Origin of the sequence: Enterococcus sp. C63 (assembly GCF_040887215.1) — a bacterium.
Lineage (GTDB): Bacteria > Bacillota > Bacilli > Lactobacillales > Enterococcaceae > Enterococcus_B > Enterococcus_B hirae.
Map to the genome: position 1 here is coordinate 57,672 of NZ_JBFOFI010000009.1, position 57,671 is coordinate 115,342.

The window sequence follows — 57,671 nt, forward strand, 5'->3', positions numbered from 1 at the left end:
GAAGAATATTCTGCTGTAGTTGGTGAAAAAGAAGAAATTGGTGATCTCTATGATTATGATTATACAATTCCTAAAGAGGAAAAAGAAATCTCCAATTAGTTTCCCAGTGCAGTGTATTAAGAAAGGAAGAGCACAATGTTTTATGGGAAAAATCTGCAAATAATTAGGATGTTGCATGGTCTTTCACGTAAGGAACTTGGAGAAAAATTACGAGTATCTGAACAATCGATATGGCAATTTGAAAAACAAATGATAGAACCATCATTTGAAAATATCTTACAAATGAAAGAAATTTTGCAAGTGAAATCCACTTTTTTCTTTGAAGAATTCCGTGTTGAAAAGACCTTTTTTGAAAATAATGTTGCGTATAGAAAAGCAGATATTTCTTCTAGAAAAAAAACTAATAGTGAGATAGTCTATTTAAATGTGGCTTCTAAAGTGATTAATTATTTAGAAAGTTTTCTAAATGTACCACCTAATAAGTTATTAGATTTTAGACAAAAAAGTTCTGAAATTTTATTTGATGAAATAACAAATGAGAAAATAGAAAAGATTGCTACTCTTTCTAGAAAGTTTTTAGAAATTCAATCTGATAATGGTAACCTATTATTATCATTAGAAAAGTCAGGAATTTATGTTTTAGAAAAAAATGTTGGTGGGAAGGCAGATGCTTATAGTGCATGGTCAACAGAAGATGTCCCAATCATTGTATTAGGTATAAAAAAATCGGCAGTGAGAAGAAATTTTGATTTGGCTCATGAATTAGGACATTTGTTACTACATCCGTATGTTGATTTTTCTCTGTTAGATAAAAATGAACGACAACAAGTAGAAAGAGAAGCAGATTATTTTGCTTCATGTTTTTTATTGCCGTCAGAAATTATTCAAAAAGACTTAGAAAAAATAAAGAAGATATCAAATCCAGATAGTTATATCTCTTTAAAGGCCAAATACAATGTATCCATTCAAGCTCTTGAAATGCGAGCTTATAAATTAGGATTTCTTACACCAAAACAACATAGCTATTTTTATCGACAAATTGCTATAAAAAATTACAGATTAGAAGAACCCTTGGATAGGGAAATTGTATTTAAGCGTCCTGGAAAAATCCGAAGTATTTTCAACTTGGTTCTAACGAATAAGTTAACTGATTTATCAAGCATTGAAAATAATTTTAGGATTAATAGAAGCTTGTTAGAAAAAATGTTTTCGATTGAACCTGATTTCTTCGGTCCCTTTGCAAAAGAAGAAAATTTTACAGATTTAAATAATGTTTTGAAACTTAATTTTGGTTCTGTATAGTTTACAAGTTTTATCAAAGGATAGATTTGATTTTAGAAACGAAGGATCCATTATCGACAGAAAAAAGAATAATAAACACAAGTGTGACTCAACTGTGATCACACTAAAAGAAACCCGCTAGAAAACCTATGACATAGGCTTTTCTAGCGGGTTGTTTCTTATTCCCACTCAATATGAGTAGCTTCGTGAAAAAGCTATTATACCAGTATTTTTCTGGACTGTTCTTCAATTTGGTAGGGAAATGGTAGGGTTAGATTTTTACTGCTTGATTCCCGTTAAAGTTTGCAACACTTGATTCCTTTGCATAGGTAAATTTGATATTTCCAGTCATTTGTTCTGCAATGCCTTCATCATTGCGGCTCCATAGATGCGCATAGTGCTTCAATGTGATTTTAGGACTCGAATGTCCCAGTCGTTGAGAAACGACTAGAATATCGGCATTAAATTCATTGATTAAGTAACTAACGTGAGAATGGCGTAATCCTTTTCCTTGAATGATGGGAACTTTTGCAAGTTTGGCGTAGCGCTGAATAATTCTCTGAACTGTTGAAAGATAAAGAGGGAGATCAGTGTAGCTAAGAATAAATTGCTCTACCCCATGATTTTTTTGAACCTTTTCCCACTCTTCAAGAACTTTAATGGTATCATCATCCAAAGAAATAATTCGAAGACCACTTTCAGTTTTTGTATAGGGCTTTCGTATGAAATTTTTTTGATTCTCCATTTCCAGAGTATGATGAATTCTTAGCTTTTTCCGCTTGAAATCTACATCATTCCAATTCAAAGCCAAACCTTCGCTTACTCGAATTCCTGTCATATAGTACAGCCAAATGAATACAAAGCACATATGTTCATAGAAATCGTCTTTATAGATTTTTGCCAAAACTTTTTCAAATTCTTCTTTTGTCCAATAGGGAACAATCGATTTTCCTTTTGGAATTGCTTTTGTCCTTTTGGAGATATTATCATTCAAGAATTGGAGAGTAACGGCATAATCGAGTGATTTGCGAAACATACCATACATAAGAGAACTGTATGCTTGGGAATAGCCACTTTCATTGAGTAGCCAGATTCGATAATTCTCACAGTCACGTACATTTATTTCGCGTAACTTTTTATCTCCAAAATGTTCAGTAATTTGAGTGAGTCCGCATTCACGAGAACCCCAAGTACTTTTTTGAACACATGCTTTGTAGTGAGGAACGTAAGATTGTTCCATGAAGTCTTTATAGGTTAAATCATAATTAGCAAAGCAATTTGCAACCATGTATTCGTTTTTGATGCGCATAACTTCTTTATGTGCTTCACGAGCGGATGAAAATCGTTTACCTAAAGAGTCTTGCGTTCCTTTCTTCTGAATTCTTTTACCAGTCACTTGGTCTGTACCTAATTCAACTAGATAGGAAATCCGACCATTTTTATCTTGATAGACACATGGGTACTTCGTCTTCATAGTTATTCCTCCTGCGAAAGAGGAATAACTAGAATTTCTTCAATAACTTGTCGGGGAACGACCCCAACTCTTTTATTATTATAATATGGGTATCCCTGGTTTACCATTCTTACTTTAGCTTGTCTAATAATGGTGACAGCTTGATTCGTTTTGAATCCAAGTTCTTCTAAATCTTTTCGACAGATCATATTTTTCATTTTATAAACTCACTTTCATAGAAAACACAGACATTGATTAGTAGTGTTACTTCTTTATTTTTGTATAACGAACAATGATTTCTTGAAAATCCATCACTTGTTCTGGATTCCCATCTTCATTAACAGCACTGTAAAATATTGGACGTCTTACAAGATACTCATTGGTATAAAGCACGTCTTGATTTGTGGTATCAAAAGGTTGATCCACGAGTTGTTTTGTGACACTAGGTATTTTGAGATTCTGAGATTTGAAGAACGCTTTTTTCTTATGCTCTTTCATATCCAAGTCCTTATCAAAATATTTACTGATATAGCGTCCACGATTTTCGATACTATCCACATCAATCTTGTTGATTTTGACAAATCCATGTCCCCAGATGGTTGTAAGGCGATTGAAGGAGATAAAAGGAAAGTCAAACAGGATGATGTGGTAATGGATCGCACCTCGGTCTTGTTTTCCCACGTGGCAAGGTATTTTAGCTTAGATTTTTTTTGTGATAGAGTTCGTAGTTTAGTCGTTTGATAAATTTATTAAATTCATTATTCGCATAGGCAATGTCTTGAATGTTTTCTCTGAAAGTGAGGGTTAAAAATTTTGTCTGATTGTCAAAGTTCATATCCACGAGTCGAGCAATTTCAAATCGCATATTTTGATAGTGTTTTTGTTTTCGTTTTAAGCTGTCATATTGTCCTTGAGCAGATAATTCATCATAGTTTTTTCTCTTATCAGTGATGGTGTTTTCTTCTTCATAAAGCCAAGCTAATTCTTTCTTTCGTTTTGGATTGGTTTCATTTTTGTCTGCTTTTTGTTTCGGAGTAATGATTGCTTCATAATCATAAATTTCAAGGTACGTGGGAGTTTCAATGATTTTCTGATTATAAGCCTTCAAAAATCATCACTCCTTGTTGTTTATTCAATTGTCAATGAGCCGTTTATTTTCTCTAGATGTTGTTCTATAAATCAAGTTAAGGGGAAGTCCTGCAAAGCAGTCCTTCCAGCCTATGTGTTTATTGGGCGGTCTTAACGGACAGAAGCGGCTCTATGGCGCTGCCCCGCCGTTTCGTCCTAACCACCCAACAAACCCATAGGAAAATTAGTTTTGCGCAGTGGGGCCTTGTTTTTTCGGAATTAAAGTTGCCGCATCTGCCATGGCCGATAAGCCATAGCTGACGAATTGACCATTGGATCGTCCCCAAGGTACAATTAACAAATTGGTAAATGTAACCAGGGCCAAACCTTGTTGAGTAAGTTCTTCCGGAGTAATCACGGGATGTTCGGATTTAACTTTGACACTGATTTTCTCGTAGCGGAGTTTAGGTAGGATACATTCATAACTCCAACCTAGAATTTCTCCGTCTTTTTGCCAGCGAGTAATATTGACAACTTGGTAATCTTTTTCGAGTTTTTCTTTTGGTAAGGTAAGATCATTGATTTTAATTGGCATAATAGTCCTCCTTTTTAGATATACGATAATTTATACGATTGGTTTAAAAAAATATAGACGGCCATCTATGATTTGTATTTTATACGTTTACCTATACGAATTCAAGAGAATTAGCAAAAAAATATATACGAAATTTTATACGAGTGATATAATGAGTAAAAATGACAAGGAGGAAGTAATCTATGTTTGGTTTATTACAACCGGATAAAGTGAAGGTAGGACAACGAATCAAAGAAATCAAAGAGAGTATGAATTTGTCCTTTACAGAGTTGGGCAATCGCTTGGGGATAAAGAAACCAACAATCAGCTCGTATGTTCAAGGTTATGCGTTATCTCCTGAAAGTGTCATTAACCAATTGTCTAGTATTAGTGGGAAACCGGTGGGCTGGTTTTACTTTGGTGACGTTGAAGAATATATTGCGGACTATTTGCAGTTAAAAGGACAGAACAGGATTGTGCAAGAACATCCTGAAGTTGTGAAAGCAATCAAAGAAGAGTTTTACACTGGGGAGTTTAAAAATCCTGCCTGGGAAAATGAAGTTGGTTATCCGTGTGAGGAGTTTATGGATGATTTTTTTTATGAACTGCAGCAAGAAGTCATTAAAGAAGAAATTCAAAAAATGGTACGTGATCAGATAAAAAATTTACCGATTGTCGATGAATTATCTAAACAGAAGAAAGATGAGGCAGTCACCGTTATTACGAGCGGTATCATCGAATATATGGATGTAGCTGGCGAGTTTAATTATGAAAAAAAAGATGATATGACTAAAATAGTTACACGAGAAGTCGATAAGTACGATTTTTTTGCGGACAGTAATTTTGCGGATCGATATTTAGTGGGGAAACTAATTAATATCTTGGCAGATCAGCAAAAAACTGTCGAACTTATCAATATATTGTCCGAAGAACTAACGAATAAATCTTTTTCCGGAAAATTTGGTGGAGAAGAATTGATAGAAGCATTTGAAACATTACGTCCAGCACTAATCCGAATTTATAGCAAAGTTAGTACGGATGAATTAGAGGATTGGTTTAGAGAGGATATTAGGTAACATATAGATGAATTTTCTAATTATTGAGAGACAAAATATCTAAGAATGCTAGGAAATCATCTAGCCAATATTTTGAATTAAGTTATGGAAATTTATTGGTGGAGATATGTGGGAGGACTAAACATGGCATTAATTGAAATAGAAGATGAAATTATTGAAATTATTAATAAAGAAAATAAGGAAGACTTTATTTATGACTTTTTAAAAATTTACGATATACCAAATTCGACAATTACACGTCTAAAAAATGGAACTAATAATCTTTCGAAGATTCCGGGGGAAGTGCATTTAAAGAATAAATTATATTTTAAAGAAACAGTAAACGATGTTTTTGAAGCTTTCATTGAAATTGAAAGCAAAGCGAACGATGCGGCTGCGATCCCTAGGTATTTATTTGTTACCAATTTCAAAGTGATTTTAGCTAAAGATACGAAAACTGGGGAGTCATTAGATATTAAGTTTAAAGAATTGCCAATTCATTTTAACTTTTTCCTAGCATGGAATGGAATGGAAAAAGTAGATTTTGAAAAAGAGAATCCACTAGATATTAAAGCAGCAGAGCGTTTTGCACGATTGTTCGACGTTTTAAATAAAGAAATAGAATCAGATAATGAGGAACAGCGCCATGCATTAAACTTATTTTTAATGCGACTTCTATTCTGTTTGTTTGCTGAGGATACCAATATTTTCCATAAGGGTCAATTTACGAATGGTATAAAACAATATACAAATGATGATGGGAATAATTTAAATGATTATATCGAGGGTTTGTTTAAAGTTTTAGATACACAGTCGAGAGAAGAAACGCCAATTATTTATAAAGACTTCCCTTATGTAAATGGTCAATTATTTACAGAACCACATCAACCTATTAAGTTTAATAAAAAAGCTCGGAAACTAATACTGGAATGTGGAGAACTTCTTGAATGGTCAAAAATAAATCCAGATATATTCGGGTCCATGATCCAAGCTGTTGCGACTGAAGATAGTAGAAGTCATTTAGGTATGCATTACACAAGCGTTACTAATATTATGAAAGTAATTAACCCTTTGTTTTTAGATGAAGTCAAACAACAGTTTAAAGAAATTAAAGATTCGTGGAACGATTCATTTCAAGAAATACACTTAGGAAAGAAAAAAATATACGAAACAAGAAAAAAACATTTAGATAAGATTTTAACGCTTACAAATAGAATAAAAAATATGAAATTTTTCGACCCAGCTTGTGGTTCAGGTAATTTTTTGATTATTACGTATAAAGAATTACGCCAATTAGAAATTGATATCTATGTGCTGATAAATGAAATAAATAATGCGCAAATGTTAATATACGAACCGATTGTCACTTTATCCCAATTCTATGGAATTGAAATTGATGAATTTGCAAGCGATATTGCTAAATTGTCATTATGGATTGCAGAACATCAGATGAATTTAGAATTAAAATCTGCTGTTTCGGAAGCTGTAAGACCAACGCTGCCTTTAAAATCTGCCGGAGACATTTGTTGTGGAAATGCATTGAGAATAGAATGGGAAAAAATTTGTCCAAAAGAGGATAACAAAGAAATTTTCATTTTTGGAAACCCGCCGTATTTAGGAGCTAGTTTACAAAACGATCAGCAAAAAAAAGATATGGAGATATGCTTGAAAAAAATTAAAGGGTACAAAAAACTTGATTATATTGCCGCTTGGTTTTATTTGGGCTCTAAGTATATAGCGAGTAATCCATATGCTAGGTTAGGACTTGTAACTACTAATTCAATAACGCAAGGAGAACAAGTCGCAATCTTATGGAAGGAAATTTTAACTACCAGTCAGATTTTTTATGCCTATCCTTCGTTTAAGTGGGTCAATAATGCAAAAAAAAATGCTAATGTTATTGTTGAAATAATAGGTCTACTGTCTAGAGATGTAGTTATAAATAAGCGAATTTTTCTTAATAATCTAGCTATCAGTGCTAAATATATTTCACCATATTTAACTGAAGGAAATGAAATTATTGTTCAAAAAAGCAATAATCCATTAAATGGGTTACCTAAATTAGTGAGAGGTAATATGCCGACAGATGGAGGGAATTTACTCATCTCTAATGAGGAGATTGAAAAGATCATAAATGAAAACCCAGAAATTAAAGGGTATATTAGAAGATTTGTCGGATCTAGAGATTCAATAAATGGAACAAAAAGATTTGTTTTATGGTTAGATAAAAGTGCCTATGAAAAAGTTCAATCAAACAAATTTGTAAGAAATAGAATTGAAAAAGTTATTGAAATGAGATTATCTAGTTCTAAGAAGTCAACAAATGAATTAGCTAAAAGTCCTTGGAAATTTGAATTTATTTCTGAGCCAGAAGGATATAATGGACAAACACTGCTTATCCCACGTCATAGTTCAGTGAATAGAATGTATATACCGATGAGTATTTTGAGTGCTCAAGATGTTGTAGCAGATTCTGCGATTGCGCTTTATAACGTAGAGCTCTGGATATTTGCAATTTTAGAGTCTAGAATGCATATGGTATGGATGAAATTTGTTGGGGGTAGATTAAAGGAAGATTATAGGTACTCGAATAAACTTGTGTATAACACTTTCCCATTACCGAATATTTCAGATTATCAAAAAAAAATATTGACAGATATGGCATTAAAAATACTTGATGTTCGAGAGGAAGAGGGAGGAACTTTGTCATATTTGTATGATGTTAAGACGATGCCAAATTCTTTAAAGGAAGCTCATAAACAATTAGATGTTGAAGTAGACAAAATATATAAGCGTTCTATTTTTGCTAATGACGAAGAACGGTTAAGTAGTTTACTAAAATTATATGAGAAGTTAATTTAGTAATGATTTTAATTTTCTGAAAGTGGGGAATATTATGTCATCAAACATTTTTGATATAAATTATAATCAAACAGGTAAAAGTAAATCAACGAACACTTTAGGCATGCGTGAAATGCAGGCAAGAGCTTTTGAAAAACGTAATTCGAAGCATCTATTAATAAAAGCCCCCCCTGCATCTGGAAAAAGTCGAGCTTTAATGTTCATTGGGTTAGACAAATTAATAAATCAAGGACTTAAAAAGGTAATTGTCGCTGTGCCAGAACGTTCCATTGGATCTTCATTCAAAAATACTGATTTAACCAGTCATGGCTTCTTTTCGAATTGGGAGGTTGAACCACGGAATAATCTTACTTCAGCAGGAGGAGATAAGAGTAAAGTCCAAGGTTTTATTCGATTTATGGAATCAGATGAGAAAATTCTAGTATGTACTCATGCAACATTGCGATTTGCATTTGAACAACTAGAGGACTCTCTTTTTGATGACTGCTTACTGGCGATTGATGAATTCCATCATGTTTCAGCAGATGTTAATTCAAAATTGGGTGAACTGCTACGAAGTGTTCTTAGAAATTCTACTTGCCATGTTGTAGCAATGACTGGTTCTTATTTTAGAGGTGATTCTGTACCTATCTTAGAGCCACAGGATGAAGAACTATTTGATAAAGTAACATACACATACTACGAACAGCTTGATGGTTATGAATACTTAAAGTCATTTGGTATTGGCTATCACTTTTATCAAGGAAAATATCTATCAGCTATCAATGAAGTTCTAGATACAGACCAAAAAACGATTATTCATATTCCAAATGTAAATTCTATTGAGTCTACCAAAGATAAAGAAATGGAAGTAGATCAGATTCTTGATTTAATTGGGGAAGTTGAGGAGGAAAACTCTGAAACAGGAATTCTTAATGTTAGACGTCATTCGGATGGGAAAGTTTTGAAAATTGCTGATTTGGTAAGAGTCGAAGGACGAGATAGGATTGTAGAATATTTAAGAAATACTGATGATGAAGATGATATGGATATTATTATTGCTTTAGGAATGGCAAAAGAAGGGTTTGATTGGCCCTATTGCGAGCATGCATTAACAATTGGGTATCGTGGTTCGCTTACAGAAATTGTTCAAATTATTGGCCGATGTACACGAGATAGTTCAAATAAGACTCATGCACAATTTACCAATTTGATTGCTCAACCTGATGCTAAAGATGATGATGTGACATATTCTGTTAATACTATGCTAAAAGCTATTTCAGCTTCTTTGCTTATGGAACAAGTTTTAACACCAGATTTCAAGTTCAAAGCACGAAAAAGTAACTCAGATAGAAACACATCTGGAGAATTGCATATTAAAGGATTTAAAGAACCATCAACTATTAATACTAAAAAAATCATTGAAAATGATTTAAACGACTTAAAAGCTACAATTTTTCAAGATTCACAAATTCAAAAAGCAATGGTTAGTAGAGAAATTGATCCAAAGGTATTGAATAAAGTATTAATTCCTAAAGTGATTCAAGAAAAATATCCGAATCTAACTGATAGCGAAGTAGAAGAAGTTAGACAGACCGTTGTGGCTGATAATGCAATGAAAAATAGTATTAGAGAAGTAAGAGGTAGCAAGGAATTTATTCGTATGACAGATAAGTTTGTTAATATTGAAGACTTAAACATTGATTTAATTGATTCGATTAATCCATTCCAAAAAGCTTATGAAGTATTATCTAAAGAATTAAATGCGCCAGTACTGAGATTGATTCAAGAAAGTATCGATGCCAAACGCATAAAATTCGATGAAGAAGAACTTAAATTTATTTGGCCTAAAGTAGAATCATTTTTTACTGAGTTTGGAAAAGTCCCTGATGAGAAGTCAACGGATCCGATTGAAAAAAGAATGGGGGAAGCCGTCATTTATATGCGTGACCTGAAGAGAAGAGGTCGTACGAATGGATAAACGTTATAGTTCACTTGATGATATTATGAACAGTGATTTGTTTGATCAAATCACTGCTCCTTCAAGAAAACAAAAGCAGATTTTCTATGATCTTGAAGTAGAAAACTTTATGGAAATTGTGAAATTTTATCAGGAAAACGGAAGGGAACCTGAAAAAACAAATGATTCTACTCGTTTATCTGAACGTACACTAGCAAGTCGTTTAATTGGAATTAGAAGAAATCCAGATCGGATTGCTAAACTAAAAGAATATGATGAAGTTGGTTTGTTATCACCATCAAAACAGTTTGATAAAGAAATAAAATCACTTGATGATATATTGAATTTTGGTTCTTCTGAATTATTGGGTGATTTAGCACAATCTGATTTTGAAAAATCAATATTTAATACTTCACGCTTTAGAGAAGTAGAAAACAAACCTGACTTTGTAGCAAAGAGAAAGCACATGAGGGACTTTTCAAAATATGAACCACTTTTTCGAAATGTTCAAAAGGAAATTGCGGCGGGAACAAGAAAGATATTGCCGTTTAAAAATTATGAAATAAAACAAGGTAGCTTTTTGATACAAAAGGGAACAGTTCTATATGTAGAATCGATTGGTGAAAAATTCAAAACAAATAATGGCGAAGAAAATGCACGTCTACATGTAATATATGAGAATGGGACAGAAAGTAATGTTCTGCTACGTTCATTAGCTGCGAACTTATATCGCACCGGTAGTGGTGGAAAAATGATAACAGATAATATCGATAATCTTATTGATGGTATTCAGGAAGAAGATATTTCGTCTGGATATATATACGTTTTGCGATCATTATCAGATAATCCACAAATTCAAGAAATTGATAACTTATATAAAATTGGTGTAACAACAGGATCTGTAGAAAAAAGAATTGCTAATGCAATAAATGAATCAACTTACCTTTATGCACCCGTTGAAATTGTAACTAAATACCATGTTTTTAATCTAGATGCTGCAAAGTTTGAAAATGCTATTCATAAAGTGTTAAGAGATAATAAATTAGATGTTGAGATAGTTGGAGTAAATGGTCGAATGATAGTTCCAAGAGAATGGTTTGTAATTCCGGTGGATCAGTTAGATTTTGTTATAAATGAAATTATAACAAAAGTGATTATTAATTCATAAATATGTCAAAATAGAGAAATAGAGGGCGTAAAAATGTTATTAATATAGAAGATGTAATTTAAATAATATTTAATTTGTATTCGTCTCGGCTCGCGTATTTAAAAAAGGTTGACACCATTTCTTTCAAAGATTTTAAAAGTTGATAAATTTTATTGTTGTAAAACTCGTTAATAATGTTGATGTTAAAACGTTTTGAAACACATTCAAATCCTGATCTATCGAACCAGGTCTTAAACGTAGTGAACAAAAGAAAAAACCCTTGTCAGTCGTTAATCTGACAAGGGTTTTTGGTAGGGAACCATCTTATTTTTAATGAAAATCAAGCATTTTAGCTATTGAAGAATGTTGATTTATAGGGATTCCCCCTCCATATTCTGTTAGCTCTTTATTCCCACTCCACAGTTGCAGGTGGTTTAGAAGTGATGTCGTACACGATACGGTTGACGTGAGCGACTTCGTTTACGATGCGGACAGAGATTTTTTGTAAAACATCCCATGGGATACGGGCAAAGTCTGCTGTCATCCCATCAATAGAAGTGACTGCACGGATACCTACTGTATAGTCGTAAGTACGGCCATCGCCCATTACACCGACAGAGCGGATTCCTGGTAGAACAGTGAAATATTGCCAAATGTCACGGTCTAAGCCAGCTGCTGCGATTTCTTCACGTAAGATCGCATCTGATTCACGGACGATTTCTAGTTTTTCTTCACTGATTTCTCCCAAGACACGGATACCTAGACCAGGACCTGGGAAAGGTTGACGCCAAACGATTGAATCTGGCATTCCTAGTTGTGTTCCTAATTCACGGACTTCATCTTTGAATAATGTGTTCAAAGGTTCAATCAATTGGAATTGCATGTCTTCTGGTAGACCACCCACGTTATGGTGAGATTTGATCGTTTGAGCAGTTTCCGTTCCACTTTCGATCACATCAGTATAAAGTGTTCCTTGGGCTAAGAAAGCAATTCCTTCTTCTCCCGCTAATTTTGTTGCTTCATCATCAAAAACATACACAAATTCATTACCAATGATTTTACGTTTTTGCTCAGGATCAGAAACGCCGGCTAACTTGTCTAAGAAACGTTTTCTTGCATCCACTTTGATAATATTTAGACCAAATTTCCCGCCTAAGCTTTCCATTACTTGGTCTGCTTCGCCTTTACGCAATAAACCATGGTCAACAAAGATGGAAGTTAGCTGATCACCGATTGCTTTTTGTAAAAGAACACCAACGACACTAGAATCCACGCCGCCAGAAAGTCCAAGCAATACTTTTTTATCGCCAACTTGTTCACGAATTTTTTCGATTTGCATATCGATGAAGTTATTCATTGTCCAGTTTCCTTCACAATGACAAACATCAAAAGCAAAATGACGGAGTAATTCGATTCCGTATTCAGAATGACGAACTTCTGCATGGAATTGGATACCATAGAAATTACGTTTTGTATCTTGGATGGATGCGATCGGGCAGTCTTTACTTGTACCAACGATTTCAAATCCTTCAGGAACTTGGGTTACTAAGTCCCCGTGGCTCATCCAAACGGTTTGTTGTTTAGGTGTGTCATTGAACAATACTGCATCGTCACTGGTTACTTCTAACTGAGCTTTTCCGTATTCACGGTTTTTAGCTGGTTCAACTTTCCCACCTAGCTTATACGTAATCAATTGCATACCGTAGCAAATACCCAATACAGGAATCCCTAAGTTAAAGATTTCTGGATCGATTCCAAAAGCATTTTCATCATACACACTGTTAGGACCACCGGAAAGAATGATTCCTTTTGGATTCATTGCTTTTACTTCTTCAGCAGAAACCCGATGGCTCAATAATTCAGAAAAAACTCCTAAATCACGGATGCGTCGTGTAATCAATTGGTTATACTGGCTACCGTAGTCTAATACGATAATCTTTTCAACGTTTGTCATGTCGGCAACGTTTGTCACATTTATTACCCCTATCCCTTTAAATTTTATCTCAAAATAGAATAAACTATTTTAAAATGCTAATATTTTCGCATGAAAATCGAATCAATAATATGATTTTCAGTTTTATGGAGAATTATATCTGCTCTGCCACGAGTAGGCAAGATATATTCGTTTAAATTTTTCAAATTCACATTTTTCCATACTTCTTGCGCCATTTTAAATGCATCGTCACGATCGCCAATAGCAAATTGATAGTAATAATTTTGTGGATTTTGAAAAGCGGTGTCGAGTAAGGCACCGAATCGATCTAAATACCATTTTTCAATTAATGATGAATCAGCATCAACGTAAACAGAAAAATCAAAAAAATCACTGACATAGATTTGTTGATTAGCAGGCAGTTGTAGCGTGTTGATTCCTTCAACAATCAGAATATCAGGTTGTTGGATCAATTCATATTCGCCAGGAATGATATTGTAAATGTCATGTGAATAAACAGGTACTTTTATTTCTTCCTGACCGGATTTTACTCGATTAAGAAAATCGATCAACATCTCCATATCATAACTTTCTGGGAATCCTTTACGATTCATGATCCCTCGTTCTTTTAACGTTTCATTAGGATACAAAAAACCATCAGTTGTAATCAACTGAACATTCCTGCGTTTAAATGTACGTGATAAGATCGTTTGTAACAGGCGAGCTGTTGTGCTTTTTCCAACGGCAACACTCCCAGCAATTCCAATAATAAATGGCGGTACTTCGACATATTTATGAAGAAATAGACCTTTACTTAACGAAAGAGATTCAAATTCTTTCATATATAGATAAATCAAATGAGCAAGAGGAACATAGATATCTCGAACATCTTGCATTGAAATACGGTCATTTAAACTTTTGATGTTATCTAGCTCGTCTTGGGTCAAAGGTGCTTGTCCATTACGATAAAATTCACGCCATTCTTCTCTTGCCACACGGTAGTAGTTCATTGGATCATTCATAATAGCCTCCTGCATTCTCCCATCAATGGAATCATTTTAACATAAAACACGGCTAAACCCCACCACTAAACGAGAATGGTTATAAGTCTCTTATTTTTAAGCGAATAACTGTTAACTGAATAAATAAAAAGGATGACATATCAAAATTCATTCTGTTCGTGTTTCTGATCAACTATTTATTTAAACTAGGAAAAATAGACATTGCATGCCAATTGATAAAAGGATAGACTAAGAAACAAGAAACAATATAAAAAGGATGAACGATATGACGAATCATTATTATTCGCAAGAGCCAACGACAGAACATGACTTTGAACAATGGTCATTTGAATTAAAAGGAAAAAACTTCCAATTTGTAACAGATTCAGGAGTATTTTCACGTGAAACAGTCGACTTTGGTTCACGAGTGTTAATTGATACCTTTAATTGGGAAGAGCTGCCAGCTGATGGCAAAATTTTGGATGTTGGTTGTGGCTATGGTCCGATTGGATTGGCGATTGCTTTTGCTAGTCAGCGATTTGTTGAGATGGTCGATATTAACTCTCGGGCAGTAGAATTAGCTCAAGGAAATGCGAACCGCAATGGGATCAAACAGGTGGATATTCATCAATCGAATATCTATGAAGCAGTTCATGAAGAAACTTATGCAGCAATCGTCAGCAATCCGCCAATTCGTGCCGGTAAAAAAGTGGTACACGAAATTTTAACCGAAGCATATCCAAGGTTAAAATCGGGTGGAACACTAACCATTGTCATTCAAAAAAAACAAGGGGCTCCTAGTGCAAAAAGCAAAATGGCAGAGACCTTTGGGAATGCTGAAATCGTCCATAAAGAGAAAGGGTACTATATCATCAAAAGTATCAAAGAATAACTGTTTGATTGTGGTGTTTGAGACTAAATAAAAAGCTATGACAAAATAACACACTCTAAAAGCAACCGAAGAATCCTAAAATAGAAGTAACTATTTTCGGGTCCTTCGGTTTATTTTTGTCCCTTTCTTTCTATTAAAAAACAGGCGATAGGTACTCTAGGTCATGGGAATATGGAGATCGTAAAAAAGTTGATGAAAGGAGTGAGACACTTCGCTAACTAGTGGAACTTTTTCCTATTGAAAAGTGGCGTATTTCAAGGAGCTAATAATTGAATAACGTTTCTTCCTTTTTTAGAAAACAAAACTAGCATGGTATTGAAAAATTTGAGTGACTTGAAAGGAGAATAAAAAGATGACACAAACCAGAATGATAGTAGATACTAAATCTATTTTAGAATTACCCATGTATAACCAGGAAAACGTATTAAGGTATTTAGAAAAAGACCATGTCGAAATGGCTACAACATTTAAAGCATGGGAAGAAAAGGCGAAGGGGATCGTCCAGAACAATAAAACGAAAAGAGAAAAATTAAATAGCAAAAGAGAAAAAAGTGAAGTTCAGCCAGATGATCAACATGTTGCTTTAACAAATGAACTTTTAGATCTCTTAGATGGATTAGTACATCATGGCTTACATCAGTATCGTCCCACACTAGTGTCTAAGTATAAAAATCTATTGATATGGAAAGATCAAGAAAAATTTGATTTCTTACTTAAGAATCGAGATGCTAAGAACGGGTTCACTCAAATCATGAACGACAAGCCTATGATTAAGCTTTACCAAAAAAAGCCAAAGAAATTTGCTCAGATCAAAAAAGGCTACCATTCTCAAAAAAACAACGATGTCCTATTTGTTGGAAACATGCTGCTGTTTGAACTACTTGATTTTTCTCGCTCAGAGAGGGAACAACTGGTAAAAGAATTTCTAACCCATACGATTCCCAACGATCAGCGACGAGACAACTTAAATCAAGAAATTCAAAATCGTCCTGCGGCAACGCTTGACAAGCTTTCACAGAGAAATAAAACAGTCTATTGGGAGTTTGTTAGTATTAGAAGTGTGGCAGATTATTCTAAAGTAAAACATGTGAAAGAACAAATTGATCATCAAGATGGATTGACTCCAGAAGAAAAACAGGCACTTCATAACGATTTAGATGCACGTATCGCCAAATTTAATAGTCAAGCTATACTGTTTGAAGAAGCAGTCGCGGATCTAAGTGAAAAAAATAAGGATTTACATAAGATGTTCAAAAAAGATGTACCACAAGAGCGAATTGACTTGCTCAAACGAATCAAAGATGAGTCAAATTTGGATTGGCTAACAAAGAATGTGTTGACCGAAGAATTAGTAAGAAAACAAGTGGCTCAAGAAAAACTAGATACATATAAAGCACTGATGAGTGACAAACAATTGACCCGAGAAGTGGTAGCTAGCATCAAACAAAGCAAAGAGTATTCAGAAGAAATAAAAAAAGCTCTCATTTCTGAAATTAATCCCTCAGAGGAAGCGAAAAAGAACAACATCAAAAAAATATCAGTTATCAAACAGGAATTTTTCATTAGAAAGCAACTGTTAGAAGTACTAAAAGAACGAGTGGAAACGGATAAAACCTATCAGCCACTTTTTGAACAAATAGAAAAAGCCACAAATAGTAATGAAAAACAAAAGGAACATGTAACTGCTCAAAGTGATATCAAAGAGTGCCAAAAGTTTATAAGTGAAAATAAATGGGAAGAGGAAATGATTAAAAGAATCAATCAAGAGGAACGAATCCCTCCACATTTGAAAGTAATCGTTTTATCTGAGTTAAAGGAACCAACAGCAAAAAATCAACGAGTTGGTGGAGAAAATCGGCAAGATTCCACGCTTGTTGCTCTTGTTTTAAAGTCTCACGTTCAAAATATACAACTAGGATACCAACAAGAGGTTTCTCAAAAGACGAAGAAGGAGCAACAAATTGATCATCGCATGATTAAATACGAACAAAAGTTACAAAAAATTCTGAAGATAAGAACAGGACTCTTTGATGCCATAAATAGATTTGAGAGCCAGGAGAAACAACTGATAGGGGATGGGGGAAAGATTTCTGTTCCCAAGGATGAACAAGAAAAAGGCAGTCAACAAGCTACGCTGACTAAAAAAGATTTGCAAGAGAATGAAGAGCAGAGGCTAGCTATGGATATCGGAGAGCTTCTTATGAAAGGAAATACGGCAGACTATTTTCAGGCAGTCGATAAACATGATTTAAACTTTTTAAATCTTAGGCAACAAGTAAGGCAAGATCCAAAGATTCCTATTGAAAATAAAAAACCTTTCCTTGAACAGCTAACAACGATGATCGCCACGGATCGAACGGCAGGTTATCAAAAAGAGCTTCAACTTTTTTCATCTGTTCGAGAAAAGATTCTAGAACTCCATAATGAAATCTTAAACGATCAGGAGATAGCTCATGATGAGAAAAAAATACTTCTCAAGCAGGTAGATAGAATGGTAGGAGCGATTGAAAAACGGGATTCTGAACATCTAGCTGCTGATAATTTAGTAACCCAAAGTCAGAAGTCTTCTTTGAGTGAGAAAGTAACTAGTGCAATCAATAATAGAAAAGATCAATCGCTAGTTACTCAAGCCAATGAAAAAACTCCTATGAAAGAGAAGAACAATGACAGATGATCGGCAGTTGCAGAAGTTTTTAAGAAGTCAGTTTAGGAAATTGGCACTTTCCAAGCTATTTATTTTTATTAGTGAATAAAAGATTTTTTCTTATTTTTTTCTATCTATTCTTTTTTATATGCTTTTGGTAAACTAAAAAAGAATTTACATCATAAAGGAGGAGAAGAAGTGAAACTAACGATCCGAGACATTGCAGAAATGGCAGGTGTTTCAGTCACCACTGTATCACAAATTTTAAATAATAAAGGGAGCCGCTTTAGTGATAAAACACGAAAAAAAGTCCTGAATATTGTTAACGAGCACCATTATAAACCAGATTACTTTGCCTCGAATGTGATCAATCGTCATTCTAAAACGATTGGTATGATCGTGCCAGATGTCACTGACTTCTTCTTTTCTAAATTGATTGAAGGGGTCGAGAGTTACTTGAATCCACTGGGGTATGTGATCATGCTTTGCAACTCTCGTCATAGTCAAGAAAATGAAATCAAGTATTTAAAAGAATTGGCTCATCGCTCAGTGGATGGAATCTTATTGGCTACGCCCAATGTTTTGCCAGATGACTATTCTTTAGATAGTGGTTTTTATAAAAATATGCCGATTATTTTGATTGATCGTGGATTGAATACCAGAGATAATGGTCGGTTGATCGTAAAAGAGTATGAGGGGGCTTATCAAGCGGTTTCTTTGTTTATTAAGAACGGTCATACCAAAATCGGTATGCTCAAAGAAACAACAGGCTATTACCAGTTAGAAGAACGGTTCAACGGGTATCGTCATGCACTAAAGGATCATGGAATCCCTTTCAATGGAAAGTATGTAGAACAAGGGGAGTTGACGGTCCAAGGTGGATACGAGGCGTCTAAACGGCTCTTAAAGCACAAAGATCTTACAGCAATTTTTTGTGGAAATGATGCAATGGCGATTGGTTGTTACCAAGCGATTGATGAATTAGGCAAAAAAATCCCCGATGATATTTCAGTTATTGGTTTCGATGGGTTGAAGTTATCCGAGTATATGATCCCTCAATTGACAACAGTGAAACAGCCAAGTTCTGATATTGGATTTTATGCCGCAAGATTTTTGATCGACACGATCGAGTTCCCACAACGCAAAGTTCCGAACAAAGTCTTTGCAACAAAATTAATTATTCGTGAGAGCATAAAAACATTGACAAAGGGATAACTCAGCGTTATATTGCTTATGTAAGTGTTTACAAAGGCGGTGAGTAGCTCTTTGTATTCTTAGTAAACTGGTTTACTAAAGTGGTTTACCTTTTGGAAAATTCCTGTATAATACCGAATGAAGACGAGGAGGATCAAGCAATGCGAATGGTGGATCTGATTGAAAAAAAGCGAGACGGAAATGAATTATCGACAAAAGAAATCGAGTATATTATTACAAAATACACGAATGGTGAAATTCCAGATTATCAAATCAGCGCATTGTTGATGGCGATCTTTTATCAAGATATGACCGATAGAGAAATCACGGATTTAACACTTGCCATTGCCCACTCAGGAGATGTCATTGATTTAAGTCCTTTAGATGGGATCAAAGTGGATAAACACTCTACAGGTGGTGTGGGAGATACGACAACGTTGATCTTAGCGCCTTTAGTCGCAAGTGTGGGTGTTACAGTTGCCAAAATGTCTGGTAGAGGTTTGGGGTATACAGGTGGTACGCTGGATAAACTAGAAGCAATTCCTGGATTTCAAATCGAGCTTTCTGATGAAGCGTTTATCCGAATTGTCAATGAGAGTAAAGTGGCTGTTATTGGACAATCAGGAAATCTTGCACCAGCAGATAAAAAACTTTATGCTTTGCGGGATGTGACTGCGACAGTGGATTCGATTCCTTTGATTGCCAGTTCGATCATGAGTAAGAAAATTGCCGCAGGAGCAGATGCGATCGTTTTAGACGTGACAACAGGTGACGGCGCCTTTATGAAGAATATTGAAGATGCTAGACGTTTAGCAAAAACAATGACTAGTATTGGAAAATTAGCTCATCGTCAGACAGTAGCCGTAATTTCTGATATGTCTGAACCTCTTGGTGAAGCAATTGGTAATAGTCTTGAAGTTGTGGAAGCAATTGAAACGTTAAACGGCAATGGACCAGAAGACTTGCTGGAAATGTGTTATGCATTAGGGAGTCAGATGGTGGTCTTAGCCAATCAAGCAGCAACAATCGAAGAAGCTAGAAGTTTACTGCAAGAAGCACTAGAATCTGGCAAAGCCTTAGACAAATTTAAGGAAATGATCCGTAATCAAGGTGGAGATGACTCTATCGTAGACCAACCAGAACGATTACTGACAGCTAAGTATGTTGTTGAGTTGCCAGCCAAATCGAGTGGTATTGTCTCAAAACTCGTTGCGAATGAGTTGGGGATTGCAGCTATGATGTTAGGTGCAGGACGCAAAACTAAAGAAGATGATATTGATCACGCAGTTGGTCTTAAATTAAATAAAAAAATTGGTGATCCTGTAAAAGAGGGAGAATCATTGTTGACAATCTACAGTAATACAAAAGAGATTTCTTCTGTTCAAGAATTGCTCTATCAAAATATCCAAATTAGTGACTCGGCTGAAAAGCCTACATTGATACATGATATCATCACCGAGTAAAAGGAGAGAAAAAAATGGAATTGAACCGAATGATCGATCACACCATCTTAAAAGCAGATGCTTCTCAAGAAGACGTCATGCGAATTATTGAAGAAGCAAAGAAATACCATTTCTATTCTGTTTGTATCAACCCAACATGGGTCGCACTAGCAAAAGAACAATTAAAAGGCGAACCAGTGGCAGTATGTACAGTAATTGGCTTTCCTTTAGGAGCTAATACTGCTGAAACTAAGGCTTTTGAAACTACAAATGCGATTGAAAATGGCGCAGATGAAGTGGATATGGTCATCAATATTGGGGCAATGAAGTCTCAACAGTTTGATAAAGTCCAAAAAGATATTGAAGCAGTGGTTGCAGCGGCCAAAGATCGTGCTTTAGTCAAAGTCATCATCGAAACAGCTTTATTAAATCATGAGGAAATTGTAAAAGCTTGTGAGTTGGCAAAAGCTGCTGGGGCAGACTTTGTTAAAACTTCTACAGGATTTTCAACTGGAGGAGCAAAAGTCGAAGATATTCGTTTAATGCGTGAAACCGTTGGACCTGAAATGGGTGTGAAAGCATCTGGTGGTATCCATAACGAAGCTGAAGCTTTGGCAATGATTGAAGCTGGTGCGACAAGAATTGGCACCAGTGCAGGAGTTTCGATTATGTCAGGATCTACTGGCGAAGGCTATTAAGTAGTAAGGGGAAGCTTATGACAGAAGTGAAGCAAGAATGGATCAACATTGCAGTAGAAGCATTGGATAAAGCATATGTACCATATTCACATTTTCCAGTAGGCGCATGTTTAGTCACTGAATCTGGAAAAACGTATCAAGGAGTCAACATCGAAAATGCCTCGTTTGGTTTAACCAATTGTGCGGAGCGCACGGCTTTTTTCAAAGCTGTTTCTGAAGGAGAAAAAGAGTTTACTCATTTAGTAGTGGCTGGTCATACGCCAGAGCCAATTTCTCCTTGTGGTGCTTGTCGTCAAGTAATGGCTGAGTTTTGTGTACCAGACATGCCGGTAACTTTAGTAGGGGATAACGGTGTGACTAAGGCAATGACGGTTAAAGAACTATTACCTTACGCCTTTACAGAAAAAGATCTATAGAATTATCACTCATGTTCATTCAGTCAGCTGACTGTTGAAAAATAAAACAATTATTTTAGGGGGCTTTACAGAAATGAAAAAAGCAAAATTATTTGGTTTAAGTGCTGTAGCGTTATCTGCTGGGTTATTATTGGGCGCATGTGGCAGCGGATCAGATTCAACTGATTCAACCGGTGGAAACAGCGGTTCAAAAACAGCAACTGCAGCATTGATCACAGATACGGGCGGTGTTGATGACCGTTCATTCAACCAGTCAGCTTGGGAAGGACTACAAGCTTGGGGGAAAGATCATGATCTATCACGTGGGAATGATGGGTTCCAATATTTCCAATCAGCAAATGAATCAGATTATATCCCTAATATTGACCAAGCTTTGAATGCAGGTTTTAAAACAATCTTTGGTATTGGTTATAAATTGAAGCCAGCTATTGAAGAGCAAGCTGCATCAAATCCTGAAACAAACTTTGCTATTATTGATGACGTTATCGACGGCAAAGACAACGTGGTTTCAGCAACATTTAAAGATAACGAAGCTTCTTATCTTGCTGGGATTGCCGCAGCTTACACAACTGAAACAAACACTGTTGGTTTCATTGGTGGGGTAAAAGGTGAAGTAATCGATCGTTTTGACGCAGGATTCAAAGCTGGTGTAGATGCTGGTGCAAAAGCTTTAAACAAAGAAATTAAAGTCTTGAATCAATATGCAGGAGACTTCTCAGCGCCAGATAAAGGACGTTCAATTGCTCAAGGAATGTATGCACAAAATGCAGATATCATTTTCCACGCATCTGGTGGTACTGGTAACGGTGTATTCCAAGAAGCGAAATCATTAAACGAATCAGGCGACAAAAAAGTTTGGGTTATCGGGGTTGACCGTGACCAATCGGACGAAGGCGAATACACTTTAAACGGTGAAAAGAAAAACTTTACTTTGACATCAACTCTAAAAGGTGTAGGAACTGTTGTTGAAGACTTAGCTCAAAAATCAGCTGACGGTGATTTCCCTGGTGGAGAACATACCGTTTACGGATTGAAAGAAGACGGCGTTGGTATCACAAAAGGTCAACTTTCAGAAAAAGCAGAAAAAGCTGTGAATGAAGCAAAAGAAAAAATCATCTCAGGAGATATCAAAGTACCAGAAACTCCTGAAAAATAATCAAACGAATTTCTATAGCCTTGTTGGACAATTGTTTGACAAGGCTATGGTTTAGTAAATAACTAACGATTGTTTCTTTATCAAGATGTTGCTGAAAAGCTATTGAGATTTCCTTCCTTAATGCTCAGGTCAAAGCGCTCTTTTCACAGCCTCTTACTAAACGGCGTTCAAGAAGCAGCTCCTCAACAATAAGCGATGATTTTTAAAAATATGAGAAGCTATTTTAAAAAATCCTCTCTTATTTGCTCGGAGCTAAACGCTTCTTTCACAGCCTCTTGATAAACGGCGTTCAAAGAGCTGACCTTCGGCATTAAGTCAAAAAATCTCAAAACATGAAAAGCTGTTTCGAGATTTTCTTCCTTAATGCTCAGGTCAAAACGCTCTTTTCACAGCCTCTTGATAAGGGAATAATCCCCTGAAGTTTTTGCTTCAATTTGAGATTTTATGAAAAATCTTTGTTAATCGTTGCCTAGATAGAAATCGTTAGGATGTGAAAAATTGTGGTTCAAGAAAATATTGTCATCGAAATGCGGAATATCACCAAACAGTTTGGTACGTTCAAAGCAAATGACAACATCAACTTGCAAGTGAAAGCAGGAGAGATCCACGCTTTACTTGGAGAAAATGGTGCCGGAAAATCAACCTTGATGAATGTGCTCTCAGGCCTTTTAGAGCCAACATCAGGTGAAATACTGATGCATGGGAAAGAAGTGAAAATTACAAGTCCGACAAAAGCGAACCAGCTAGGTATCGGAATGGTCCATCAGCACTTTATGCTTGTGGATGCATTTACTGTTACTGAAAATATTGTTTTGGGAAGTGAGCCAAGTCGAGCAGGGGTACTTGATCGTCGCCAAGCACGTGAAGAAATCCAAAAGCTTTCTGAACAATATGGTTTATCGGTCAATCCTGATGCGTATGTCCGAGATATCTCTGTTGGAATGGAACAACGGGTAGAAATTTTAAAAACACTTTATCGTGGGGCAGATGTCTTGATTTTTGACGAACCTACAGCGGTATTAACGCCACAAGAGATTGACGAACTGATTGTAATCATGAAAGAGTTGGTCAAAGAAGGAAAATCGATCATTTTGATCACCCATAAGTTAGATGAGATTAAAGCTGTAGCAGATCGTTGTACCGTTATCCGTCGTGGTAAAGGGATTGGTACAGTAAATGTAAAAGATGTCTCTTCACAACAATTGGCAGATATGATGGTTGGACGTACGGTTTCATTTAAGACAATGAAGAAAGAAAGTCAGCCTCAAGAAGTTGTGTTATCGATTGAAAATCTAGTGGTTAAAGAAAACCGAGGATTGGACGCAGTCAAAGACCTAAGTTTAGAAGTACGAGCAGGAGAAGTTTTAGGAATTGCTGGTATTGATGGTAACGGGCAGTCAGAATTGATCCAGGCGTTAACCGGTTTACGTAAAGCAGAAAGTGGAACGATTCGCTTAAAAGATGAAGATATCACGAATAAAAAGCCAAGAAAAATTACGGAGGCTGGTGTAGGACATGTGCCCGAAGACCGTCATAAGTATGGCTTAGTGCTAGATATGACGTTAGCGGAGAACATTGCTTTACAAAATTATTACCAAAAACCTTACAGTAGAAATGGCTTATTGAATTATTCGTTGATCAATGAACATGCACGAGAATTAATCGAAGAGTATGATGTTCGAACAACGAATGAACTTGTGCCAGCGAAAGCATTATCAGGTGGGAATCAACAAAAAGCAATTATTGCTCGGGAAATCGATCGTGATCCTGACTTGTTGATCGTTGCTAATCCGACACGTGGGCTAGATGTTGGAGCAATCGAGTTTATTCATAAACGTTTGATTGAACAAAGAGACAAATACAAAGCGGTCTTATTGATTAGTTTTGAATTAGAAGAAATTTTGAATGTTTCTGATCGTATTGCGGTACTCCACGAAGGAAAAATCGTGGGAATCGTTGATCCAAAAGAAACTTCTGAAAATGAACTAGGATTACTTATGGCGGGCTATTCTTTAGAAGAAGCAAGAAAAGAGTTAGAAAAGGTTGGTGGCGCACATGAATGATCGCAATGAAAAGATACGTAATCTCCTAGTTCCTATTTTTTCGGTAATTCTAGGTTTAGTTTTAGGTGCTATCTTGATGGCAGCTTTTGGTTATAACCCAGGCCAAGGTTATTCTTCAATGTTAAATGCGTCCCTTGGTTCTCAAAGAAGTATTGGTGAAACATTACGGCAAGCAACACCGTTGATTTTTACTGCATTAGGTTTTTCTGTTGCGAACTCAGCAGGATTCTTCAATATCGGGCTTTCGGGACAAGCACTCTGTGGTTGGATCGTTAGTGTGTGGGTAGCACTTGCCTTTCCTGATCTGCCAAAAGTCATTTTATTACCGACTTGTGTGATTTTAGGTGCTTTGGCAGGAGCCTTGGCTGCGGCTATCCCAGGGGTGTTAAGAGCCTTTTTCGGTACAAGTGAAGTAATCGTCACTATTATGATGAACTATATTTTACTTTATTTAAGTACTTTTGCTTTACATGACATCATGCCAGATACGTATCGTTCAAGCTTAGATTCTTCAAATTTGATTGGGCAAAATGCTTCTCTTAGATTACTTTGGCTGACACAAATGTTTGGCGGTTCTCGTGTAAATGCTGGTTTGTTTTTAGCATTGATTGCACTGGTTGTTGTTTGGCTATTGATGAAGAAAACGACGTTAGGCTTTGAAATTCGTTCGGTAGGTCTAAATCCTTTTGCTTCTGAGTATGCTGGAATGAGTAGTAAACGTACGATCGTCTTTTCCATGATGATTTCAGGCGCTTTAGCAGGACTTGGTGGAGTAGTCGAAGGATTAGGAACGTATCAAAACTTTTTCGTCCAAACAACTTCATTAGCCATCGGATTTGACGGAATGGCTGTGTCACTGTTAGGTTCTGGTTCAGCGATTGGAATTTTACTTTCAGCACTCTTGTTCAGTATCTTGAAAATCGGTGGTTTGGGGATGCAAACAGGTGCCGGTATACCATTTGAAATCGTAAATGTATCGATTGCATTGATTATTTTCTTTGTTGGGATCAACTTCTTGATTCGTTTCATTATGGCGAAATTCTTCCAAGGTAAAAAACAAGAAGCGATCGTGGAGACTGTTGAATCGAAACCAACAAATCAGAGTCAAGAAGGAGGAGAATTATAATGTCAACAACTGAGTTAATTGCTTTAATCCTCACTTCAACGTTGGTTTATTCAACACCATTAATTCTTACATCTTTAGGTGGAACTTTTTCTGAACGAAGTGGGATTGTCAATGTAGGTTTAGAAGGCATCATGGTTATGGGTGCTTTCAGTGCGGTAGTATTTAATCTAACCATGAGTCCTACCTTAGGAGACATGACACCATGGATTGCTATTTTAGTCGGTGGGATAGTTGGTGTGTTATTCTCTTTATTACATGCAGTAGCAACTATTAGTTTACGTGCAGACCATATCATCAGCGGGACAGTTATCAACTTGATGGCACCAGCTTTGGGTGTATTTTTGATCAAAACATGGTATGGAAAAGGACAAACTGATAATATTTCAGTTAACTTAGGATATTTCTCATTTCCTGGATTATCAAAAATCCCTGTGATTGGACCAATTTTCTTTAAAAATACATTTTTACCAGCTTATTGTGCCATTTTAATTGCGATTCTTGCTTGGTTTATTATCTTTAAGACAAAGTTTGGACTTCGCTTACGCTCAGTGGGTGAAAATCCTCAAGCAGCGGATACATTGGGAATCAATGTTTACGCGATGCGTTATTCTGGGGTATTGATCTCTGGTTTACTTGGCGGAATGGGTGGCGCAGTATTCGCTCAATCGATTTCAGGGAATTTCTCTGCCGGAACGATCGTAGGTCAAGGGTTTATCTCAATGGCTGCTATGATCTTCGGTAAATGGAATCCACTAGGGGCAATGGGCGCTTCTTTATTCTTTGGCTTTGCGCAAAGTTTAAGTATCATCGGGGCTCAATTACCAGTGATTTCTTCGATACCGCCAGTATTGCTGCAGATTGCACCTTACCTATTAACCGTTATTGTGTTAGTAGCGTTCTTAGGAAAAGCATCTGGACCTAAAGCGAACGGTAAAAATTATATAAAATCAAAATAAACTTTTAGTGAATAAAAAGGGTGGGTTACGGGAAATGTTTTTTCGACTCGCCCTTTTTGATTTAATAGCAATAATAAAAAAGAAAGAAGGAATAATCATGTTTAAACGCGTACATTTGATTGTCATGGATTCAGTAGGAATCGGTGAAGCGCCAGATGCTGAAAAATTTGGTGATAAAGGTTCAGATACACTAGGGCATATCGCAAAAGAAGCTGGTTTGACAATTCCTCATTTGGAACAGTTAGGATTGGGAACGATTCGCCCATTAGAAGGTGTCGAAGCGGTTAAAAACCACCAAGGCTATGCCACTAAATTGGAGGAAGTATCTGTAGGAAAAGATACAATGACCGGTCACTGGGAAATCATGGGTCTGAACATCAAGACACCATTTCGAGTATTTCCTAACGGTTTCCCTGATGAATTACTCAAACAAATCGAAGACTTCTCAGGACGCAAAATTGTTTGCAATCAACCATATAGTGGAACCGCTGTTATAGATGACTATGGTGAACATCAAATGAAAACTGGTGATTTGATCGTCTATACGTCCGCAGATCCAGTTCTACAAATTGCTGCGCATGAAGAAATTATTCCTTTAGAAGAACTTTATCGGATTTGTCAGTTCGTTCGTGACATTACTAAAGACGACCCATACATGATTGGTCGAATTATTGCGCGACCTTACGTTGGAGAACCTGGTAATTTTACTCGTACGAGCAACCGACATGATTACGCATTGGATCCATTCGGGCATACGGTTTTAGATTCATTAAAAGAAGCAGGAAAAGACGTTATCGCTGTTGGAAAAATCAACGATATCTTCAACGGTCAAGGGATTACAGAGTTCGTCCGTACGAAAAGCAACATGGATGGCGTTGACCAATTATTAAATGTGATGAAAAAAGAGTTTACAGGGATCAGTTTTACTAATTTAGTTGATTTTGATGCATTATTTGGACATCGTCGGGATGTTGTGGGTTATGCCCACGCAATTGAAGATTTTGATTTACGTATTCCCGAAATATTAGAGGCAATGGCAGAGGACGACTTACTGATGATTACTGCTGATCATGGAAACGATCCAACATTCCCTGGAACAGATCATACACGTGAATATGTACCATTATTAGTTTTCAGCAAAAAAATGCAAGGACAAGGAAGCTTGCCACAAGGCTACTATTCAGATATCGCAGCAACGATTGCTGAAAACTTCGATGTTCCTGCTACCGAAAACGGCGAAAGTTTCTTAAAACTTTTGAAATAGGAATGACAGACCGCGTTTGAAAATTTGACCTGAAAAAGCGTAACTAAGATAGGTCAATCATTTTGTTCAAAGAGCCATCTTGCTTTAACAGTATCAATCAAGAGGTGAAAAAGCCTTGTTAATCAGGCATACCTGTTTTTTTAGCTAGTCGAACGACAGGGCTTCTAACCTCTTGACTTCTGTAGAAAAAAATAGTTAATAGGAGAAAGTAAATGACCCAATTAAGCGAAATGTTACAAGAAACGACTCAATTTATTCTAGAAAAAGGCGTAAAAGAAATTGATTTTGGTTTGATCTTAGGTTCAGGTTTAGGAGAGTTAGCGGAAGAAATCGAGGAAGCAATCGTGATTCCTTATGACCAAATCCCATTTTTCCCAACATCAACAGTTGTCGGCCATGCTGGTCAATTAGTCTATGGTACCTTGTCTGGTAAAAAAGTTCTGGCAATGCAAGGACGATTCCATTTTTATGAAGGTCATTCAATGCAAACTGTCACTTATCCTGTGCGGGTAATGGCAGCATTAAAAGCTCATTCGGTGATTGTCACGAATGCATGTGGTGGGGTAAATGAATCATTTGTTCCTGGCGATTTGATGTTGATTACTGATCATATCAACTTCACAGGTCAAAACCCATTGATTGGTCCTAACGAAGATGAGATCGGTCCACGCTTCCCTGATATGAGTGAAGCGTATACCTTAACTTACCGTGAAGTAGCCAAAGAGGCTGCGAGCCAATTAGATTTGACTCTTAAAGAAGGGGTATATATGGGCTATTCTGGACCAACATATGAAACACCTGCAGAGATTCGGATGTCACGTACGATGGGAGCAGATGCAGTCGGAATGTCCACTGTGCCAGAAGTGATCGTTGCAGCACATAGCGGATTGAAAGTTCTCGGCATTTCATGTATCACTAATTTAGCAGCAGGCATGCAAGCGAACCTTAACCATGAAGAAGTGGTGGAAACAACGCAACGTGTCAAACAATCATTTAAGGCATTGATTAAAGAAGTATTAGTATTACTATAACTGAATCAAGGAGAGTGTCAGATGAGCGTACACATTGAAGCAAAACAAGGAGAGATCGCTGATAAAATACTACTTCCAGGCGATCCTTTACGAGCAAAATATATTGCTGAAACATTTTTAGAAGATCCAGTATGTTACAACCAAGTTCGTGGGATGTTAGGTTTTACTGGAACCTACAAAGGCGAACGTGTTTCGGTACAAGGAACGGGGATGGGGATGCCGTCAGCGACGATCTATGCCCATGAATTGATTCATTCATACGGTGTGAAAAAATTGATACGAGTGGGTACATGTGGTGCATTATCTAAAGATGTCCATGTTCGTGATCTTGTTTTAGCTCAAGGAGCAGCTACTAGTTCTTCGATGATCGAGAAAAATTTCCAAGCCTTTCATTTTCCGCCGATCAGTGATTTTAATTTATTGTTGAAGGCGTATGAAATTTCAAAAGACAAAGGATTTATCACACATGTAGGAAATGTTCTCTCGGAAGATTCATTTTATAAAGATGATTCAACAGAAACGTTTAAATTAGCTGAATTAGGTGTGCTAGGTGTGGAAATGGAAGCAGCTGCTTTATACTATTTGGGAGCAAAATATCATGTCCAAACATTAGCAATCATGACAGTGAGTGACCATTTGCTTACCGGAGAAGAAACAACTGCAGAAGAACGACAAACGACATTTAACGAAATGATCGAAGTCGGATTAGAAACAGCAATCGCAGATTAATAAAAGAAGTGAGCGAGTGATTCAATTGAATCGCTTGCCCACTTTTTTTATTTATTATAAATAGTATTTTTTAGCAACTGTCAAGTCATCGTTTAATTCATAAACAAGTGGTTGACCAGTTGGAATTTCAAGATCCATGATATCTTCATCAGAAATTCCTTCGATGTGTTTTGCTAAAGCACGTAGAGAGTTACCATGTGCAGCTACTAAAACAGTTTTGTTGTCTAGTAAAGCTGGAGCAATTTCGTCTTGCCAGAATGGTAAAGCACGTTCTAAAGTAACTTTCAAGTTTTCGCCACCAGGAATATCGCGTTTGTCTAACATTGCATAACGACGATCGTTTGCAGCAGAACCTTCGTCACTTTCGTCCATCAATGGAGGAAGAGTGTCGTATGAACGACGCCAAATGTGTACTTGGTCATCTCCATATTTTTCAGCTGTTTCTTTTTTGTTCAATCCTTGTAATTTACCATAATGACGTTCGTTTAAGCGCCATGATTTGATTTGAGGAACCCAAAGTTGATCTGAGTGTTCTAAAATCAAATTACATGTTTTGATGGCACGAGTTAAAACTGAAGTGTAAGCAACATCAAATTCAATTCCAGCTTCTTTGATTTTGCGTCCGCCTTCTTTGGCTTCTTCGATTCCTTCTGGTGCTAAGTTTACGTCAGCCCAACCAGTAAATTGGTTTAATGCATTCCATTCACTAAGACCATGACGAGAAAAAACTAATTTTGGCATGTTTAGCTCTCCTTTAAAATAGGTTATATTTCTGAAAATTTCAGTTCTGCTTTATTGTACAATTTTTTTGACTAGATTTCCATTGAAAAATGAAGTTAATGAAAGGGAAAATCAGAAGATAGACAGATAAAAAAACAAAAATAATTCTTACAGTGACAGATAAACAGAGGTAGGTGGATCAATGGCTGCACTGTCATTGATCCACCTACCTATTCATTATATACAGTTGATTCGTCTTTAGCAGACAGTCTGCGTTTGTTGCGCCAATCCATTTTTAAATGAAAGAATATCAAGATGTAGGCAGTCGTTTAAGATAATTGCTGAATCTCTTTTTCTGGAAGATTGATATATTTATAACAGGTTCCGACTGATACACCACATTTAGTAGAAATTAATTGGATCGTTTCTTTTTTTTCATAATAAAGCCGACGAATTTTTTTAATTGTTTTTGGATCGATTTTTGGACGACCCCCGATTTTACCTTTTTTACGTGCTTCATCTAACCCAACAAGTGTCCGTTCCTTGATTAAAGAGCACTCCATAATGGCTAATCCTTCCATTAGTTGAAAATAGATTTTCCCCATCGGTGTACGCGTATCGATCTCTTCTTGGATACTAACTAGGTGTAAGCCACGATCTTTGAATAATTGTGTGAGTTCTGTTAGCTGACGAGTGGACTTCCCTAGACGATGAAGTTGACAGATAACTAAAGTATCGCCTTGTCGCATTTCCTTGATTACTTTTTCTAAACAAATATTATTAGACACCGCATCTTTAGACTTGTATGTCTCGTGAAAAATCTCCTGACAACCAAAATTAGAGAGTTGCTCCACTTGTGTTGTAAGATCAACATCATTTATGGTTGTGCGTGCATAACCAATAATCTTCATGGTGATTCCTTTCTAGCAATGATTTTCTGTCTATAGATAACAGTAAAAATGTAGCATAAAGTCCATTGAAAAGATAGTTTTTTTATGTTTTTAAAATGAACTATTTTTGCTAATTTTTATAACTAATATCAGGGTTGTTATTTTTGATGAGGTGAGTCGATAATTGATACGCCTTGTGCGGAGCCGACGACGACTTTTGAAACCATATTTAAAAACAGTCCATGTTCAACGACACCAACCAGTTGATCAAGGTACGTTGCTAAAGCTTCAGGGTCATTGATCACTTCTAAATGTAAGTCAATAATGTAATGACCACTGTCTGTTTTGACTATCTGACCTGTTTCGGTTTGACGTAAAACAGGTTGGTAACCTTTCTCATCAAAGATCCGCATCAATTGTTGAGCGCCATAAGGAATCACTTCTACTGGAAGAGGGAACTGCCCAAGTTGCTCCACTAATTTTGATTCATCAACGATCCAAATGACTTGTTTTGAATACGTAGCAACAATTTTTTCAAAAAGTAATGCTGCGCCACCACCTTTAATTCCTTGAAATGCTTTACTGATTTCATCAGCACCATCGATCGTGAGATCAACTACGGGTACTTCATCAATACTCTTAAGAGGGATACCTAATTTTTCTGCTTGTTCTTTAGTGGCATTCGATGTAGTGACACCAGTGATATTTAATCCTTCTTCACGCATTTTTCTACCGATTTCTTCTACCATATAATAGGCTGTAGAACCGGTACCCAAACCAACGATCATTCCGTCCTTCACAAATTTAGCTGCTTCAATTCCAGCTGCTTGTTTCAAATTCATCTGTTGTTCCCACCTTTTCTTTCGTCTCTATTCATAGCTATTTTATATTGAATGATTGGAAAAAGATAGCGTCCTTTTTTTAATTTCAAATGGCTAAAAAAAATACATAACACTGGTTGACAGAGTACTTTATTCATGATATCCTAATCAAGGTGCTTTATCTACAGGTCTCTGGTAAAGAGACGTGCTGACTGTTTATCAAAGCATATTTGATAAAGATGCAGAATTGCATTTATTTTTTATCGCAAAAAAAGAACCACCTGGATGTGTGGAACTAGACGCGAATCGTGGGAAGGAGGAAACAAGGAATGCCTACAATTAACCAATTAGTACGTAAACCTCGTAAATCAAAGGTGGAAAAATCTAATTCACCTGCTTTGAACAAAGGATATAACAGCTTTAAGAAAACTCAAACAAACGTGAACTCTCCTCAAAAACGTGGGGTAGCAACACGTGTGGGTACAATGACACCTAAAAAACCGAACTCAGCTTTACGTAAATATGCTCGTGTTCGTTTGTCAAACTTAATTGAAGTTACTGCTTATATCCCAGGGATTGGTCACAACTTACAAGAACATAGCGTAGTATTACTACGTGGTGGACGTGTAAAAGACTTACCAGGGGTACGTTACCATATCGTTCGTGGTGCACTTGATACAGCTGGTGTAAACGACCGTAAACAAAGCCGTTCTAAATACGGTACTAAAAAACCTAAAGCTTAATTTTAATTATTAAACAAATGAAACTTGTTCTTACTATGTTAAGAGAGTAAGGCAATTACTATGAAGAATATTTCGGAAGGAGGAGTTACGGATGCCACGTAAAGGTCCTGTTGCAAAACGTGATGTTTTACCAGATCCTATTTATAACTCAAAATTAGTAACTCGCTTGATCAACCGTGTAATGGTTGACGGAAAACGCGGTGTTGCAGCTAGTATTATTTATAACGCCTTTGATTTGATTAAAGAATCTACAGGTAATGATCCATTAGAAGTGTTTGAACAAGCTATGAAAAATGTTATGCCTGTTCTTGAAGTTAAAGCACGTCGTGTTGGGGGTTCAAACTATCAAGTACCAGTTGAAGTTCGCCCTGAACGTCGTACAACTTTAGCTCTTCGTTGGGTAGTAAACTACGCTCGCTTGCGCGGTGAACACACAATGGAAGAACGCTTAGCAAAAGAAATCATGGATGCTGCAAACAACACTGGTGCTTCTGTTAAAAAACGTGAAGACACTCATAAAATGGCTGATGCCAACCGTGCATTTGCTCATTATCGTTGGTAAGATCCTCTCTGCCTGTTGGGTTAAACGACAGCAGAAAGTCAATTTACAATCGATTTAAATAAAGAGAGGAGTAAGAAAATGGCAAGAGAATTTTCGCTAGAAAAAACTCGTAATATTGGTATCATGGCTCACGTTGATGCAGGTAAAACTACAACAACAGAGCGTATCTTGTACTATACTGGTAAAATCCATAAAATTGGTGAAACCCACGAAGGAGCTTCACAAATGGACTGGATGGAACAAGAACAAGAACGTGGTATCACAATTACATCTGCTGCGACTACAGCGCAGTGGAAAGGTTACCGTGTAAACATCATCGACACACCAGGACACGTAGACTTCACAATTGAAGTTCAACGTTCTCTACGTGTATTAGATGGTGCGGTAACTGTACTTGACTCACAGTCAGGTGTTGAACCTCAAACTGAAACAGTTTGGCGTCAAGCAACTGAGTACCGAGTGCCTCGTATCGTATTCTGTAACAAAATGGATAAAATCGGTGCGGACTTCTTGTACTCAGTAAAATCATTGCATGATCGTTTGCAAGCAAACGCGCATCCAATTCAATTGCCAATCGGTGCTGAAGAAAACTTCACTGGTATCATCGACTTGGTTAAAATGAAAGCTGAAATCTATACAAATGACTTAGGAACAGATATTCAAGAAACTGAAATTCCTGAAGAATATTTAGAACAAGCTCAAGAATGGCGCGAAAAATTAGTCGAAGCTGTTGCTGAAACAGACGAAGAACTAATGATGAAATATCTTGAAGGTGAAGAAATCACACAAGAAGAATTGATTGCTGGTATCCGCCGTGCAACAATTAATGTTGAATTCTTCCCTGTATTAGCTGGTTCAGCGTTCAAGAACAAAGGGGTTCAATTAATGTTGGATGCCGTTCTTGATTACTTGCCTTCTCCAGTTGATATCGAAGCAATCAAAGGGATCGATACAAAAACAGACGAAGAAACAACACGTCCAGCTGACGATGAAGCTCCTTTTGCTTCATTAGCGTTTAAAGTAATGACTGACCCATTCGTAGGTCGTCTAACTTTCTTCCGTGTTTATTCTGGTGTCCTTGAAAGTGGTTCATATGTATTGAACGCTTCTAAAGGCAAAAAAGAACGTATCGGACGTATTCTACAAATGCACGCCAACACTCGTCAAGAAATTGATAAAGTGTACTCAGGTGATATCGCCGCTGCTGTTGGATTGAAAGATACAACAACTGGGGATACATTATGTGCATTAGACTCACCGGTTATTCTTGAGTCAATCGAATTCCCTGACCCAGTTATCCAAGTTGCTGTTGAACCTAAATCAAAAGCAGACCAAGATAAAATGGGTGTTGCGTTGCAAAAACTTGCTGAAGAAGATCCTTCATTCCGAGTTGAAACAAACGTTGAAACTGGTGAAACTGTTATCTCAGGTATGGGTGAGTTGCACTTAGACGTTTTAGTAGACCGTATGAAACGTGAATTTAAAGTTGAAGCAAACGTTGGTGCTCCACAAGTTTCATACCGTGAAACATTCCGTGAAGCAACAAAAGCTGAAGGTAAATTCGTACGTCAGTCTGGTGGTAAAGGTCAATACGGTCACGTATGGGTTGAATTTACACCAAACGAAGAAGGTAAAGGCTTCGAATTTGAAAATGCAATCGTCGGTGGGGTCGTTCCTCGTGAATACATCCCTGCTGTTGAAAAAGGACTAGAAGAATCTATGAATAACGGTGTTCTTGCTGGCTATCCATTAGTGGATATCAAAGCAAAACTTTACGATGGTTCATACCATGACGTCGATTCAAATGAAACAGCCTTCCGTGTTGCTGCATCTATGGCTTTAAGAGCTGCTGCAAAACACGCACGTCCTGTTATTTTAGAACCAATGATGAAAGTAACGATTACTGTTCCAGAAGATTACTTAGGTGATATCATGGGACACGTAACTAGCCGACGCGGTCGCGTTGAAGGTATGGAAGCACATGGTAACTCACAAATCGTTAATGCGATTGTTCCATTGGCTGAAATGTTTGGTTACGCAACAACATTGCGTTCAGCAACTCAAGGACGCGGTACATTTATGATGGTATTTGACCACTATGAAGATGTTCCTAAATCAGTCCAAGAAGAAATCATTAAGAAAAACGGCGGTAAAGCTGAATAATTTCTTAAAACAAGATCGTCTGTTTGACAGATTATCTAAAGAGACTGTATTTTTAATATAGTTTCGTGTAAAATAATTATCGATGATATGGGCATGTGATAGACTTTTGGTTTATCACATACCTATCAGACAAATAAAAAATATATTGTATTTTTAGGAGGACATTTTAAAATGGCAAAAGAAAAATTTGACCGTTCTAAACCACACGTTAACATTGGTACAATCGGACACGTTGACCACGGTAAAACAACTTTAACAGCAGCAATCACAACTGTACTATCTAAGAAAAACGGCGGCCAAGCTATGGCTTACGATCAAATCGATGGTGCTCCAGAAGAACGCGAACGCGGAATCACAATTTCAACAGCTCACGTTGAGTACGAAACTGACACTCGTCACTACGCTCACGTTGACTGCCCAGGACACGCGGACTACGTTAAAAACATGATCACTGGTGCTGCTCAAATGGACGGAGCTATCTTAGTAGTATCTGCTGCTGATGGTCCTATGCCTCAAACTCGTGAACATATCCTATTATCTCGTCAAGTTGGTGTTCCATACATCGTTGTATTCTTGAACAAAGTAGATATGGTTGACGACGAAGAATTACTAGAATTAGTTGAAATGGAAGTTCGTGACTTATTAACAGAATACGAATTCCCTGGTGACGATGTTCCTGTAGTTGCTGGTTCAGCTTTGAAAGCTTTAGAAGGCGACGCTTCATACGAAGAAAAAATCCTTGAATTGATGGCTGCAGTTGACGAATATATCCCAACTCCAGAACGTGACAACGACAAACCATTCATGATGCCAGTCGAAGACGTATTCTCAATCACTGGTCGTGGTACTGTTGCTACAGGTCGTGTTGAACGTGGACAAGTTCGCGTTGGTGACGTTGTAGATATCGTTGGTATCGCAGAAGAAACAGCTCAAACAACAGTTACTGGTGTTGAAATGTTCCGTAAATTATTAGACTACGCTGAAGCTGGAGACAACATTGGTGCTTTACTACGTGGTGTTGCACGTGAAGACATCCAACGTGGACAAGTTTTAGCTAAACCAGGTACAATCACACCTCATACAAAATTCTCTGCAGAAGTATACGTGTTGACAAAAGAAGAAGGTGGACGTCATACTCCATTCTTCACTAACTACCGTCCACAATTCTACTTCCGTACAACTGACGTAACAGGTGTTGTTGAATTACCAGAAGGAACTGAAATGGTTATGCCTGGCGACAACGTAACAATGGAAGTTGAATTAATCCACCCAATCGCTATCGAAAACGGTACTAAATTCTCAATCCGTGAAGGCGGACGTACAGTTGGTGCCGGTGTCGTTACTGAAATCAAAGCTTAATCTTTGATCAACTGAATTGTAAGCAACATTGTATTCGGACAATAAAAAGTCATGGTGTCATTAGACATCATGGCTTTTTTTATGGCTTATTTTAAACTTTATTGAGTAAATGAAAGCATTTTGTTTGACAAAAGGAAAAAAAGATGTTGACAAAAAAACGTTCCCTCGATAAAATTAAAGCGTTAACATATTTATTTTTCATGTGACTAGATCATACTAGGCATGGGAAGATTCCGTCGATAAGGAGACTTTGGTGGAATTTTTCTATGCTTTTTTGTTGTCAAGCTTAAGATTGATAAAGGATGATTGGTCCATGAAGTAACTTTAATTCTGCAGAAAAAGGGTTATTATTATGAAAATCAAAAAGATTTTTAATCAAAATGCGGTCTTAGTCGATGACGATGGACAAGAAAAGGTCGCAATTGGTAAAGGTGTTGGATTCGATAAAAAGCGCAATGACTTGATTTTTCATCGAGAAATTGAGCGGATGTTTGTGATGGAGCCAGAAAGTCAAATGAAATTACAAAGTTTGCTGAATCAAATTGACGAAAAGTTTCTTTTTGCCGCTGAACACATCATTGATCATGCAGAAACAGTTTTAATGAAAAAGCTGAACGAGCATGTGTTGATTGCGTTAACGGATCATATTGCTTTTGCTGCTGAAAATATTCGTAATGGAATTGTTATTCGAAATAAATTACTGCGAGAAATCGAGGCGCTGTACCACGAAGAATTTAGTATTGCGCAATGGGCAGTTGATTATTTGAATCACACTTTAGCTATTCCTTATACATATGATGAAGCGGGTTATATAGCGATACATATCCATAGTGGTCATAGCGGACAAACTAGTAATCATCGTAGCATTCGCGAAGTCACGATCGTGTCGGAAATTATCCAGTTGATTGAAAAAGAGCTGAGGATCGATATCCATTCCGAACAAATGGCACTGAATTATTCTCGTTTAGCAAACCATCTTCGGTTGTTGATCCAACGGTATCACAATCAGCAGTATGCGGTCTTAGACGAGGAGATTATTGAGATAGTCAAACGAAAATATTCAGGAAGTTATGCAGTCGCAAAAAAAATTCGAGTACTTTTAACTAAACAATATCAAATGTCTATTACAAGCGAAGAACTTGGTTATTTAGTTATTCATATCGAACGCTTGCGAGGGACAACAGAATAGGAGAACAAAATGAAAACATACTTACAACGAATGGGACGTTCCTTGATGTTACCAGTAGCAACCCTACCAGTAGCTGCTTTATTCATGGGGATTGGTTATTGGATCGATCCGACTGGTTGGGGTGGCAATAACATTTTTGCCGCTTTTATGATCAAAGCTGGAGGAACAGTCTTAGATAATTTAGGAATCATTTTTGCTGTTGGGTTAGCATTGGGGATGTCTAAGGACAAAGATGGTTCATCAGCATTGGCAGGATTGATCGCCTTTTTAGCACCAGTCACATTAGTCAATAGTGCTTCTGTCGCATTGTTTACTAAAGTGGATGTTGAAAAAGTGAATATCGCTTTTGATGCAATCAATAATAAAAATGTATTTATTGGAATTTTGGCAGGCTTAGTCGCTGGTGCGATGTATAATCGCTTCAGCGGAGTTAAATTGCCAATGGCGTTATCTTTCTTTAGTGGAAAACGAGCAGTACCGATCGTAACAGCTGGTTTAATGGCAATTATTTCTGCTTTATTGATTTTTGTTTGGCCACCAGTTTATGATACATTGGTTAGTTTCGGTAAATTGATCTCTGGAATGGGCGCGTTAGGTGCTGGTCTATATGGCTTCTTCAACCGTTTGCTGATTCCAACTGGTTTACACCATGCACTTAACAATGTTTTTTGGTTCAATTTAGCTGGAATTGATGATATCGGTAAATTCTGGGCAAGTGAAGGGGTAAAAGGAGTCACTGGTATGTATCAAGCTGGTTTCTTCCCGGTCATGATGTTTGGGTTACCTGCTGGTGCACTTGCTATCTATCAATGTGCGCGACCAGAAAAGAAAAAAATGACTGCATCTTTGATGTTAGCTGCCGCTTTCGCTTCTTTCTTTACAGGAGTGACTGAACCGTTAGAATTTTCATTTATGTTTGTCGCTTGGCCATTGTACGTCGTTCATGCTGCTTTAACAGGGATTTCGATGTTTATCGCAGCAACCTTCCATTGGACAGCGGGCTTTAATTTTAGCGCCGGCTTTATTGATTTCTTCTTAAGCTTACGTGTACCTATTGCCAATCAACCATTAATGCTATTGGTATTAGGCTTGGCGATGGGTGTGATTTATTACTTTACATTTTTATTTGTCATCAAAAAATTCAATTTGATGACGCCGGGGCGTGAAGAAGATACTGGAGTTGCAGAAAATGGGGAAGTAGGAACAGTGCCAACTGGTGACAATCGATTTGCCACGCTAGCTAATCAACTTTATCAAGCATTAGGTGGTGCAGCGAATGTTGTTTCCATTGACAATTGCACGACACGTTTACGCTTGTATGTAAAAGATACGGCAGAAGTTGATCAAGGGGAAATCAAAGCGACTGGCGTTCCAGGTCTGAAAGTAATTGATGCCAAAAATATTCAAGTGATCGTTGGAACGGAAGTCCAATTTGTTGCAGATGAAATGAAAAAAATTCATGGAAGTAGCGGCAAAGGAACTGCTCAGTCCACGCCGACTGTGACAACCAAAACAGTCGTTGATCCACAAAACCAAGATATTTTTGCGGTAGCAAATGGGAAGCTAATGCCAATCACAGAAGTGGCAGATGATGTCTTTTCACAAAAAATGATGGGAGACGGGTTTGCGGTTCTACCAACGAATGGCGAAGTGTTTGCTCCAATCGCTGGTACGATTATCAATATTTTTCCAACGAAACATGCAGTTGGTATCAAAACGGAATCAGGAATTGAAGTTCTCTTGCATATGGGGATCGATACCGTGAACTTAAAAGGAGCGCCTTTTACGATCTACGTTGAAGAGGGACAAAAGGTCGCACGTGGTCAATTAATTGCAACCATGGACTTGGTGGCACTACAATCGGCAAACAAACAATCAGATCTGATCGTTGCTTTTACCAATGGTGAAAAAGTGGCGAAGCTAACGATGGATGCTAGTGGGGTAGTTAAAGCAAATGCTGTGATTGGTCATGTTAAGAGTAATTAAGGAAGAAAACTACTGACACCAATCAATAGTTGCTTATTTTCATCGTTTCGTCTATTCATCACTTTTATGTACTCTGATGTATCGTGTAAAACATCGAAGACAGGTTTTTGCCTGCTTCGGTGTTTTTTTGTCTTTTTTGCTACTTTTTTGTAAGCGCTTTTAAAAATGTCCAGAGTAATGGACAGAACAAAAAATGAGTTGTCAGAAAATTCCGTTATAGTATAAACAAGGAGGTTGAACAAATGCAGCTAAGCAAAAGAGAGAAAGAAATGGTCGAATACTTTGTTAAACATGGCTTATCCCTTACAGCTCAGGAGTTAGCTGAATTTGCCCATGTTTCTACGAAAACGGTCTACCGTACGATTAAAAAGATAAATGATGTGTCTGAAAACGGGGAAATCATTTTGGCAGAGGCAGGCAAAGGATTTCGGTTAGACTACGATAAATATTTAAATGTGAGTGCAACGCATAATGAAAGTCGAACGAGTCAAGGACCTTTGGAAAGAAGAAATGCGATTTTGCTTAATTTGTTGTTTAAGGCACCCAAGAAGTTATTAATCAATGAATTGTTCCATCCGTATTATGTGAGTGATCCGGTAATTAGTAATGATTTGGCTAAGATCAGTTTATTTTTAATGAAAAACCACCTCCAACTTAAACGACAAGGTACCCGAATTGGTATCGAAGGAACAGAAAAACATATTCGTAAAGTAGTGAATATGCTATTAAGTATCCATTTATTGGAAGATAAAAAAGTGGTTCCTAGTCACCCAATGATCAGCTCATTTGATATCAATTTTATTACTTCGATCGTTGAGTTTATCGAACAAAAACTAGTCAGTCGAATTGCCTATCCATATGCAATGAATATTTTTTCTCATATTTATATCTTAGTCAAACGCTTCCGTGAAGGGGTCGTGTATTTAGAAGAAGATACGTGGGATTTAGATGAAGAAGATCAGGCGCTGATCCATTATAACCAGGAACTGTACCAACTATCAAAGCAAGTCATGCTCAAATTAGGTCAATATTTAAATACGACTCTCCCTGAAAGTGAAACTTTTTATCTTTTTCAATACTTGATTTCCTCCAGGATCGAAAATGGTTCGATTAAACATCAAAATATCTCAAATGAAGCTGAAGAAATCACCCGTTTTTTTTCTGCTACGATGAGCCGTCTCATGGGAGTGGCAATTGACCAAGAAAGAAACCGACATGATTTGTATAGTCACATTCAGCCGCTATTGTATCGATTAAAACATGAGATCACAATCAAAAATGATTTATTGCACGACATTGAATTAGAGTACCAGGAAACGTTTCAATTAGTAGAATTTGTCAGTAAAATGGTCCAAAAAAAATTTCATACAAACCATATATCCAAAGATGAAATTGGATTTTTAACATTATACTTTGTGAGATACAAAGAGTTAGCCCCAATAAAAAAACGTGTATTGATCATGTGTAGTAGTGGTGTTGGAACTTCAGAACTATTGAAAGTCAAAGTAAAAAAAGCCTTTCCTGAATTAGAGATTATTGCTGTTTTATCTTCTCGGCAGTACCAGAAAAATCAAGCGGAATTTAGTAAGATCGATTTGATTTTAACAACGGTTTGTTTGAATGAGCCACCGAAGATTCCCACGATATTAGTAAACTCAGTATTTACCAAGCAAGACGAAAAACGTGTGAAGCAAATGTTAGGAGAGATGTGAAATGGTTACAAAACAGGTAATGTCAGAATTTAGTATCGCAAATGTGATTACAGAAAAACTGATACGTTTAGAAATGAAAGCGAAAACAAAAAAAGAAGCGATTCTCGAATTAAGTGAATTACTAAAAGAAAACGGCATTATCAAAGATGTTGATGATTTTTCATCAGATGTCTTTCAACGGGAGAAAGAAGGAATCACAGGGATTGGAAACGGTGTGGCGATTCCCCACGGAAAATCAGCGAGTGTCATTCAGACTTCTTTGGTTGTGGGTAAAGTCGAGACCCCGATCCCTTGGGAATCATTAGATGAGCAGCCTGTAAAGGTCATTATCTTATTTGCAGTAAAAGATACAGATGCCAATACCGTTCATATCAAATTATTACAAAAAGTAGCAATGTTATTAGCAGAAGATACCATTATCGAAAAAATGAATCAGGCAACTAGTAAAACAGAATTAATGGAACTATTAGCAAAAGAACCAACTGTCTAAAAGAAAAGGAGGAAGGAAAAATGAAGATCGTCGGAGTAGCAGCCTGTACTTCAGGAATTGCACATACGTATATTGCCAAACAAAAATTAGAAAAAGCAGCAAAAGCATTAGGACATGAAGTGCACATCGAAACACAAGGAACAATTGGTACAGAAGACGAGTTATCGAAGGAGGAGATCAAGTAGGCAGATGTCGTCATTATTGCAGCAGATATCAAAATTGGTGGCAAGGAGCGGTTCGAAGGAAAAAAAGTGATTGAGATTCCTACGAACATGGTCATTAAAGCACCGAAAGGGTTGATTACTAAAATTGAAGAAGAACTCAGTAAAACATAAAAGGAGAGGAATTGGATGCTTCGTCAACTACAATTAAAAAAGCATGCACTGACAGCTATTTCATACATGTTACCAGTTGTTGTGACCGCTGGACTCTTGATCGCTATTGGGAATTTAACAGGTGGGCAAGTCATCAATGATTATCAAACGTCTTATTCTGTACCCGATGCCTTAGTTTCTCTAGGGGTTTTGGGCATGGGATTATTGGCTCCAGTGATTTCTGCAGCGATTGCCTATTCCATTGCCGATCGCCCAGGGATTGGTCCAGGTTTGTTTATGGGGTTAATTGCCAATGCCATTGGCGCAGGTTTTTTAGGTGGTATGTTAGGCGGTTACTTGGTGGGGTTCTTTGTCCTGTTATTGGTGAAATATCTCAAAGTTCCTAAGTGGGCACAAGGATTGATGCCGATGATGATCATCCCACTGTTAGCGACCCTTAGTATCGGTTTATTGATGTTTTTCGTGGTAGGTGTGCCGATTGTTTGGGCAACAGAAGCGATGACCGATTTTTTACAAGGACTACAAGGTTCTGGAAAATTCCTCTTTGGGTCAATTGTCGGTGGGATGGCTGCCTTTGATTTTGGTGGACCAGTCAATAAGGTAGCCTCATTGTTTGCTGATGGGATGCTTTTGGAAGGTGTGCAAGAACCAGAAGCTGTGAAAGTGTTAGCGTCAATGGTTCCGCCTTTCGGTGTCACCATTTCATGGGTTTTATCTAAGTTATTTCGGCAAACAAAATATTCAAAAGAAGAAGAAAACAACATTAAGATTGCTTTTCCGATGGGACTTTGCATGATTACGGAAGGCGTTATCCCCTTAGCGGCAGTTGATCCGCTTCGTGTGATCATTTCGTGTACCGCTGGTGCAGCGATTGGCGGAGGTTTGAGTATGTCGTGGGGAATTGGGTCACCAGTTCCTTCTGGTGGGGTCTTTATTATCCCAGCAATGACGGATCCGTTGAAGTTTACCTTTGCCTTATTGATTGGTTCTGCAGTTACCGGCATTCTATTGTTTGTTTTGAAAAAGGCGCCAGCTGAACACCCTGTCGTAGAGGAAGAAGAGGAAGAAGTAGATTTTTCTTCTATTAAATTATCTTAAAAACTGTAGAGAGAAGGATTTGATATGTATGTGTCAATGAAAGAGATGCTCAAAAAAGCAAATCAAGAAAACTATGCTGTCATGGCGATCAATTGCTTTAATCTAGAAACAGCTAAAGCAACGATCCAAGCTGCTGAGGAATTACATGCGCCGATCATCATAGATTTATTGCAAGATCACTTAAAGCAACACATCAATTATCATTATTTAACGAAGCCCATCATCCGCATGGCACAGGATGCCAAAGTCGAAGTAGCGATTAATCTAGATCATGGTCAAGACATCGCATTTGTCAAACAGTGCTTACAAGAAGGATTTTCCAGCGTCATGATGGATGCTTCGATGTATCCCTTGGATCAGAATATCGAAATAACGAGAGCAATGGTTCAATTTGCCCAAACGTATGATGCGAGCGTAGAAGCAGAAGTAGGAAATATGGGGGCAGTCACAGGCGACCATTTTACAGATGATGCCATGTGTACGGACCCAGCAGAAGCAATCCGATTGATTAATGAAACGGGTGTGGACTGCTTAGCGATTTCCTATGGCTCCAGTCACGGAGATTATCCTAAAGGGTACAAACCACGTTTTCGTTTCGATATTGTCCAAGAAATAAAAGAGAAGACTCAACTTCCGTTAGTTTTACATGGGGGGTCAGGAGCGGGAAAAGACAACATTCGCCAATCCATTGAGTTAGGAATCAATAAGATTAATGTTGGTTCTGATTTTATGAAGGCGCAACAACAAAGATGCCAACAGCTTCTACAACAGGAACCAACGATCGAATACCCCACTCTCATCCAACAAACAGTCATAGCAGGAAAAGAGTTAGTTCAGCAATACATTCAACTATCAGGTTCAACCAATAAATCATAGAAATGGAGAAAATAGACGATGTTAATCAATATGAATCAAATGTTAGAAATTGCCAAAGAAAATCATTTTGCAGTAGGGGCGTTTAACGTTGCTGACAGCAACTTTTTACGAGTAGTCATTGAGGCGGCAGAAGAAAATGATGCACCCGCAATCATTGCAGTCCATCCGACAGAATTAGACTTTACCAAAGATGAGTTTTTCCAATATGCAGTGAGCCGAGCGAAAAACAGCGCTGTGCCTTTCGTTATCCATATGGATCATGGCGATAGCTTAGCAAGTATCATGCGAGGGATTCATTGTGGGTTTAGTTCAGTTATGATCGACGGCTCCTTGTTGCCATTTGAAGAAAATATTGCACTAACAAAAGAAGTGGTAGATGTTTGCCATAAGATCGGGGTTTCGGTTGAAGGCGAACTAGGAACGATTGGTAACACGGGTACTTCAGTAGAAGGCGGTGTATCGGAAGTCATTTATACGAAGCCGGAAGATGCACAGGAATTTGTGGAACGTACAGGAATCGATTCGTTAGCGGTGGCAATCGGAACCGCTCATGGTATCTATCCAAAAGATGTCAAGCCAGCATTGAAAATGGATGTTTTAACAAGTATTAAAGAAAAAGTAGCCATTCCGCTAGTTTTACATGGAGGATCTGCTAACCCAGACGAAGAAATTGCAAAAGCAGTGCAAATCGGTATTCAGAAAGTCAATATTTCATCCGACTATAAATATGCTTTTTATAAAAAGTGTCGTGAAATCTTAGCTACAACAGAGCTATGGGATCCAAATGCCATTTATCCTGAATGTATCGCAGCAGCAAAAGAAGTGGTGAAGCAAAAGATGGAACTCTTCCATTCAATCAACCAAGCAAAAGTCTATCGTCAAGCGAATATTCAACCTTGGCGACAAGAACAGAACTAAAAAAAATAATCCAAACTTTGTTTTTCAAGAAAAGTGTATGGCTTAGATCGTCTATCACTTCCGATAGTTAATAGAATAAAAAACCGTAGAAACCAACATGATTGGGGGTTCTGCGGTTTTTTTGAATAACTGAAGATAGGCGAACTACTATAGGAAGGAAGTTTAGTAGAAATAAAATGTGACATTTAAGGATAAGAGGCATCTAAAGTTATCTAAATGAAAACTTATGAAAACAAATTGTTTTTTACAGGAAAAAAGCCTTGCTTTGTGGATTTAGATATATTATAATTACAAAGGTGCGTTTACCTAAACGTAAATGTCACAGACGTGATCTATAGGATTTCGTCGGCTAAGAAACGAGAGGTTGCGACACGCCCGGACGCTTTGCCACGAACGAGCGTGACGGAAATTTTCGTGGAGCTATGTCTACTTTTCAAAATAGGCGAAGGAGGGAACAAGATGGCAAAACAAAAAATTCGTATCCGTTTAAAAGCGTATGAACACCGTATTTTAGATCAAGCGGCGGATAAAATCGTGGAAACTGCAAAAAGAACTGGAGCTAGCGTGTCTGGTCCAATTCCATTACCAACTGAACGCAGTCTTTACACAGTTATTCGTGCGACTCACAAATACAAAGATTCACGCGAACAATTCGAAATGCGTACACACAAACGTCTTATCGACATTGTGAACCCAACACCAAAAACTGTTGATGCTTTGATGAAGCTAGACTTACCATCTGGTGTTAACATCGAAATCAAACTATAATATTAAAATAAAATTAATGGAGGTGTACTCATGACCAAAGGAATCTTAGGGAAAAAAGTGGGAATGACACAAATCTTCACTGAATCTGGCGAATTAATTCCAGTAACTGTTGTAGAAGCTACTCCAAACGTAGTGCTACAAGTGAAAACAATGGAAACTGATGGCTACGAAGCTATTCAAGTTGGTTACCAAGATATGCGTGAAGTTTTATCAAACAAACCTGCGAAAGGTCATGTTGCAAAAGCAAACACGGCTCCTAAGCGCTTCATTCGTGAATTCAAAAATGTTGAGCTAGGAGAATATGAAGTAGGAAAAGAAATTACAGTAGATGTTTTCCAAGCAGGAGACATTATTGATGTAACAGGTACTACGAAAGGTAAAGGATTCCAAGGGGTTATCAAACGTCACGGCCAAAGCCGCGGACCAATGGCTCACGGTTCTCGCTACCATCGTCGTCCTGGGTCAATGGGTCCAGTTGCACCTAACCGTGTATTCAAAAACAAACGTCTTGCTGGCCGTATGGGTGGCAACCGCGTAACAATCCAAAACTTGGAAGTTGTTCGCGTTGATGCAGAAAGAAACGTTATCTTAATTAAAGGAAATGTTCCTGGAGCTAAAAAATCATTAATCACTATCAAATCAGCTGTGAAAGCTAAATAATAGTAGGAAGAAAGGAGGAACTAAGGAATGCCGAATGTAGCATTATTCAAACAAGATGGAAGCCAAAACGGTGAAATCACACTTAACGAAGAAATCTTCGGAATTGAACCAAATGAAAGTGTTGTTTACGATGCAATCGTTATGCAACGTGCGTCATTAAGACAAGGAACACATGCGGTTAAAAACCGTAGTGCTGTTCGAGGCGGTGGACGTAAACCATGGCGTCAAAAAGGAACTGGTCGTGCTCGTCAAGGATCAATCCGCTCACCACAATGGCGTGGAGGTGGCGTAGTCTTTGGACCAACACCACGTTCTTACAGCTACAAACTTCCTAAAAAAGTTCGTCGTTTAGCAATGAAATCTGTATTGTCAGAAAAAGTTGCTGAAAACAACTTGGTAGCAATCGAAGGATTAAGCTTCGATGCACCAAAAACAAAAGAATTTAAACAAGTTCTTGCTAACTTATCTATTGACTCTAAAGTATTGGTTGTTCTAGAGAATGGTAACGACTTTGCTGCTTTATCAGCACGTAACTTACCAAACGTAACTGTAGTAACTTCTGATAACGTAAGTGTTCTAGATGTTGTTTCAAATACAAAAGTGTTAGCAACACAAACTGCTCTTACTCAAATTGAGGAGGTGCTTGCATAATGAACTTACTAGACGTAATCAAACGCCCAGTGATCACTGAAAAATCAATGCTTGCCATGGATGACAAGAAATATACTTTTGAAGTGGACACTCGTGCAAACAAAACTTTAGTAAAACAAGCGGTTGAAGCTGCTTTTGACGTAAAAGTTAAAAACGTGAACATCGTGAACGTACGTGCGAAATTCAAACGTATGGGCAAATATGCAGGATATACAAAAAAACGTCGCAAAGCGATCGTTACATTGACTGAAGATTCAAAAGAAATCCAATTATTCGAAGCTGCTGAATAAGCACTTACTAGATAACTCATTAAATTAGGAGGGAAAAACGTGGCGATTAAAAAGTACAAACCTACCTCAAATGGTCGTCGTAACATGACAGGTTCTGATTTTGCTGAAATCACAACATCAACACCTGAAAAATCATTGTTACAACCATTGAAAAACCATGCTGGACGTAACAATAACGGCCGCATCACTGTACGTCACCAAGGCGGCGGACACAAACGCCAATATCGCGTGATCGACTTCAAACGTAACAAAGATAACGTTGTTGCAACTGTTCAAACGATCGAATACGATCCAAACCGTTCAGCTAACATCGCGTTAGTACACTATGAAGATGGAGTGAAAGCTTACATCTTAGCACCAAAAGGACTACAAGTTGGAATGAAACTTGTTTCAGGTCCAGATGCAGATATCAAAGTCGGAAATGCTCTTCCTTTAGAAAACATTCCAGTTGGTACTGTTATCCACAATATTGAAATGAAACCTGGTAAAGGTGGACAATTAATCCGTTCTGCTGGTACAAGTGCTCAAGTACTTGGTAAAGAAGGCAAATACGTATTGATCCGCTTAAACTCTGGTGAAGTTCGTATGATCTTAGCTGCTTGCCGTGCAACAATCGGTTCAGTAGGTAACGAACAACACGAATTGATCAACATCGGTAAAGCTGGACGCTCTCGTTGGATGCGTAAACGCCCAACTGTACGTGGTAGCGTAATGAACCCTAACGATCACCCACACGGTGGTGGTGAAGGTAAAGCTCCTATCGGACGTAAAGCACCAGTTTCTCCTTGGGGACAACCAGCACTTGGTTACAAAACTCGTGATAAAAAAGCTAAATCAGACAAACTTATTGTTCGTCGTCGTAAAAATAAATAATTTCTTTGACCATGTGTCGCACATTTTGAGAGGAGGTTCACCATGGGTCGTAGTTTAAAGAAAGGACCTTTCGTTGATGAGCATTTAATGAACAAAGTTGAAGCTCAAGCAGGGGTTGAAAAGAAAAAAGTTATCAAAACTTGGTCTCGTCGTTCGACCATTTTCCCAAGTTTTGTTGGATATACCATCGCAGTATACGATGGACGTAAACACGTACCAGTTTACATCCAAGAAGATATGGTAGGACACAAACTAGGTGAATTCGCACCAACAAGAACTTATCGTGGCCATGCTGCAGACGATAAGAAAACGAAACGCTAATTGAGGGGAGGATAAAACCAAATGGCAGAACAAATCACATCAGCTAAAGCAACTGCAAAAACAGTTCGCACTTCACCTCGAAAAGCCCGTTTAGTAATTGACCTTATCAGAGGTAAAAGTGTTGCGGATGCAATTTCAATCTTGAAATTCACACCAAACAAATCTGCTGGAATCATTGAAAAAGTATTGATGTCAGCAGTTGCGAATGCAGAAAACAATTTTGACTTAGATGTTGAAAACTTGGTAGTATCTGAAGCATTTGTTAACGAAGGACCAACAATGAAACGTTTCCGTCCACGTGCAAAAGGATCAGCTTCTCCAATCAACAAACGTACAAGTCATATCACGGTAGTCGTATCAGAAAAATAAGGAGGGATAATCAGTGGGTCAAAAAGTACATCCAATTGGAATGCGTGTAGGCATCATCCGCGACTGGGATGCTAAATGGTATGCTGAAAAAGAGTATGCAGAGTTCTTACACGAAGATTTAAGAATCCGTAAATTTATTTCAACTAAACTTGCTGATGCTGCTGTATCAACAATTGAAATCGAACGTGCTACAGGCCGTGTTAACATTTCAATTCACACAGCAAAACCAGGTATGGTTATTGGTAAAGGCGGATCTGAAGTCGAAAACCTAAGAAAAGAATTAAATAAATTAACTGGTAAAAGAATCCATATCAACATCGTGGAAATCAAAAAACCAGATCTAGATGCAAAATTAGTAGGTGAAGGAATCGCACGTCAATTAGAAAATCGTGTTGCTTTCCGTCGCGCTCAAAAACAAGCCATCCAACGTTCAATGCGTGCTGGCGCTAAAGGGATCAAAACTCAAGTATCTGGACGTCTAAACGGTGCGGACATCGCTCGTTCAGAAGGATACTCAGAAGGAACTGTTCCTCTTCACACATTACGTGCGGATATTGATTACGCATGGGAAGAAGCAGATACAACATACGGAAAACTAGGAGTTAAAGTGTGGATCTATCGTGGAGAAATTCTTCCAACTAAAAAAAACACTGAGAAAGGAGGGAAATAATCATGTTAGTACCTAAACGTGTAAAACACCGTCGTGAATTCCGCGGAAAAATGCGCGGGGAAGCCAAAGGTGGTAAAGAAGTAGCATTCGGTGAATACGGTTTGCAAGCTGTTGATTCACATTGGATCACTAACCGCCAAATCGAAGCTGCTCGTATCGCAATGACTCGTTACATGAAACGTGGTGGGAAAGTATGGATTAAAATTTTCCCTCACAAATCTTATACTGCCAAAGCAATTGGGGTACGTATGGGTTCTGGTAAAGGGGCACCTGAAGGATGGGTTGCACCAGTAAAACGTGGTAAAATCATGTTTGAAATTGCAGGCGTGTCTGAAGAAGTGGCTCGTGAAGCGTTACGTCTAGCTTCTCACAAATTACCAATGAAAACTAAGATCGTAAAACGTGAGGAAATGGGTGGTGAATCGAATGAAGGTTAAAGAAATCAGAGAATTAACCACTGCCGAAATGCTTGATCAAGAAAAACAATTAAAAGAAGAATTGTTTAATCTTAGATTCCAATTAGCAACAGGTCAATTAGAAAACACTGCACGTATTAAAGAAGTACGTAAATCGATTGCACGCATCAAAACTGTATTGCGTGAACAAGCTAAGTAATTATGGAAGGAGGCCATTAAGCGTATGACTGAAGAAAGAAATCAACGCAAAGTTTATCAAGGTCGCGTGGTATCTGACAAAATGGATAAAACCATTACAGTTTCTGTTGAAACAAAGAAAAACCACCCTATCTATGGCAAACGCATGAACTATTCTAAGAAATACAAAGTGCATGATGAAAACAACACAGCTAAAGTTGGCGACATCGTGAAAATTATGGAAACTCGTCCATTATCAGCTACAAAACGTTTCCGTTTGTTGGAAGTAGTCGAAGAAGCAGTTATTATCTAATAACACGAGATTTTCCTATATAGATTGAATGCAAAATCTGAAAGGAGGATACACAACGTGATCCAAGCAGAAAGTCGTTTAAAAGTCGCTGATAATTCAGGCGCACGTGAAATTTTGACGATCAAAGTCCTTGGTGGTTCTGGTCGTAAAACTGCTAACATCGGTGATGTGATCGTTGCTACGGTTAAACAAGCAACGCCAGGTGGGGTTGTCAAAAAAGGTGACGTCGTAAAAGCCGTTATCGTTCGAACAAAATCAGGAGCTCGTCGTACAGACGGTTCATATATTAAATTTGATGAAAATGCTGCAGTGATTATTCGTGATGATAAAAGCCCTCGTGGAACGCGTATCTTTGGGCCGGTTGCACGTGAACTACGTGAAAACAACTTCATGAAGATCGTTTCACTAGCACCAGAAGTTTTATAATCTTGAGACACTTATCAAAGGAGGTGCGAAACAGTTATGTTTGTTAAAAAAGGCGATAAAGTTAAAGTTATCACTGGAAAAGACAAAAATAAAGAAGGCGTTGTATTAGCAGCGTTTCCGAAAAAAGATAAAGTCATTGTCGAAGGTGTGAATGTTGTTAAAAAACACCAAAAACCTTCTCAAGCTGCTCCTCAAGGTGGAATTGTTGAGATGGAAGCACCAATTCATGTTTCTAACGTGATGGTGATCGACTCTACTGGCGTAGCTGGCCGAGTTGGCTACAAAGAAGTAGATGGCAAAAAAGTCCGCGTTTCTAAAAAAACCGGTGAAGTTTTAGATAATAAATAAGTTTAAGGAAGGAGGGGCTTACTGAATGAACCGCCTAAAAGAAAAATATCTTAAAGAAGTAACTCCATCATTGATGGAAAAATTTAACTATAGCTCTGTTATGCAAACACCTAAAGTTGAAAAAATCGTCATCAACATGGGTGTTGGTGATGCGGTATCAAACGCTAAAAACTTAGATAAAGCAGTTGAAGAATTAACTTTGATCACTGGACAAAAACCAATGATTACTAAAGCTAAAAAATCAATCGCTGGATTCCGTTTACGTGAAGGAATGCCAATTGGGGCAAAAGTTACCTTGCGCGGAGAAAGAATGTACGAATTTCTAGACAAATTGGTTTCAGTTTCTCTACCACGTGTACGTGACTTCCATGGTGTAAGTAAAAAAGCCTTTGACGGTCGTGGAAACTATACTTTAGGTATTAAAGAACAATTGATCTTCCCAGAAGTAGATTACGATTTAGTAGATAAAGTACGTGGTATGGACATCGTTATTGTAACGACAGCTAACTCAGATGAAGAATCTCGTGAGTTGTTGACACAATTAGGCATGCCATTCCAAAAATAATTAAAGGAGGCGAACTACGTGGCTAAAAAATCAATGATTGCTAAAAACAAACGCCCTGCAAAACATTCAACACAAGCTTACACTCGTTGCGAACGTTGCGGACGTCCACATTCAGTTTATCGTAAGTTCCATCTTTGCCGTATTTGCTTCCGCGAACTTGCCTATAAAGGTCAAATTCCCGGCGTGAAGAAAGCTAGCTGGTAAAAAAGTAAATTCGCATAAGAAGGAGGTAAAAGATCAATGGTCATGACAGATCCAATTGCAGATTTTCTAACTCGTATCCGTAACGCAAACATGGTTAAACATGAGTCTTTAGAAGTTCCTGCATCAAAAATTAAACGTGACATCGCTGAAATCTTAAAACGTGAAGGTTTCGTTCGTGATGTTGAATATATCGAAGATGACAAACAAGGCGTGATCCGTGTTTTCCTAAAATTTGGTAAAAACGGCGAACGTGTTATCACTAACTTAAAACGTATCTCTAAACCAGGTTTGCGTGCTTATGTCAAAGCTGACGAAGTACCAAAAGTATTGAACGGTTTAGGTATCGCAATCATTTCGACTTCTGAAGGTGTTGTTACTGATAAAGAAGCTCGTGAAAAAAATATCGGCGGCGAAGTTATCGCTTACGTATGGTAATCAACTAGAATTTACAAGGAGGTGTCTTTAAGTGAGCCGTATTGGAAATAAAGTTGTTGTGATCCCTGAAGGAGTAACAGTTACTCAAGATGGAAACAACATTACAGTTAAAGGACCTAAAGGTGAATTAACACGTACTTTCTCTTCTGATATCAAAATGAATATCGAAGGAAACGAAGTGACTTTCACTCGTCCAAATGACAGTAAAGAAATGAAAACAATCCATGGAACAACTCGTGCTAACTTCAACAACATGGTTGTAGGTGTTAGTGAAGGATTCCAAAAAGCATTAGAATTGATCGGGGTTGGGTACCGTGCGCAATTACAAGGATCAAAACTTGTCTTGAACGTAGGTTACTCACATCCAGTAGAAATCACACCACCAGCTGGCGTAACTGTTGAAGTACCAGCTAACACACAAGTAATTGTTAAAGGTGCGAACAAAGAAGAAGTTGGCGAATTAGCTGCGAACATTCGCGGAACTCGTCCTCCAGAACCTTATAAAGGTAAAGGTATTCGTTATGTTGGCGAATATGTACGCCGTAAAGAAGGTAAAACTGGTAAATAGTTTAGAAAAATTGCATAGAAGCCAGCAGCAGGAAAAAAGGATTTTGCAGAAGTTTACCTTCATTCAAAAGAAATTTAACTTGTGCCGCAGCTTCTATTTTTCGAGACTTTGGTGTTTCTGCCTAAGTGCAGTACAATAAAATTAAAGAGGTGACAATTGTGATTACAAAACCAGATAAGAACAAAACACGTCAGAAAAGACATCGTCGTGTACGTAACAATATCTCTGGTACTGCTGAGCGCCCACGCTTGAACGTTTTTCGTTCTAACAAAAACATCTACGCTCAAATTATTGATGACGTAGCGGGTGTAACGCTAGCAAGTGCCTCTACCTTGGATAAAGAAATTTCAGGTGGAACAAAAACAGAAGCAGCACAAGCTGTCGGTAAATTAGTTGCTGAACGTGCAACTGATAAAGGCATTAAAGTAGTAGTCTTTGACCGTGGTGGATACCTTTACCATGGCCGTGTGCAAGCTTTAGCTGAAGCTGCTCGCGAAAATGGACTAGAATTTTAGGAAAAGGAGGAATACCATTCATGGTTTATATCGATCCAAAACATTTGGAATTAGAAGACCGCGTTGTTGCAATTAACCGTGTAACAAAAGTTGTTAAAGGTGGACGTCGTCTACGTTTTGCTGCTTTAGTTGTTGTCGGTGACAAAAACGGACATGTAGGATTTGGTACTGGTAAAGCACAAGAAGTACCTGAAGCAATCCGTAAAGCAATTGAAGATGCGAAGAAAAACTTAGTTGAAGTACCTATGGTTGGTTCAACAATCCCACACGAAGTCATCGGTGCTTTTAGTGGTGGTAGAATCCTAATGAAACCTGCTGTTGAAGGTTCTGGGGTTGCTGCTGGTGGACCAGTTCGTGCCGTATTGGAATTAGCAGGGGTAGCAGATATCACTTCTAAATCTTTAGGTTCAAATACACCAATCAACGTTGTTCGTGCAACTGTTGAAGGTTTGAAACAATTGAAACGTGCAGAAGAAGTTGCAGAACTTCGCGGCAAATCAGTTGAAGAATTAATCGGATAAGGAGGACAAAAATAATGGCTGAATTAAAAGTTACTTTAAAACGCAGTATTATCGGACGTCCTCAAAACCAACGTGATACAGTAAAAGCGTTAGGTCTTACAAAGATTAACAGCTCAGTGGTTAAACCTGCTAATGAAGCAATCAAAGGCATGATCAACACTGTTTCTCACTTGGTGGACGTTGAAGAAATCTAATTAAACAAACCTAGTATATAGTAAGAAATATGAACTAGAATATTAAGGAGGTGCCAAACCTATGAAACTTCATGAATTAAAACCTGCAGAAGGTTCACGACAAGTACGTAACCGTGTTGGACGTGGTACTTCTTCTGGTAACGGAAAAACTGCTGGACGTGGTCAAAAAGGTCAAAAAGCTCGTTCAGGCGGTGGTGTACGTCTAGGATTTGAAGGGGGTCAAACTCCATTATTCCGTCGTTTACCAAAACGTGGTTTCACAAACGTGAACCGCAAAGATTATGCAGTCATCAACCTTGATGTCCTAAATCGTTTTGAAGATGGTGCTGAAGTAACTCCAGTTGCTTTAGTAGAAGCTGGAATCGTGAAAAACGAAAAATCTGGAATCAAAGTATTAGCTAACGGTGAGTTAACTAAGAAATTGACTGTGAAAGCCGCAAAATTCTCTAAGGCAGCTGAAGAAGCAATCGTTGCTGCTGGTGGGTCAATTGAGGTGATCTAATGTTCAAACTGTTAAAAGATGCTTTTAAAGTAAAAGACATTAGATCCAAAATCCTATTTACTGTTTTTGTTCTATTTGTATTTCGCTTAGGTGCTCATATCACTGTGCCCGGAGTAAATGCTAGTTCATTGCAAAACCTTTCTTCTTTGCCTTTTTTCAACATGTTGAACTTGGTGAGTGGTAGTGCGATGCAAAACTTCTCCATCTTCTCAATGGGGGTTTCGCCTTACATTACAGCTTCGATCGTTATCCAATTGTTACAAATGGATATCGTGCCACGTTTTGTTGAATGGTCAAAACAAGGGGAGGTTGGTCGTAAGAAGTTGAATCAAGCAACTCGATACCTGACATTAGTATTGGCATTTGTCCAATCTGTTGGGATCACTGCTGGATTTAACCAATATGCTCAACTAGGTTTTGTGAATAACCCTAACGTTTCAACCTATGTTACTATCGGTCTGATTTTGACTGCGGGTACAATGTTTGTCACTTGGTTAGGAGAACAAATCACAGAAAAAGGAATCGGTAACGGAGTATCAATGATCATCTTTGCAGGGATCATTTCTCGACTTCCTGAAAGTGTAAAAGAAATTTATGAAGACTATTTCGTAAATATCAATCAATCAGATATCTGGAAATCTGCAATTTTCATTGCTATTTTAATCGTTGCAATCTTATTGATCGTAACGTGCGTTACATTTTTCCAACAAGCTGAACGCAAAATCCCAATTCAATATACGAAACGTGTAGCAGGGGCGCCAACAAGTAGTTATCTACCGTTGAAAGTCAATGCGGCTGGGGTTATCCCGGTTATCTTTGCAAGTTCGTTTATTGCGACACCTAATGCGGTTTTACAAGCATTGAGTGGAAGATTTGGGGCTGAAAACTGGTATAAAATAATGATGCAGATCTTTAACTATAATACTGCACCTGGTGCAACTATTTATACGATCTTGATCGTCGCATTCACATTCTTCTATGCTTTTGTTCAAGTAAACCCTGAGAAATTAGCGGAAAACTTACAAAAACAAGGAAGCTATATACCAAGCGTACGTCCTGGTAAAGGAACTGAAGAGTATGTCTCAAGCTTATTGATGCGTTTAAGTACAGTCGGTGCGATTTTCCTTGGTTTAGTGGCTTTATTACCGATCATTGCTCAAATGATTTGGAATCTGCCTCAGTCCATTGGGTTAGGTGGTACTAGCTTACTGATCGTCATCGGTGTAGCTTTAGAAACTGCGAAACAGTTAGAAGGCTTAATGCTGAAACGTAAGTACGTTGGATTTATCGAGTAAGAAAGCGTGTTGAGGTTTTTCCTCAACACACGTTCTCACATTTATTAGGAGGGAAAACAATGAACCTCATTTTAATGGGGCTACCAGGCGCAGGTAAAGGAACACAAGCAGAAAAAATCATTGATGCTTATCATATTCCTCACATCTCAACAGGAGACATGTTCCGTGCAGCAATGCAAAATGAAACAGCTCTTGGCTTGGAAGCAAAGTCTTATATTGATAAAGGTGAATTAGTTCCTGATGAAGTAACAAATGGAATCGTGAAAGAGCGCTTAGCTGAACCTGATACGGAAAAAGGCTTCTTATTAGATGGTTTTCCCCGTACACTTGAGCAAGCGGAAGCGCTAGATGCAATGTTAAAAGACTTAGACAAAAAAATTGATGCAGTCATCGATATCCATGTTGGTGAAGATGTATTGGTTGAGCGTTTAGCTGGCCGATTCATTTGCAGCAATTGTGGAGCAACTTATCATAAAATTTTTAACCCTACAAAAGTTGAAGATACATGTGATCGTTGTGGTGGGCATGAATTCTATCAAAGAGAAGATGATAAACCTGAGACGGTTAAAAATCGTCTGGCTATCAACATCAAAAATAGTGAACCAATCTTGGCCTATTACAAAGAACAAGGTTTGCTAAACACTATCGATGGTGATCGTGAAATCGATGCTGTATTTACTGATGTCCAAAAAATTATTGAAAAATAGCACGATTGCCCGTAGCCGACTTGCATTAAGCAGTTACTCTTGTCAAGTTCAATAAATTATGATAGAATATGTCAGTCCGACTTCTAGAGAAATCCTC

General features: G+C 37.7%; 63 protein-coding genes and 1 pseudogene (1 of these 64 only partly in view). 54 read left to right on the plus strand and 10 right to left on the minus strand.

Annotated elements, in window-relative coordinates:
- Together AB3H90_RS12620 and AB3H90_RS12625 are read left to right on the plus strand one after the other, a co-directional pair.
- Positions 1-99, plus strand: partial view of a hypothetical protein gene (locus AB3H90_RS12620; protein ID WP_349700197.1) — the 3' portion only. Its footprint begins 288 nt before the window's first position; 99 of the gene's 387 nt are visible here — the last part of the coding sequence; the start codon falls outside the window, past its left edge; it ends in the stop codon at positions 97-99.
- Between the two features lie 36 nt (positions 100-135).
- A complete protein-coding gene (locus AB3H90_RS12625; RefSeq protein ID WP_081128379.1) occupies positions 136-1,302 on the plus strand; it encodes an ImmA/IrrE family metallo-endopeptidase in 1,167 nt (388 codons plus the stop codon).
- Positions 1,303-1,552: 250 nt separating this feature from the next.
- Here AB3H90_RS12625 and AB3H90_RS12630 read toward each other — a convergent pair whose 3' ends face one another.
- From AB3H90_RS12630 to AB3H90_RS12650, 5 genes are all read right to left on the minus strand, one after another.
- Positions 1,553-2,755, minus strand: coding sequence for a tyrosine-type recombinase/integrase (locus AB3H90_RS12630; protein WP_368016819.1), 1,203 nt, complete (start codon positions 2,753-2,755; stop codon positions 1,553-1,555).
- A 2-nt stretch (positions 2,756-2,757) separates the two neighbouring features.
- Entirely contained in the window at positions 2,758-2,952 is a 195-nt protein-coding gene (locus AB3H90_RS12635) for a DUF3173 domain-containing protein (protein ID WP_368016820.1), read from the minus strand.
- Positions 2,953-2,998: 46 nt separating this feature from the next.
- The gene (locus AB3H90_RS12640) at positions 2,999-3,415 is read right to left on the minus strand and encodes a hypothetical protein (protein ID WP_368016821.1); all 417 of its coding nucleotides are present in this window, start codon (positions 3,413-3,415) and stop codon (positions 2,999-3,001) included.
- A 13-nt stretch (positions 3,416-3,428) separates the two neighbouring features.
- Complete coding sequence (locus AB3H90_RS12645) at positions 3,429-3,842, minus strand: Rep protein (RefSeq protein WP_368016822.1); 414 nt, start codon at positions 3,840-3,842, stop codon at positions 3,429-3,431.
- A gap of 204 nt (positions 3,843-4,046) precedes the next feature.
- On the minus strand, positions 4,047-4,397 hold the full coding sequence (locus AB3H90_RS12650) for a hypothetical protein (protein WP_368016823.1): 351 nt from the start codon (positions 4,395-4,397) through the stop codon (positions 4,047-4,049).
- A gap of 182 nt (positions 4,398-4,579) precedes the next feature.
- Between AB3H90_RS12650 and AB3H90_RS12655 the strand changes: the two genes are divergently transcribed.
- From AB3H90_RS12655 to AB3H90_RS12670, 4 genes are all read left to right on the plus strand, one after another.
- Positions 4,580-5,452 carry a helix-turn-helix domain-containing protein gene (locus AB3H90_RS12655; protein ID WP_368016824.1) on the plus strand — a complete coding sequence of 291 codons (873 nt, stop codon included), beginning with the start codon at positions 4,580-4,582 and terminating at the stop codon, positions 5,450-5,452.
- Positions 5,453-5,575: 123 nt separating this feature from the next.
- Positions 5,576-8,293 carry a class I SAM-dependent DNA methyltransferase gene (locus tag AB3H90_RS12660; protein WP_368016825.1) on the plus strand — a complete coding sequence of 906 codons (2,718 nt, stop codon included), beginning with the start codon at positions 5,576-5,578 and terminating at the stop codon, positions 8,291-8,293.
- A 34-nt stretch (positions 8,294-8,327) separates the two neighbouring features.
- Positions 8,328-10,253: a DEAD/DEAH box helicase gene (locus AB3H90_RS12665; protein ID WP_368016826.1), complete on the plus strand. Its 1,926-nt coding sequence runs from the start codon at positions 8,328-8,330 to the stop codon at positions 10,251-10,253.
- Complete coding sequence (locus AB3H90_RS12670) at positions 10,246-11,400, plus strand: GIY-YIG nuclease family protein (protein WP_104844690.1); 1,155 nt, start codon at positions 10,246-10,248, stop codon at positions 11,398-11,400. Before AB3H90_RS12665 ends, AB3H90_RS12670 begins: the two co-directional genes overlap by 8 nt.
- A 385-nt stretch (positions 11,401-11,785) precedes the next feature.
- Here AB3H90_RS12670 and guaA read toward each other — a convergent pair whose 3' ends face one another.
- Together guaA and coaA are read right to left on the minus strand one after the other, a co-directional pair.
- Positions 11,786-13,351: a glutamine-hydrolyzing GMP synthase gene (guaA, locus tag AB3H90_RS12675; protein WP_010720480.1), complete on the minus strand. Its 1,566-nt coding sequence runs from the start codon at positions 13,349-13,351 to the stop codon at positions 11,786-11,788.
- Positions 13,352-13,410: 59 nt separating this feature from the next.
- Positions 13,411-14,334 (minus strand): type I pantothenate kinase, encoded by a 924-nt coding sequence (gene coaA / locus AB3H90_RS12680; RefSeq protein WP_010720479.1) that lies wholly within the window; start codon positions 14,332-14,334, stop codon positions 13,411-13,413.
- A 265-nt stretch (positions 14,335-14,599) separates the two neighbouring features.
- On the opposite strand from coaA, the gene AB3H90_RS12685 reads away from it, so the two are divergent.
- The 13 genes from AB3H90_RS12685 to deoD all read left to right on the plus strand — a co-directional run bounded on the left by AB3H90_RS12685 (position 14,600) and on the right by deoD (position 29,924).
- Complete coding sequence (locus tag AB3H90_RS12685; RefSeq protein WP_010736788.1) at positions 14,600-15,205, plus strand: class I SAM-dependent methyltransferase; 606 nt, start codon at positions 14,600-14,602, stop codon at positions 15,203-15,205.
- Between the two features lie 352 nt (positions 15,206-15,557).
- Positions 15,558-17,879: a hypothetical protein gene (locus AB3H90_RS12690; RefSeq protein ID WP_368016827.1), complete on the plus strand. Its 2,322-nt coding sequence runs from the start codon at positions 15,558-15,560 to the stop codon at positions 17,877-17,879.
- Positions 17,880-18,047: 168 nt separating this feature from the next.
- Positions 18,048-19,064: a LacI family DNA-binding transcriptional regulator gene (locus AB3H90_RS12695; protein WP_368016828.1), complete on the plus strand. Its 1,017-nt coding sequence runs from the start codon at positions 18,048-18,050 to the stop codon at positions 19,062-19,064.
- 140 nt (positions 19,065-19,204) lie between these two features.
- Entirely contained in the window at positions 19,205-20,506 is a 1,302-nt protein-coding gene (locus AB3H90_RS12700; RefSeq protein ID WP_034697695.1) for a pyrimidine-nucleoside phosphorylase, read from the plus strand.
- 14 nt (positions 20,507-20,520) lie between these two features.
- A complete protein-coding gene (deoC, locus tag AB3H90_RS12705) occupies positions 20,521-21,183 on the plus strand; it encodes a deoxyribose-phosphate aldolase (RefSeq protein WP_368016829.1) in 663 nt (220 codons plus the stop codon).
- Between the two features lie 17 nt (positions 21,184-21,200).
- Entirely contained in the window at positions 21,201-21,599 is a 399-nt protein-coding gene (locus AB3H90_RS12710) for a cytidine deaminase (RefSeq protein ID WP_010720472.1), read from the plus strand.
- 73 nt (positions 21,600-21,672) lie between these two features.
- On the plus strand, positions 21,673-22,755 hold the full coding sequence (locus AB3H90_RS12715) for a BMP family protein (RefSeq protein ID WP_010720471.1): 1,083 nt from the start codon (positions 21,673-21,675) through the stop codon (positions 22,753-22,755).
- A 500-nt stretch (positions 22,756-23,255) separates the two neighbouring features.
- Positions 23,256-24,818, plus strand: a complete 1,563-nt coding sequence (locus AB3H90_RS12720; protein ID WP_010720470.1) for an ABC transporter ATP-binding protein — start codon at positions 23,256-23,258, stop codon at positions 24,816-24,818.
- On the plus strand, positions 24,811-25,944 hold the full coding sequence (locus tag AB3H90_RS12725) for an ABC transporter permease (protein ID WP_368016830.1): 1,134 nt from the start codon (positions 24,811-24,813) through the stop codon (positions 25,942-25,944). Before AB3H90_RS12720 ends, AB3H90_RS12725 begins: the two co-directional genes overlap by 8 nt.
- The gene (locus AB3H90_RS12730) at positions 25,944-26,900 is read left to right on the plus strand and encodes an ABC transporter permease (RefSeq protein ID WP_094940657.1); all 957 of its coding nucleotides are present in this window, start codon (positions 25,944-25,946) and stop codon (positions 26,898-26,900) included. The genes AB3H90_RS12725 and AB3H90_RS12730 overlap by 1 nt, the downstream gene beginning before the upstream one ends.
- 97 nt (positions 26,901-26,997) lie before the next feature.
- A complete protein-coding gene (gene deoB, locus AB3H90_RS12735; RefSeq protein WP_010720467.1) occupies positions 26,998-28,164 on the plus strand; it encodes a phosphopentomutase in 1,167 nt (388 codons plus the stop codon).
- Positions 28,165-28,376: 212 nt separating this feature from the next.
- Positions 28,377-29,195 (plus strand): purine-nucleoside phosphorylase, encoded by an 819-nt coding sequence (locus tag AB3H90_RS12740; RefSeq protein WP_053766559.1) that lies wholly within the window; start codon positions 28,377-28,379, stop codon positions 29,193-29,195.
- Between the two features lie 21 nt (positions 29,196-29,216).
- Positions 29,217-29,924, plus strand: a complete 708-nt coding sequence (gene deoD, locus AB3H90_RS12745; RefSeq protein WP_368016831.1) for a purine-nucleoside phosphorylase — start codon at positions 29,217-29,219, stop codon at positions 29,922-29,924.
- A gap of 54 nt (positions 29,925-29,978) precedes the next feature.
- On the opposite strand, the gene gpmA is transcribed toward deoD, so the two are convergent.
- The 3 genes from gpmA to rpiA all read right to left on the minus strand — a co-directional run bounded on the left by gpmA (position 29,979) and on the right by rpiA (position 32,376).
- Positions 29,979-30,665: a 2,3-diphosphoglycerate-dependent phosphoglycerate mutase gene (gene gpmA / locus AB3H90_RS12750; RefSeq protein ID WP_010720464.1), complete on the minus strand. Its 687-nt coding sequence runs from the start codon at positions 30,663-30,665 to the stop codon at positions 29,979-29,981.
- Positions 30,666-30,973: 308 nt separating this feature from the next.
- Positions 30,974-31,555 (minus strand): recombinase family protein, encoded by a 582-nt coding sequence (locus tag AB3H90_RS12755; protein ID WP_010720463.1) that lies wholly within the window; start codon positions 31,553-31,555, stop codon positions 30,974-30,976.
- A 137-nt stretch (positions 31,556-31,692) separates the two neighbouring features.
- Complete coding sequence (gene rpiA / locus AB3H90_RS12760) at positions 31,693-32,376, minus strand: ribose-5-phosphate isomerase RpiA (RefSeq protein WP_368016832.1); 684 nt, start codon at positions 32,374-32,376, stop codon at positions 31,693-31,695.
- Between the two features lie 308 nt (positions 32,377-32,684).
- Between rpiA and rpsL the strand changes: the two genes are divergently transcribed.
- From rpsL to AB3H90_RS12935, 35 genes and pseudogenes are all read left to right on the plus strand, one after another.
- Positions 32,685-33,098 (plus strand): 30S ribosomal protein S12, encoded by a 414-nt coding sequence (gene rpsL, locus AB3H90_RS12765; protein ID WP_002294318.1) that lies wholly within the window; start codon positions 32,685-32,687, stop codon positions 33,096-33,098.
- 91 nt (positions 33,099-33,189) lie between these two features.
- The gene (rpsG, locus tag AB3H90_RS12770) at positions 33,190-33,660 is read left to right on the plus strand and encodes a 30S ribosomal protein S7 (protein WP_010720461.1); all 471 of its coding nucleotides are present in this window, start codon (positions 33,190-33,192) and stop codon (positions 33,658-33,660) included.
- A gap of 78 nt (positions 33,661-33,738) precedes the next feature.
- A complete protein-coding gene (gene fusA, locus AB3H90_RS12775) occupies positions 33,739-35,823 on the plus strand; it encodes an elongation factor G (protein WP_010720460.1) in 2,085 nt (694 codons plus the stop codon).
- Positions 35,824-35,994: 171 nt separating this feature from the next.
- Positions 35,995-37,182 (plus strand): elongation factor Tu, encoded by a 1,188-nt coding sequence (gene tuf, locus AB3H90_RS12780; protein ID WP_010720459.1) that lies wholly within the window; start codon positions 35,995-35,997, stop codon positions 37,180-37,182.
- Positions 37,183-37,534: 352 nt separating this feature from the next.
- Positions 37,535-38,371 carry a PRD domain-containing protein gene (locus AB3H90_RS12785; protein ID WP_010736794.1) on the plus strand — a complete coding sequence of 279 codons (837 nt, stop codon included), beginning with the start codon at positions 37,535-37,537 and terminating at the stop codon, positions 38,369-38,371.
- Positions 38,372-38,380: 9 nt separating this feature from the next.
- Entirely contained in the window at positions 38,381-40,357 is a 1,977-nt protein-coding gene (nagE, locus tag AB3H90_RS12790) for an N-acetylglucosamine-specific PTS transporter subunit IIBC (RefSeq protein ID WP_368016833.1), read from the plus strand.
- Positions 40,358-40,599: 242 nt separating this feature from the next.
- Positions 40,600-42,069, plus strand: a complete 1,470-nt coding sequence (locus AB3H90_RS12795) for a PRD domain-containing protein (RefSeq protein WP_063626396.1) — start codon at positions 40,600-40,602, stop codon at positions 42,067-42,069.
- Position 42,070: 1 nt separating this feature from the next.
- A complete protein-coding gene (locus AB3H90_RS12800; protein WP_010720455.1) occupies positions 42,071-42,559 on the plus strand; it encodes a PTS sugar transporter subunit IIA in 489 nt (162 codons plus the stop codon).
- A gap of 20 nt (positions 42,560-42,579) precedes the next feature.
- A pseudogene (locus AB3H90_RS12805) lies at positions 42,580-42,894 on the plus strand (PTS fructose transporter subunit IIB).
- Positions 42,895-42,909: 15 nt separating this feature from the next.
- The gene (locus AB3H90_RS12810) at positions 42,910-43,992 is read left to right on the plus strand and encodes a PTS fructose transporter subunit IIC (protein ID WP_126342725.1); all 1,083 of its coding nucleotides are present in this window, start codon (positions 42,910-42,912) and stop codon (positions 43,990-43,992) included.
- 24 nt (positions 43,993-44,016) lie between these two features.
- Complete coding sequence (locus tag AB3H90_RS12815) at positions 44,017-44,868, plus strand: class II fructose-bisphosphate aldolase (protein WP_010720452.1); 852 nt, start codon at positions 44,017-44,019, stop codon at positions 44,866-44,868.
- Positions 44,869-44,886: 18 nt separating this feature from the next.
- Complete coding sequence (locus AB3H90_RS12820) at positions 44,887-45,786, plus strand: ketose-bisphosphate aldolase (RefSeq protein ID WP_010720451.1); 900 nt, start codon at positions 44,887-44,889, stop codon at positions 45,784-45,786.
- A 459-nt stretch (positions 45,787-46,245) separates the two neighbouring features.
- Positions 46,246-46,554 carry a 30S ribosomal protein S10 gene (gene rpsJ / locus AB3H90_RS12825; RefSeq protein ID WP_010720450.1) on the plus strand — a complete coding sequence of 103 codons (309 nt, stop codon included), beginning with the start codon at positions 46,246-46,248 and terminating at the stop codon, positions 46,552-46,554.
- 30 nt (positions 46,555-46,584) lie between these two features.
- Positions 46,585-47,214, plus strand: a complete 630-nt coding sequence (gene rplC / locus AB3H90_RS12830; RefSeq protein WP_002290445.1) for a 50S ribosomal protein L3 — start codon at positions 46,585-46,587, stop codon at positions 47,212-47,214.
- 27 nt (positions 47,215-47,241) lie between these two features.
- Positions 47,242-47,865 carry a 50S ribosomal protein L4 gene (gene rplD, locus AB3H90_RS12835; RefSeq protein ID WP_010720449.1) on the plus strand — a complete coding sequence of 208 codons (624 nt, stop codon included), beginning with the start codon at positions 47,242-47,244 and terminating at the stop codon, positions 47,863-47,865.
- A complete protein-coding gene (rplW, locus tag AB3H90_RS12840) occupies positions 47,865-48,155 on the plus strand; it encodes a 50S ribosomal protein L23 (RefSeq protein WP_002290449.1) in 291 nt (96 codons plus the stop codon). Before rplD ends, rplW begins: the two co-directional genes overlap by 1 nt.
- Positions 48,156-48,194: 39 nt before the next feature.
- The gene (rplB, locus tag AB3H90_RS12845; protein WP_010720448.1) at positions 48,195-49,028 is read left to right on the plus strand and encodes a 50S ribosomal protein L2; all 834 of its coding nucleotides are present in this window, start codon (positions 48,195-48,197) and stop codon (positions 49,026-49,028) included.
- 42 nt (positions 49,029-49,070) lie between these two features.
- Positions 49,071-49,349, plus strand: a complete 279-nt coding sequence (gene rpsS, locus AB3H90_RS12850) for a 30S ribosomal protein S19 (protein WP_010720447.1) — start codon at positions 49,071-49,073, stop codon at positions 49,347-49,349.
- A 21-nt stretch (positions 49,350-49,370) separates the two neighbouring features.
- A complete protein-coding gene (rplV, locus tag AB3H90_RS12855; RefSeq protein ID WP_002288657.1) occupies positions 49,371-49,718 on the plus strand; it encodes a 50S ribosomal protein L22 in 348 nt (115 codons plus the stop codon).
- Between the two features lie 13 nt (positions 49,719-49,731).
- Positions 49,732-50,388 (plus strand): 30S ribosomal protein S3, encoded by a 657-nt coding sequence (rpsC, locus tag AB3H90_RS12860; protein WP_010720446.1) that lies wholly within the window; start codon positions 49,732-49,734, stop codon positions 50,386-50,388.
- A gap of 2 nt (positions 50,389-50,390) precedes the next feature.
- A complete protein-coding gene (rplP, locus tag AB3H90_RS12865; RefSeq protein ID WP_010720445.1) occupies positions 50,391-50,825 on the plus strand; it encodes a 50S ribosomal protein L16 in 435 nt (144 codons plus the stop codon).
- Positions 50,815-51,003 (plus strand): 50S ribosomal protein L29, encoded by a 189-nt coding sequence (rpmC, locus tag AB3H90_RS12870; RefSeq protein ID WP_002288664.1) that lies wholly within the window; start codon positions 50,815-50,817, stop codon positions 51,001-51,003. The genes rplP and rpmC overlap by 11 nt, the downstream gene beginning before the upstream one ends.
- 24 nt (positions 51,004-51,027) lie before the next feature.
- On the plus strand, positions 51,028-51,294 hold the full coding sequence (gene rpsQ / locus AB3H90_RS12875) for a 30S ribosomal protein S17 (RefSeq protein ID WP_010720444.1): 267 nt from the start codon (positions 51,028-51,030) through the stop codon (positions 51,292-51,294).
- 57 nt (positions 51,295-51,351) lie between these two features.
- On the plus strand, positions 51,352-51,720 hold the full coding sequence (gene rplN, locus AB3H90_RS12880; protein WP_002288669.1) for a 50S ribosomal protein L14: 369 nt from the start codon (positions 51,352-51,354) through the stop codon (positions 51,718-51,720).
- A gap of 36 nt (positions 51,721-51,756) precedes the next feature.
- The gene (gene rplX, locus AB3H90_RS12885) at positions 51,757-52,068 is read left to right on the plus strand and encodes a 50S ribosomal protein L24 (protein ID WP_010720443.1); all 312 of its coding nucleotides are present in this window, start codon (positions 51,757-51,759) and stop codon (positions 52,066-52,068) included.
- Positions 52,069-52,093: 25 nt separating this feature from the next.
- Positions 52,094-52,633, plus strand: a complete 540-nt coding sequence (gene rplE, locus AB3H90_RS12890) for a 50S ribosomal protein L5 (protein ID WP_002288671.1) — start codon at positions 52,094-52,096, stop codon at positions 52,631-52,633.
- An 18-nt stretch (positions 52,634-52,651) separates the two neighbouring features.
- Positions 52,652-52,837 (plus strand): type Z 30S ribosomal protein S14, encoded by a 186-nt coding sequence (locus tag AB3H90_RS12895; protein ID WP_002356214.1) that lies wholly within the window; start codon positions 52,652-52,654, stop codon positions 52,835-52,837.
- A gap of 36 nt (positions 52,838-52,873) precedes the next feature.
- On the plus strand, positions 52,874-53,272 hold the full coding sequence (gene rpsH, locus AB3H90_RS12900; RefSeq protein ID WP_002288675.1) for a 30S ribosomal protein S8: 399 nt from the start codon (positions 52,874-52,876) through the stop codon (positions 53,270-53,272).
- A 31-nt stretch (positions 53,273-53,303) separates the two neighbouring features.
- The gene (gene rplF, locus AB3H90_RS12905; RefSeq protein ID WP_010720442.1) at positions 53,304-53,840 is read left to right on the plus strand and encodes a 50S ribosomal protein L6; all 537 of its coding nucleotides are present in this window, start codon (positions 53,304-53,306) and stop codon (positions 53,838-53,840) included.
- Positions 53,841-53,998: 158 nt separating this feature from the next.
- Positions 53,999-54,355 (plus strand): 50S ribosomal protein L18, encoded by a 357-nt coding sequence (gene rplR, locus AB3H90_RS12910; RefSeq protein WP_368016834.1) that lies wholly within the window; start codon positions 53,999-54,001, stop codon positions 54,353-54,355.
- A 20-nt stretch (positions 54,356-54,375) separates the two neighbouring features.
- Positions 54,376-54,876, plus strand: coding sequence for a 30S ribosomal protein S5 (gene rpsE / locus AB3H90_RS12915; RefSeq protein WP_002288681.1), 501 nt, complete (start codon positions 54,376-54,378; stop codon positions 54,874-54,876).
- Positions 54,877-54,890: 14 nt separating this feature from the next.
- Positions 54,891-55,070, plus strand: coding sequence for a 50S ribosomal protein L30 (gene rpmD / locus AB3H90_RS12920; protein WP_010720441.1), 180 nt, complete (start codon positions 54,891-54,893; stop codon positions 55,068-55,070).
- Between the two features lie 61 nt (positions 55,071-55,131).
- Positions 55,132-55,572, plus strand: coding sequence for a 50S ribosomal protein L15 (gene rplO / locus AB3H90_RS12925; protein WP_010720440.1), 441 nt, complete (start codon positions 55,132-55,134; stop codon positions 55,570-55,572).
- On the plus strand, positions 55,572-56,867 hold the full coding sequence (gene secY, locus AB3H90_RS12930) for a preprotein translocase subunit SecY (protein ID WP_010720439.1): 1,296 nt from the start codon (positions 55,572-55,574) through the stop codon (positions 56,865-56,867). Before rplO ends, secY begins: the two co-directional genes overlap by 1 nt.
- A gap of 59 nt (positions 56,868-56,926) precedes the next feature.
- A complete protein-coding gene (locus AB3H90_RS12935) occupies positions 56,927-57,574 on the plus strand; it encodes an adenylate kinase (RefSeq protein ID WP_010720438.1) in 648 nt (215 codons plus the stop codon).
- Positions 57,575-57,671: the final 97 nt, after the last annotated feature.

What these genes read in the sequence shown, in the direction of transcription:
- AB3H90_RS12625 (WP_081128379.1), top strand. Translation starts at nt 136, where the DNA reads ATGTTTTATGGGAAAAATCTGCAAATAATTAGGATGTTGCATGGTCTT.
- AB3H90_RS12630 (WP_368016819.1), bottom strand. Translation starts at nt 2,755, where the DNA reads ATGAAGACGAAGTACCCATGTGTCTATCAAGATAAAAATGGTCGGATT.
- AB3H90_RS12635 (WP_368016820.1), bottom strand. Translation starts at nt 2,952, where the DNA reads ATGAAAAATATGATCTGTCGAAAAGATTTAGAAGAACTTGGATTCAAA.
- AB3H90_RS12650 (WP_368016823.1), bottom strand. Translation starts at nt 4,397, where the DNA reads ATGCCAATTAAAATCAATGATCTTACCTTACCAAAAGAAAAACTCGAA.
- AB3H90_RS12655 (WP_368016824.1), top strand. Translation starts at nt 4,580, where the DNA reads ATGTTTGGTTTATTACAACCGGATAAAGTGAAGGTAGGACAACGAATC.
- AB3H90_RS12660 (WP_368016825.1), top strand. Translation starts at nt 5,576, where the DNA reads ATGGCATTAATTGAAATAGAAGATGAAATTATTGAAATTATTAATAAA.
- AB3H90_RS12665 (WP_368016826.1), top strand. Translation starts at nt 8,328, where the DNA reads ATGTCATCAAACATTTTTGATATAAATTATAATCAAACAGGTAAAAGT.
- AB3H90_RS12670 (WP_104844690.1), top strand. Translation starts at nt 10,246, where the DNA reads ATGGATAAACGTTATAGTTCACTTGATGATATTATGAACAGTGATTTG.
- coaA (WP_010720479.1), bottom strand. Translation starts at nt 14,334, where the DNA reads ATGAATGATCCAATGAACTACTACCGTGTGGCAAGAGAAGAATGGCGT.
- AB3H90_RS12685 (WP_010736788.1), top strand. Translation starts at nt 14,600, where the DNA reads ATGACGAATCATTATTATTCGCAAGAGCCAACGACAGAACATGACTTT.
- AB3H90_RS12690 (WP_368016827.1), top strand. Translation starts at nt 15,558, where the DNA reads ATGACACAAACCAGAATGATAGTAGATACTAAATCTATTTTAGAATTA.
- AB3H90_RS12700 (WP_034697695.1), top strand. Translation starts at nt 19,205, where the DNA reads ATGCGAATGGTGGATCTGATTGAAAAAAAGCGAGACGGAAATGAATTA.
- deoC (WP_368016829.1), top strand. Translation starts at nt 20,521, where the DNA reads ATGGAATTGAACCGAATGATCGATCACACCATCTTAAAAGCAGATGCT.
- AB3H90_RS12710 (WP_010720472.1), top strand. Translation starts at nt 21,201, where the DNA reads ATGACAGAAGTGAAGCAAGAATGGATCAACATTGCAGTAGAAGCATTG.
- AB3H90_RS12715 (WP_010720471.1), top strand. Translation starts at nt 21,673, where the DNA reads ATGAAAAAAGCAAAATTATTTGGTTTAAGTGCTGTAGCGTTATCTGCT.
- AB3H90_RS12725 (WP_368016830.1), top strand. Translation starts at nt 24,811, where the DNA reads ATGAATGATCGCAATGAAAAGATACGTAATCTCCTAGTTCCTATTTTT.
- AB3H90_RS12730 (WP_094940657.1), top strand. Translation starts at nt 25,944, where the DNA reads ATGTCAACAACTGAGTTAATTGCTTTAATCCTCACTTCAACGTTGGTT.
- deoB (WP_010720467.1), top strand. Translation starts at nt 26,998, where the DNA reads ATGTTTAAACGCGTACATTTGATTGTCATGGATTCAGTAGGAATCGGT.
- AB3H90_RS12740 (WP_053766559.1), top strand. Translation starts at nt 28,377, where the DNA reads ATGACCCAATTAAGCGAAATGTTACAAGAAACGACTCAATTTATTCTA.
- deoD (WP_368016831.1), top strand. Translation starts at nt 29,217, where the DNA reads ATGAGCGTACACATTGAAGCAAAACAAGGAGAGATCGCTGATAAAATA.
- gpmA (WP_010720464.1), bottom strand. Translation starts at nt 30,665, where the DNA reads ATGCCAAAATTAGTTTTTTCTCGTCATGGTCTTAGTGAATGGAATGCA.
- AB3H90_RS12755 (WP_010720463.1), bottom strand. Translation starts at nt 31,555, where the DNA reads ATGAAGATTATTGGTTATGCACGCACAACCATAAATGATGTTGATCTT.
- rpiA (WP_368016832.1), bottom strand. Translation starts at nt 32,376, where the DNA reads ATGAATTTGAAACAAGCAGCTGGAATTGAAGCAGCTAAATTTGTGAAG.
- rpsL (WP_002294318.1), top strand. Translation starts at nt 32,685, where the DNA reads ATGCCTACAATTAACCAATTAGTACGTAAACCTCGTAAATCAAAGGTG.
- rpsG (WP_010720461.1), top strand. Translation starts at nt 33,190, where the DNA reads ATGCCACGTAAAGGTCCTGTTGCAAAACGTGATGTTTTACCAGATCCT.
- fusA (WP_010720460.1), top strand. Translation starts at nt 33,739, where the DNA reads ATGGCAAGAGAATTTTCGCTAGAAAAAACTCGTAATATTGGTATCATG.
- tuf (WP_010720459.1), top strand. Translation starts at nt 35,995, where the DNA reads ATGGCAAAAGAAAAATTTGACCGTTCTAAACCACACGTTAACATTGGT.
- AB3H90_RS12785 (WP_010736794.1), top strand. Translation starts at nt 37,535, where the DNA reads ATGAAAATCAAAAAGATTTTTAATCAAAATGCGGTCTTAGTCGATGAC.
- nagE (WP_368016833.1), top strand. Translation starts at nt 38,381, where the DNA reads ATGAAAACATACTTACAACGAATGGGACGTTCCTTGATGTTACCAGTA.
- AB3H90_RS12795 (WP_063626396.1), top strand. Translation starts at nt 40,600, where the DNA reads ATGCAGCTAAGCAAAAGAGAGAAAGAAATGGTCGAATACTTTGTTAAA.
- AB3H90_RS12800 (WP_010720455.1), top strand. Translation starts at nt 42,071, where the DNA reads ATGGTTACAAAACAGGTAATGTCAGAATTTAGTATCGCAAATGTGATT.
- AB3H90_RS12810 (WP_126342725.1), top strand. Translation starts at nt 42,910, where the DNA reads ATGCTTCGTCAACTACAATTAAAAAAGCATGCACTGACAGCTATTTCA.
- AB3H90_RS12815 (WP_010720452.1), top strand. Translation starts at nt 44,017, where the DNA reads ATGTATGTGTCAATGAAAGAGATGCTCAAAAAAGCAAATCAAGAAAAC.
- AB3H90_RS12820 (WP_010720451.1), top strand. Translation starts at nt 44,887, where the DNA reads ATGTTAATCAATATGAATCAAATGTTAGAAATTGCCAAAGAAAATCAT.
- rpsJ (WP_010720450.1), top strand. Translation starts at nt 46,246, where the DNA reads ATGGCAAAACAAAAAATTCGTATCCGTTTAAAAGCGTATGAACACCGT.
- rplC (WP_002290445.1), top strand. Translation starts at nt 46,585, where the DNA reads ATGACCAAAGGAATCTTAGGGAAAAAAGTGGGAATGACACAAATCTTC.
- rplD (WP_010720449.1), top strand. Translation starts at nt 47,242, where the DNA reads ATGCCGAATGTAGCATTATTCAAACAAGATGGAAGCCAAAACGGTGAA.
- rplW (WP_002290449.1), top strand. Translation starts at nt 47,865, where the DNA reads ATGAACTTACTAGACGTAATCAAACGCCCAGTGATCACTGAAAAATCA.
- rpsS (WP_010720447.1), top strand. Translation starts at nt 49,071, where the DNA reads ATGGGTCGTAGTTTAAAGAAAGGACCTTTCGTTGATGAGCATTTAATG.
- rplV (WP_002288657.1), top strand. Translation starts at nt 49,371, where the DNA reads ATGGCAGAACAAATCACATCAGCTAAAGCAACTGCAAAAACAGTTCGC.
- rplP (WP_010720445.1), top strand. Translation starts at nt 50,391, where the DNA reads ATGTTAGTACCTAAACGTGTAAAACACCGTCGTGAATTCCGCGGAAAA.
- rpmC (WP_002288664.1), top strand. Translation starts at nt 50,815, where the DNA reads ATGAAGGTTAAAGAAATCAGAGAATTAACCACTGCCGAAATGCTTGAT.
- rpsQ (WP_010720444.1), top strand. Translation starts at nt 51,028, where the DNA reads ATGACTGAAGAAAGAAATCAACGCAAAGTTTATCAAGGTCGCGTGGTA.
- rplX (WP_010720443.1), top strand. Translation starts at nt 51,757, where the DNA reads ATGTTTGTTAAAAAAGGCGATAAAGTTAAAGTTATCACTGGAAAAGAC.
- rplE (WP_002288671.1), top strand. Translation starts at nt 52,094, where the DNA reads ATGAACCGCCTAAAAGAAAAATATCTTAAAGAAGTAACTCCATCATTG.
- rpsH (WP_002288675.1), top strand. Translation starts at nt 52,874, where the DNA reads ATGGTCATGACAGATCCAATTGCAGATTTTCTAACTCGTATCCGTAAC.
- rpsE (WP_002288681.1), top strand. Translation starts at nt 54,376, where the DNA reads ATGGTTTATATCGATCCAAAACATTTGGAATTAGAAGACCGCGTTGTT.
- rpmD (WP_010720441.1), top strand. Translation starts at nt 54,891, where the DNA reads ATGGCTGAATTAAAAGTTACTTTAAAACGCAGTATTATCGGACGTCCT.
- rplO (WP_010720440.1), top strand. Translation starts at nt 55,132, where the DNA reads ATGAAACTTCATGAATTAAAACCTGCAGAAGGTTCACGACAAGTACGT.
- secY (WP_010720439.1), top strand. Translation starts at nt 55,572, where the DNA reads ATGTTCAAACTGTTAAAAGATGCTTTTAAAGTAAAAGACATTAGATCC.
- AB3H90_RS12935 (WP_010720438.1), top strand. Translation starts at nt 56,927, where the DNA reads ATGAACCTCATTTTAATGGGGCTACCAGGCGCAGGTAAAGGAACACAA.